General features: G+C 64.8%; 55 protein-coding genes (1 of these 55 cut by a window edge). 29 read left to right on the top strand and 26 right to left on the bottom strand.

All coding sequences use genetic code 11. The features are described from left to right. On the top strand, positions 1 to 858 hold the 3' portion of the coding sequence (gene galE / locus GVV77_RS09855) for a UDP-glucose 4-epimerase GalE (RefSeq protein ID WP_159617949.1). It extends 156 nt beyond the left edge of the window; 858 of the gene's 1014 nt are visible here — the last part of the coding sequence; its start codon lies beyond the left edge, outside the window; its stop codon occupies positions 856 to 858. A gap of 103 nt (positions 859 to 961) precedes the next feature. Here galE and GVV77_RS09850 read toward each other — a convergent pair whose 3' ends face one another. The 3 genes from GVV77_RS09850 to fdxA form a co-directional block, all read right to left on the bottom strand. After that, the gene (locus tag GVV77_RS09850; protein ID WP_159617948.1) at positions 962 to 2245 is read right to left on the bottom strand and encodes a citrate synthase; all 1284 of its coding nucleotides are present in this window, start codon (positions 2243 to 2245) and stop codon (positions 962 to 964) included. 154 nt (positions 2246 to 2399) lie between these two features. After that, positions 2400 to 3554, bottom strand: a complete 1155-nt coding sequence (gene dapC / locus GVV77_RS09845) for a succinyldiaminopimelate transaminase (RefSeq protein ID WP_159617947.1) — start codon at positions 3552 to 3554, stop codon at positions 2400 to 2402. Continuing rightward, positions 3551 to 3877, bottom strand: coding sequence for a ferredoxin (gene fdxA, locus GVV77_RS09840; protein WP_159617946.1), 327 nt, complete (start codon positions 3875 to 3877; stop codon positions 3551 to 3553). Before fdxA ends, dapC begins: the two co-directional genes overlap by 4 nt. A 220-nt stretch (positions 3878 to 4097) precedes the next feature. On the opposite strand from fdxA, the gene GVV77_RS09835 reads away from it, so the two are divergent. After that, positions 4098 to 4328, top strand: a complete 231-nt coding sequence (locus GVV77_RS09835; protein WP_159617945.1) for a putative acetyltransferase — start codon at positions 4098 to 4100, stop codon at positions 4326 to 4328. Between the two features lie 51 nt (positions 4329 to 4379). On the opposite strand, the gene GVV77_RS09830 is transcribed toward GVV77_RS09835, so the two are convergent. Beyond that, positions 4380 to 5018: a hypothetical protein gene (locus tag GVV77_RS09830; RefSeq protein ID WP_159617944.1), complete on the bottom strand. Its 639-nt coding sequence runs from the start codon at positions 5016 to 5018 to the stop codon at positions 4380 to 4382. A gap of 185 nt (positions 5019 to 5203) precedes the next feature. On the opposite strand from GVV77_RS09830, the gene GVV77_RS09825 reads away from it, so the two are divergent. Further along, a complete protein-coding gene (locus GVV77_RS09825) occupies positions 5204 to 5698 on the top strand; it encodes a helix-turn-helix domain-containing protein (RefSeq protein ID WP_159617943.1) in 495 nt (164 codons plus the stop codon). On the opposite strand, the gene GVV77_RS09820 is transcribed toward GVV77_RS09825, so the two are convergent. The 7 genes from GVV77_RS09820 to GVV77_RS09790 all read right to left on the bottom strand — a co-directional run bounded on the left by GVV77_RS09820 (position 5695) and on the right by GVV77_RS09790 (position 15914). After that, positions 5695 to 6198 carry a hypothetical protein gene (locus tag GVV77_RS09820; protein ID WP_159617942.1) on the bottom strand — a complete coding sequence of 168 codons (504 nt, stop codon included), beginning with the start codon at positions 6196 to 6198 and terminating at the stop codon, positions 5695 to 5697. The genes GVV77_RS09825 and GVV77_RS09820 overlap by 4 nt on opposite strands. Positions 6199 to 6217: 19 nt before the next feature. Continuing rightward, entirely contained in the window at positions 6218 to 8134 is a 1917-nt protein-coding gene (typA, locus tag GVV77_RS09815) for a translational GTPase TypA (RefSeq protein ID WP_159617941.1), read from the bottom strand. A gap of 210 nt (positions 8135 to 8344) precedes the next feature. Further along, positions 8345 to 10066 carry an ABC transporter ATP-binding protein gene (locus GVV77_RS09810; protein ID WP_159617940.1) on the bottom strand — a complete coding sequence of 574 codons (1722 nt, stop codon included), beginning with the start codon at positions 10064 to 10066 and terminating at the stop codon, positions 8345 to 8347. Then, positions 10063 to 11055 carry an ABC transporter permease gene (locus tag GVV77_RS09805; RefSeq protein ID WP_159617939.1) on the bottom strand — a complete coding sequence of 331 codons (993 nt, stop codon included), beginning with the start codon at positions 11053 to 11055 and terminating at the stop codon, positions 10063 to 10065. The genes GVV77_RS09810 and GVV77_RS09805 overlap by 4 nt, the downstream gene beginning before the upstream one ends. Then, a complete protein-coding gene (locus tag GVV77_RS09800; protein WP_120164991.1) occupies positions 11048 to 11974 on the bottom strand; it encodes an ABC transporter permease in 927 nt (308 codons plus the stop codon). Before GVV77_RS09800 ends, GVV77_RS09805 begins: the two co-directional genes overlap by 8 nt. Before the next feature lie 133 nt (positions 11975 to 12107). Beyond that, positions 12108 to 13751: a peptide ABC transporter substrate-binding protein gene (locus tag GVV77_RS09795; RefSeq protein WP_159617938.1), complete on the bottom strand. Its 1644-nt coding sequence runs from the start codon at positions 13749 to 13751 to the stop codon at positions 12108 to 12110. Between the two features lie 351 nt (positions 13752 to 14102). Beyond that, entirely contained in the window at positions 14103 to 15914 is a 1812-nt protein-coding gene (locus tag GVV77_RS09790; protein ID WP_159617937.1) for an ABC transporter ATP-binding protein, read from the bottom strand. A 95-nt stretch (positions 15915 to 16009) separates the two neighbouring features. Here GVV77_RS09790 and GVV77_RS09785 point away from each other — a divergent pair, with 95 nt between their 5' ends. Continuing rightward, positions 16010 to 16639, top strand: coding sequence for a PH domain-containing protein (locus tag GVV77_RS09785; RefSeq protein WP_159617936.1), 630 nt, complete (start codon positions 16010 to 16012; stop codon positions 16637 to 16639). 11 nt (positions 16640 to 16650) lie between these two features. Here GVV77_RS09785 and GVV77_RS09780 read toward each other — a convergent pair whose 3' ends face one another. The 7 genes from GVV77_RS09780 to GVV77_RS09750 all read right to left on the bottom strand — a co-directional run bounded on the left by GVV77_RS09780 (position 16651) and on the right by GVV77_RS09750 (position 25007). Further along, complete coding sequence (locus GVV77_RS09780) at positions 16651 to 17685, bottom strand: ABC transporter permease (RefSeq protein WP_159617935.1); 1035 nt, start codon at positions 17683 to 17685, stop codon at positions 16651 to 16653. Then, the gene (locus GVV77_RS09775; RefSeq protein ID WP_159617934.1) at positions 17682 to 19223 is read right to left on the bottom strand and encodes an ABC transporter permease; all 1542 of its coding nucleotides are present in this window, start codon (positions 19221 to 19223) and stop codon (positions 17682 to 17684) included. Before GVV77_RS09775 ends, GVV77_RS09780 begins: the two co-directional genes overlap by 4 nt. A 184-nt stretch (positions 19224 to 19407) precedes the next feature. Further along, entirely contained in the window at positions 19408 to 21201 is a 1794-nt protein-coding gene (locus GVV77_RS09770; RefSeq protein WP_159617933.1) for an ABC transporter family substrate-binding protein, read from the bottom strand. A 596-nt stretch (positions 21202 to 21797) separates the two neighbouring features. Next, positions 21798 to 21989 (bottom strand): hypothetical protein, encoded by a 192-nt coding sequence (locus GVV77_RS09765; RefSeq protein ID WP_159617932.1) that lies wholly within the window; start codon positions 21987 to 21989, stop codon positions 21798 to 21800. A 151-nt stretch (positions 21990 to 22140) separates the two neighbouring features. After that, positions 22141 to 22344, bottom strand: a complete 204-nt coding sequence (locus GVV77_RS09760; protein ID WP_159617931.1) for a hypothetical protein — start codon at positions 22342 to 22344, stop codon at positions 22141 to 22143. Between the two features lie 325 nt (positions 22345 to 22669). Further along, a complete protein-coding gene (locus tag GVV77_RS09755) occupies positions 22670 to 24277 on the bottom strand; it encodes a cryptochrome/photolyase family protein (RefSeq protein WP_159617930.1) in 1608 nt (535 codons plus the stop codon). A 121-nt stretch (positions 24278 to 24398) separates the two neighbouring features. Next, a complete protein-coding gene (locus GVV77_RS09750) occupies positions 24399 to 25007 on the bottom strand; it encodes a TetR/AcrR family transcriptional regulator (RefSeq protein ID WP_159617929.1) in 609 nt (202 codons plus the stop codon). A gap of 157 nt (positions 25008 to 25164) precedes the next feature. Between GVV77_RS09750 and GVV77_RS09745 the strand changes: the two genes are divergently transcribed. The 5 genes from GVV77_RS09745 (at position 25165) to GVV77_RS09725 (ending at position 29182) form a co-directional block, all read left to right on the top strand. Then, on the top strand, positions 25165 to 26109 hold the full coding sequence (locus tag GVV77_RS09745) for an alpha/beta hydrolase family protein (RefSeq protein ID WP_159617928.1): 945 nt from the start codon (positions 25165 to 25167) through the stop codon (positions 26107 to 26109). 43 nt (positions 26110 to 26152) lie between these two features. After that, positions 26153 to 27175: an aldo/keto reductase gene (locus GVV77_RS09740; protein WP_159617927.1), complete on the top strand. Its 1023-nt coding sequence runs from the start codon at positions 26153 to 26155 to the stop codon at positions 27173 to 27175. 123 nt (positions 27176 to 27298) lie between these two features. Next, on the top strand, positions 27299 to 28153 hold the full coding sequence (locus tag GVV77_RS09735) for an alpha/beta fold hydrolase (protein WP_159617926.1): 855 nt from the start codon (positions 27299 to 27301) through the stop codon (positions 28151 to 28153). Continuing rightward, on the top strand, positions 28146 to 28784 hold the full coding sequence (locus tag GVV77_RS09730; RefSeq protein ID WP_159617925.1) for a TetR/AcrR family transcriptional regulator: 639 nt from the start codon (positions 28146 to 28148) through the stop codon (positions 28782 to 28784). Before GVV77_RS09735 ends, GVV77_RS09730 begins: the two co-directional genes overlap by 8 nt. Then, on the top strand, positions 28781 to 29182 hold the full coding sequence (locus tag GVV77_RS09725) for a hypothetical protein (protein WP_159617924.1): 402 nt from the start codon (positions 28781 to 28783) through the stop codon (positions 29180 to 29182). Before GVV77_RS09730 ends, GVV77_RS09725 begins: the two co-directional genes overlap by 4 nt. A gap of 55 nt (positions 29183 to 29237) precedes the next feature. Here GVV77_RS09725 and GVV77_RS09720 read toward each other — a convergent pair whose 3' ends face one another. After that, positions 29238 to 29843 carry a TetR/AcrR family transcriptional regulator gene (locus GVV77_RS09720; protein ID WP_159617923.1) on the bottom strand — a complete coding sequence of 202 codons (606 nt, stop codon included), beginning with the start codon at positions 29841 to 29843 and terminating at the stop codon, positions 29238 to 29240. Between the two features lie 409 nt (positions 29844 to 30252). Between GVV77_RS09720 and GVV77_RS09715 the strand changes: the two genes are divergently transcribed. Beyond that, on the top strand, positions 30253 to 31188 hold the full coding sequence (locus tag GVV77_RS09715; RefSeq protein ID WP_159617922.1) for a CPBP family intramembrane glutamic endopeptidase: 936 nt from the start codon (positions 30253 to 30255) through the stop codon (positions 31186 to 31188). Positions 31189 to 31438: 250 nt separating this feature from the next. Here the strand turns inward: GVV77_RS09715 and GVV77_RS09710 are convergent, their stop codons facing one another. After that, a complete protein-coding gene (locus GVV77_RS09710) occupies positions 31439 to 32416 on the bottom strand; it encodes a DUF5996 family protein (RefSeq protein WP_246199742.1) in 978 nt (325 codons plus the stop codon). A gap of 321 nt (positions 32417 to 32737) precedes the next feature. Here GVV77_RS09710 and GVV77_RS09705 point away from each other — a divergent pair, with 321 nt between their 5' ends. The 6 genes from GVV77_RS09705 (at position 32738) to GVV77_RS09680 (ending at position 37240) form a co-directional block, all read left to right on the top strand. Then, a complete protein-coding gene (locus tag GVV77_RS09705; RefSeq protein ID WP_246199741.1) occupies positions 32738 to 33103 on the top strand; it encodes a GNAT family N-acetyltransferase in 366 nt (121 codons plus the stop codon). 94 nt (positions 33104 to 33197) lie between these two features. Next, positions 33198 to 33935 carry a flavodoxin family protein gene (locus GVV77_RS09700; protein WP_159617920.1) on the top strand — a complete coding sequence of 246 codons (738 nt, stop codon included), beginning with the start codon at positions 33198 to 33200 and terminating at the stop codon, positions 33933 to 33935. Between the two features lie 320 nt (positions 33936 to 34255). Continuing rightward, on the top strand, positions 34256 to 34621 hold the full coding sequence (locus tag GVV77_RS09695; protein ID WP_159617919.1) for a TetR/AcrR family transcriptional regulator: 366 nt from the start codon (positions 34256 to 34258) through the stop codon (positions 34619 to 34621). Then, positions 34618 to 34977 carry a hypothetical protein gene (locus GVV77_RS09690; protein ID WP_159617918.1) on the top strand — a complete coding sequence of 120 codons (360 nt, stop codon included), beginning with the start codon at positions 34618 to 34620 and terminating at the stop codon, positions 34975 to 34977. The genes GVV77_RS09695 and GVV77_RS09690 overlap by 4 nt, the downstream gene beginning before the upstream one ends. 38 nt (positions 34978 to 35015) lie before the next feature. Further along, positions 35016 to 35993 carry an alpha/beta hydrolase family protein gene (locus tag GVV77_RS09685; RefSeq protein ID WP_201293207.1) on the top strand — a complete coding sequence of 326 codons (978 nt, stop codon included), beginning with the start codon at positions 35016 to 35018 and terminating at the stop codon, positions 35991 to 35993. A gap of 245 nt (positions 35994 to 36238) precedes the next feature. Then, on the top strand, positions 36239 to 37240 hold the full coding sequence (locus GVV77_RS09680; RefSeq protein WP_246199740.1) for a zinc-binding alcohol dehydrogenase family protein: 1002 nt from the start codon (positions 36239 to 36241) through the stop codon (positions 37238 to 37240). A gap of 224 nt (positions 37241 to 37464) precedes the next feature. Here the strand turns inward: GVV77_RS09680 and pbp4b are convergent, their stop codons facing one another. Both pbp4b and GVV77_RS09670 read right to left on the bottom strand, forming a co-directional pair. Beyond that, a complete protein-coding gene (gene pbp4b / locus GVV77_RS09675) occupies positions 37465 to 39774 on the bottom strand; it encodes a penicillin binding protein PBP4B (RefSeq protein WP_159617917.1) in 2310 nt (769 codons plus the stop codon). A 187-nt stretch (positions 39775 to 39961) separates the two neighbouring features. Next, entirely contained in the window at positions 39962 to 40825 is an 864-nt protein-coding gene (locus GVV77_RS09670; protein ID WP_159617916.1) for a MurR/RpiR family transcriptional regulator, read from the bottom strand. A gap of 214 nt (positions 40826 to 41039) precedes the next feature. On the opposite strand from GVV77_RS09670, the gene GVV77_RS09665 reads away from it, so the two are divergent. The 5 genes from GVV77_RS09665 to GVV77_RS09645 all read left to right on the top strand — a co-directional run bounded on the left by GVV77_RS09665 (position 41040) and on the right by GVV77_RS09645 (position 45819). Then, positions 41040 to 41999 (top strand): N-acetylmuramic acid 6-phosphate etherase, encoded by a 960-nt coding sequence (locus GVV77_RS09665; RefSeq protein ID WP_246199739.1) that lies wholly within the window; start codon positions 41040 to 41042, stop codon positions 41997 to 41999. 14 nt (positions 42000 to 42013) lie between these two features. Next, positions 42014 to 43321 (top strand): ABC transporter substrate-binding protein, encoded by a 1308-nt coding sequence (locus GVV77_RS09660; RefSeq protein WP_159617915.1) that lies wholly within the window; start codon positions 42014 to 42016, stop codon positions 43319 to 43321. A gap of 56 nt (positions 43322 to 43377) precedes the next feature. Next, positions 43378 to 44265 (top strand): carbohydrate ABC transporter permease, encoded by an 888-nt coding sequence (locus GVV77_RS09655; protein WP_159617914.1) that lies wholly within the window; start codon positions 43378 to 43380, stop codon positions 44263 to 44265. Continuing rightward, positions 44262 to 45149, top strand: coding sequence for a carbohydrate ABC transporter permease (locus GVV77_RS09650; RefSeq protein WP_246199738.1), 888 nt, complete (start codon positions 44262 to 44264; stop codon positions 45147 to 45149). The genes GVV77_RS09655 and GVV77_RS09650 overlap by 4 nt, the downstream gene beginning before the upstream one ends. A 160-nt stretch (positions 45150 to 45309) precedes the next feature. Beyond that, a complete protein-coding gene (locus tag GVV77_RS09645) occupies positions 45310 to 45819 on the top strand; it encodes a MarR family winged helix-turn-helix transcriptional regulator (RefSeq protein ID WP_159617913.1) in 510 nt (169 codons plus the stop codon). A 79-nt stretch (positions 45820 to 45898) separates the two neighbouring features. Here GVV77_RS09645 and GVV77_RS09640 read toward each other — a convergent pair whose 3' ends face one another. Both GVV77_RS09640 and GVV77_RS09635 read right to left on the bottom strand, forming a co-directional pair. Continuing rightward, the gene (locus GVV77_RS09640) at positions 45899 to 46849 is read right to left on the bottom strand and encodes an NmrA/HSCARG family protein (RefSeq protein WP_159617912.1); all 951 of its coding nucleotides are present in this window, start codon (positions 46847 to 46849) and stop codon (positions 45899 to 45901) included. Between the two features lie 612 nt (positions 46850 to 47461). Then, on the bottom strand, positions 47462 to 48334 hold the full coding sequence (locus tag GVV77_RS09635; protein ID WP_201291405.1) for an enoyl-CoA hydratase/isomerase family protein: 873 nt from the start codon (positions 48332 to 48334) through the stop codon (positions 47462 to 47464). A 119-nt stretch (positions 48335 to 48453) separates the two neighbouring features. Between GVV77_RS09635 and GVV77_RS09630 the strand changes: the two genes are divergently transcribed. From GVV77_RS09630 to GVV77_RS09620, 3 genes are all read left to right on the top strand, one after another. Next, a complete protein-coding gene (locus GVV77_RS09630; RefSeq protein ID WP_159617911.1) occupies positions 48454 to 48849 on the top strand; it encodes a winged helix-turn-helix transcriptional regulator in 396 nt (131 codons plus the stop codon). A gap of 475 nt (positions 48850 to 49324) precedes the next feature. After that, positions 49325 to 50302: an ABC transporter ATP-binding protein gene (locus GVV77_RS09625; protein WP_159617910.1), complete on the top strand. Its 978-nt coding sequence runs from the start codon at positions 49325 to 49327 to the stop codon at positions 50300 to 50302. Continuing rightward, positions 50299 to 51180, top strand: a complete 882-nt coding sequence (locus tag GVV77_RS09620; RefSeq protein WP_159617909.1) for an ABC transporter permease — start codon at positions 50299 to 50301, stop codon at positions 51178 to 51180. The genes GVV77_RS09625 and GVV77_RS09620 overlap by 4 nt, the downstream gene beginning before the upstream one ends. 394 nt (positions 51181 to 51574) lie before the next feature. Here GVV77_RS09620 and GVV77_RS18125 read toward each other — a convergent pair whose 3' ends face one another. Further along, the gene (locus tag GVV77_RS18125; protein WP_201293206.1) at positions 51575 to 51766 is read right to left on the bottom strand and encodes a nuclear transport factor 2 family protein; all 192 of its coding nucleotides are present in this window, start codon (positions 51764 to 51766) and stop codon (positions 51575 to 51577) included. Between the two features lie 9 nt (positions 51767 to 51775). Between GVV77_RS18125 and GVV77_RS18120 the strand changes: the two genes are divergently transcribed. Next, a complete protein-coding gene (locus GVV77_RS18120; protein WP_201293205.1) occupies positions 51776 to 52132 on the top strand; it encodes a hypothetical protein in 357 nt (118 codons plus the stop codon). A gap of 87 nt (positions 52133 to 52219) precedes the next feature. Here GVV77_RS18120 and GVV77_RS09605 read toward each other — a convergent pair whose 3' ends face one another. Beyond that, on the bottom strand, positions 52220 to 52750 hold the full coding sequence (locus GVV77_RS09605; RefSeq protein WP_159617907.1) for a CGNR zinc finger domain-containing protein: 531 nt from the start codon (positions 52748 to 52750) through the stop codon (positions 52220 to 52222). Positions 52751 to 52839: 89 nt separating this feature from the next. Here GVV77_RS09605 and GVV77_RS09600 point away from each other — a divergent pair, with 89 nt between their 5' ends. From GVV77_RS09600 to GVV77_RS09585, 4 genes are all read left to right on the top strand, one after another. Further along, the gene (locus tag GVV77_RS09600) at positions 52840 to 53700 is read left to right on the top strand and encodes an alpha/beta fold hydrolase (RefSeq protein WP_159617906.1); all 861 of its coding nucleotides are present in this window, start codon (positions 52840 to 52842) and stop codon (positions 53698 to 53700) included. Positions 53701 to 54058: 358 nt separating this feature from the next. Beyond that, positions 54059 to 54607: a small multidrug efflux protein gene (locus tag GVV77_RS09595; protein WP_159617905.1), complete on the top strand. Its 549-nt coding sequence runs from the start codon at positions 54059 to 54061 to the stop codon at positions 54605 to 54607. Positions 54608 to 54653: 46 nt separating this feature from the next. Further along, entirely contained in the window at positions 54654 to 55334 is a 681-nt protein-coding gene (locus GVV77_RS09590; protein WP_159617904.1) for an NAD(P)H-binding protein, read from the top strand. A gap of 106 nt (positions 55335 to 55440) precedes the next feature. Beyond that, positions 55441 to 55600 (top strand): MerR family DNA-binding transcriptional regulator (locus GVV77_RS09585; protein WP_159617903.1); only part of this gene is annotated, 160 nt, incomplete at its 3' end.

Genomic DNA, 55600 nt, shown 5'->3' with positions numbered 1-55600 from the left:
CGGTTCCACAAAGTGGACCTGCTCGACGAGCCGGCCCTGCGGGCGGTTTTCGCGGAGGAAGCGGTCGAGGCGGTCATCCACTTCGCCGGGCTGAAGGCCGTCGGAGAGTCGGTGGAGAAGCCGCTGACTTACTATCACAACAATGTGGGCGGCACCCTGAACCTCCTGCGGGTCATGGACTCCTACGACGTCCGGACGCTGGTCTTCAGTTCCTCGGCCACCGTCTACGGCGCATCCGAGCAGGTCCCGCTGATTGAAAAGATGCCGCTGGACGCGGTGAACCCGTACGGGCGGACCAAGGAGCAGATCGAAGACATCCTCTCCGACCTCGGCGCCGCCGACGGCCGCTGGAACATCGCCCTGCTCCGCTACTTCAACCCGGTGGGCGCGCACGAGTCGGGGCAGATCGGCGAGGACCCCACCGGGATCCCCAACAACCTGCTGCCGTTCGTGGCGCAGGTGGCGGTGGGCCGGCGGGAGAAGGTGCGGGTGTTCGGCAACGACTACCCCACGCCCGACGGCACCGGGGTGCGCGATTACATCCACGTCGTCGACCTCGCGGCAGGGCACCTTGCCGCTCTGAAGTACCTGACCGATCACCGCGGGGTGTACCGGTGGAACCTGGGCACCGGGAAGGGCTCCTCGGTCCTCGAGGTGCTCGAGGCCTTCTCGAAGGCCTCGGGGCGCGAAATCCCCTACGAGTTCGCTCCGCGCCGGCCCGGAGACGCCGCGGTGAGCTACGCGGACCCGTCGGCCGCGATGGCCGACCTCGGCTGGTCGGCGCACCGGAACCTCGACACCATGTGCGAGGACCACTGGCGCTGGCAGAAGAACAACCCTCAGGGTTACAACGGCTGACCAGCCTTTTCTGGACCGACTCGGGAACCGACGAAGGCGGCCACCCACCGACAGGTGGGTGGCCGCCTTCGTTATAAACGGTCCGGCCGTGCCGGCCGCGCGGCTAGCGCACGGGGTAGTTGCGCTCCGGGGAGCCCGTGTACAGCTGGCGGGGCCGGCCGATCTTCGTCTGCGGGTCCTGCATCATTTCGCGCCACTGGGCGATCCAGCCCGGGAGGCGTCCGATGGCGAAGAGCACAGTGAACATCTTCTCCGGGAAGCCCATCGCCTTGTAGATCAGGCCGGTGTAGAAGTCCACGTTCGGATAGAGCTTGCGCTCGATGAAGTAGTCATCCGCCAGGGCCTTCTCCTCGAGGCGCATCGCGATATCGAGCAGCTCGTCGTTGCCGCCGAGCTTGGAGAGGATATCGTGGGCGGTGGCCTTAACGATCTTCGCGCGGGGGTCGTAGTTCTTGTAGACGCGGTGCCCGAAGCCCATGAGCTTCACACCGTCTTCCTTGTTCTTGACCTTCTCCATAAAGTCCTCGGGCTGCATGCCCTTGGCCTTGATGTCGCGGAGCATATTCAGCACGGCCTCGTTCGCGCCGCCGTGCAGCGGACCGAACAGGGCGTTGATCCCGGCGGACACCGAAGCGAACATGTTGGCGTTGGAGCTTCCCACCAAGCGCACCGTGGAGGTCGAGCAGTTCTGCTCGTGGTCCGCGTGCAGGATCAGGAGAAGGTCGAGGGCCTTGGCCACCATCGGATCGACGTCGTACGGCTCGGCCGGCAGCCCGAAGGACAGGCGCAGGAAGTTCTCGACGAGGTTCATCGAGTTGTCCGGGTACAGCATGGGCTGGCCGATTGACTTCTTGTGGGCGTAGGCGGCGATCACCGGGAGCTTCGCCATCAGGCGGAAGGTCGAGAGCTCCACCTGCTCGTCGTCGAACGGGTCAAGCGAGTCCTGGTAGAAGGTCGAGAGCGCCGACACGGCCGAGGAGAGCACCGGCATTGGGTGGGCGTCGCGGGGGAAGCCGCCGAAGAAGCCCTTGAGCTCCTCGTGCAGCAGCGTGTGGCGGCGGATCCGGCCGTCGAACGCCGAGAGCTCCTCCGGGGAGGGCAGGTTGCCGTAGATCAGAAGGTAGGAGACTTCGAGGAAGCTCGAGTTCTCGGCCAGCTGCTCGATCGGGTATCCGCGGTAGCGCAGGATGCCTGCATCGCCGTCGATGTAGGTGATCGCCGACGCGGTCGCGGCGGTGTTCATAAAGCCCGGGTCGAAGGTGACGTGCCCGGTCTGCTTCAGCAGCTTCGAAATGTCGAAGCCGTGGTTGCCCTCAGCCGCAGCCATCGTGGGCAGGCTGAGTTCACTGCCGTTGAAGTGCAGCGAGGCACCGTTCTGCTCGGTCATTGACTCTCCTTCAGGAGCTGGGGTGGAACCATCACAACGAAGGAGGGAAAAATCCACACCGCGTTGGCTTATTCAGTCTGAAACGGTACCGGTATGACCGCCCTCTGCACTAATCCTCCATCGCGTGGTGTGACGGTGGCAACAGGGGCCGGCTTTACAATGCGCCGTGGAGCCTCTCCACGGCGGCGTCGATCCGCTCGTCCGTGCCGGTGAGCGCCACCCGCACGAATCCATGGCCCGCCTCCCCGTAGAAGGTGCCCGGGCCGACGACGATACCCCGCTCGGCGAACCGGGTGAGCGCCTCCCAGGTGTCTGTTCCGTCGCTGGCCCACAGGTACAGGCCTGCCTCTGAGCCGGACACTGTGAAGCCGAAGGATTCGAGCGCCGGCAGGAGCCGGGCCCGGCGGGAGCGGTAGAGGTCCTTCTGCTGCTGGACGTGCGCGTCGTCGGCCAGTGCGGTCCGCATCGCCTCCTGCACCGGGAACGGGACGATCATGCCGGCGTGCTTGCGCGAGTTGATGAGATTGGCCAAAATCTTGCCGTCACCGGCCACGAAGGCCGCCCGGTAACCGGCGAGGTTCGACTGCTTGGACAGCGAGTACACGGCGAGCAGCAGGTCATTGCTGCCCCCGGAGACACGCGGGTCAAGGACGCTCGGCACGGGCTGCCCGCCCCGGGCGCTGTCCCAGTCGCCCCAGCCAAGTTCGGCGTAGCACTCATCGGAGGCGGTGACGGCGCCCAGGGAGCGGGCGTCGTCGACAATGTCCTTCAGCCCCTCGACGGGCAGCACCGATCCGGTGGGATTGCCCGGGCTGTTCACCCAGACCAGCCGGACCCGGCGGCGGACCTCCGCAGGCAGAACGGCGAGCGAATCCGCGGCCACAGGCGTGGCTCCGGCGAGCAGCGCCCCGACGTCATAGGTCGGGTACGCCACCGTAGGCCGCACGACGACGTCGCCCGGGCCCAGCCCAAGCAGGGTCGGCAGCCACGCGACGAGCTCCTTCGAACCGACGGTCGGCATAATGTCAGCCGGGTCCAGGCCGGGAACACCGCGCCGCCGTTTGAACCAGGCGCTGATCGCCTCCCGCAGCGCCGCCGTTCCGTGGGTGGTGGGGTATCCCGGGGCATCCGCAGCACCGGCGAGGGCGGTGCGGATCAGCTCGGGCGTCGGATCGACCGGGGTGCCGATGGAGAGGTTAACCACACCTCCGGGATGCGTCGACGCCGTCTGGATATAGGGGGCCAGGGCCTCCCACGGGTAGTCGGGAAGGCTCAGCCCAAAGGCGCGCGTCTGCCCCCCAGCGGTCATGCGGGCTGGTTCTGCGGAGGGAGCGCGGCGATGATCGGGTGGTCCGTGCCGGTGTTCCCGACCTTGGCGGCACCGCCCGGGGAACCGAGGTCGTCGAAGAACTCGACGTTGGCCTTGTAGTACTCGGCCCACTGCTCCGGGGTGTCGTCCTCGTAGTAGATGGCCTCGACCGGGCACACCGGCTCGCACGCGCCGCAGTCGACGCACTCGTCCGGGTGGATGTAGAGGGAGCGTTCACCTTCGTAAATACAGTCCACCGGGCATTCTTCAATGCAGGCCTTGTCCTTGACATCCACGCATGGCTGCGCGATTACGTAGGTCACTTCCCACGCCTTTCCTCGAGACTGTTTACTGCGGGCACACCCTTGGTGCTCCCTCCAGCTTACCCAGTCCGGGGCGACCGGGAGTGCCCGGCTCCGGCAGGCGGACCGCTCCCCCGGAGTGCCCGCCGCCTGCGCTCCTTCACCTGCGGCTCCCCGCTCCTCCTTGTTCGCCTCCCCTGCTGCGGCCCCCGGAGCCGGCCGGTCCGGATACGCTGAAGGAATGACAGCTCCGGCCCGCCTGCTCCAGTCCCTCCCGCAGGGAACCCGGGTGGTTGTCCGGTACCGGATCGGCGCGCAGCTGACCGACGCCCTGGGTGATCTGATCGCGCTCGACGACTATTCGTGCACCGTCCGCACCCGGCGCGGCGACGCCGTCGTGCCCCTGAGCGACGTCACCGCCGCGAAACCTGTTCCGCCTGCGCCTCCCCGGAGGGCAGCCCGTCCGCGCTGACCATCCCACGGCGGCCCTGGATTAGGTGAAGATTGCGGGCGCGGGCGCCGGTCAGGCCTGTCCGCGATGGCGGCGGCGGGCAAGCAGGCCAACCACCGCGCCGGCCCCGAGCACGCCCGCACCCAGCACGCCCACGCCGCGACCGGTGGCCGGGTCCGTGCCGCCGCTGGCCGGCACCCCGGTATCGGCGCCTCCCACCGGTACCTGCTCGATCTGCGGGCCCGGGAAAATGCCGAATCTCTGGACGTAGTTGATGAAGCAGGGATAACGGCCATCGGGGAAAACAATACTTCCGGGATTCTCCGCGCACAGATCGATCCCCTCCGCTGTGATCACACCGCCCGGAACGATGGTTACAGCATTCGGGTCGACCATGGTGGCCTGGTCAAAGGAAACCAAGCTCGGCGAGTTGATCGGATATCTCGCACCTGGGGTGGCTTCCCAACCGATGAAACAAGGGTAGGTCCCGTTGGGAAAGACGATGCTTTCTGGTTTCGTAGCGCAGAGATTCGTTCCATCAGCGCTCAGCAGGCCGCCATCAGCGAAAACGACGGCGGCGGGGTCGACGACGGTCGCCTGATCGAATGGAACGAAATCCACCGGTTCCGGCGCGGCCAGCGCACTCGTTGACGCACCTACGAGTACAACTGCTGCCAGCGCGCCTCCGGCCATAATGTTTGTGAGATTCACTTCGGGTCCCCCTCTGATGCAGTCCACCGTGGACGGCAACGCGGCCAGTGAACCAGTCGATGGTGCTGATTGCTAGGGCAACGGCATCCCGCGGATGCCCTGTGATCTGATCGAGATGTAGAGGGGAAGAGGGGCCGCATTGGTATTCACCAATGGCTGGCCCGAGCTACCGTATGATTTCCCTCATGCACACTGACGAGGATATTCAGGCGCGGGCCCGCGCCCTGAGTTCGCCCCTCCGCCTGCGGATCCTGCGCCTCTGCCTGCACAAGGCCCGGACGAATAAGGAGATCGCGGGCATCCTCAAGGTGAACCCGGCCACCGCGCTGCACCATGTGCGCACGCTCCTGGCCACGGGATTCCTGCGCGCCGAGGAACCCCGGACCGGCAACCGGGGCGCACGTGAGATCCCGTACCGGGCGACGGGCTTGTCCTGGGGGACCCAGCTGCCCAATGCGGCGCCGGTGCTGGTTGAGACCTTCCTCCAGGAGATCGAGGGACTTGCCCCGTCGGAGATCGATGTGTGGCGGCTCGGAATCCGCCTGAACCCGGAGAACCGGGCGGAGATGATGGGCCGCCTGCGTGAGATCTTCGAAGAGTACGCCGCCCGCGGAGCCGATCCCGACGGTACGGCGACCTCGATCCTGCTCGCCCACCACCTGGACCGCGCAGCGGACTAGTTCCCGGTCGGACCGGTTCCACCGGGGCGATGCCCGCGCAGCGCCGCGCCGCACGCCGCGATCCCGACGATAGTGGCCGCCGCCAGTCCGAACATCCAGATGTTCCCCGCCAGGACAGCGGCCGGTTTCGGGCCCGGTCCCTCGATCCCGGTCAGGATCAGGGTTTCAGCACTCAGTGAGACCAGCGCGACGATTAGATACGCCGTTCCGCCGCTGAGCGCTGCGATGAGAATGCTTCGGGCCCAAAGCCCGCACCAGGTGATGACGCTTCCGGCCAGGACCAGGGCGGCGGCCGCCCCCAAGGGCAGCGCCAGCTCACCGACCCTCAGCACCTGCGCGTGGAGCGCGGTCCCGAGCAGCGCCGCCAGCATCCCCCCAAGCAGCGCGCCGGCCACTGCCCGCCACCGCGCCGGCGCCGGGCCGGAGGGTCCGGCGGGGTTAAACGCCGGACGCCGGCCCCTCCGCGGAACGGAAGGACCGGCGTCGACGTCGTAGGGCATGATCCGGCAGGACCCTTACCTAGGCGCGGGCACGCGAGCGGGAGGCACGCATGCGCTCGTTGGCATCGAGGATCACCTTGCGGATGCGGATGGCCTCGGGGGTCACCTCGACGCACTCGTCCTCGCGGGCGAACTCGAGGGACTCCTCAAGGGTGAGGTTGCGCGGCGGGGTGAGGTTCTCGAAGGTGTCCGAGGAAGCCGCACGCATGTTGGTGAGCTTCTTCTCCTTAGTGATGTTGACCTCCATGTCGTCGGCGCGGGAGTTCTCGCCGACGATCATGCCCTCGTAAACCTCGGAGGTGGGCTGCACGAAGAACGAGCCGCGCTCCTGCAGGTTGATCATGGCGAAGGGGGTAACGACGCCGGCGCGGTCGGCGATCATCGAACCGTTGGTGCGGTACTCGATGTCGCCGGCCCAGGGCTCGTAGCCCTCGGAGATCGACGCCGCGATGCCGGCACCGCGGGTGTCGGTCAGGAAGCGGGTGCGGAAGCCGATGAGGCCGCGGGCCGGAACGATGAATTCCATCCGGACCCAGCCGGTGCCGTGGTTGGCCATGTTGGTCATGCGCCCCTTGCGGGCGGCCATGAGCTGGGTGACGCCGCCGAGGTATTCCTCGGGCACGTCGATGGTCATGTGCTCCATCGGCTCGTGGATCTTGCCGTCAATGGTCTTGGTGACAACCTGCGGCTTGCCGACGGTGAGCTCGAAGCCCTCGCGGCGCATCTGCTCGACCAGGATGGCGAGGGCGAGCTCGCCGCGGCCCTGGACCTCCCACGCGTCGGGGCGCGCGGTGGGCAGGACACGCAGGGACACGTTGCCGATGAGCTCCTTGTCGAGGCGGTCCTTGACCTGGCGGGCGGTGACCTTGGCGCCCTTGACCTTGCCGGCCAGCGGCGAGGTGTTGATACCGATGGTCACGGAGATGGCGGGGTCGTCGACGGTGATCAACGGCAGCGGCTGCGGGTTGTCGACATCGGTGAGGGTCTCGCCGATGGTGATGCCCTCGATGCCGGCGACGGCGACGATCTCGCCGGGTCCTGCGGAGTCGGTCGGCACGCGGTCCAGCGCCTTGGTGGCCAGGAGCTCGGTGATCTTGACGGTCTTCAGCTCGCCGTTCTGGCGGGCCCAGGCGACCTGCTGGCCCTTGCGGAGGGTTCCGTTGAAGATGCGCAGCAGGGCGAGGCGGCCCAGGAAGGGCGAGGCGTCAAGGTTGGTGACGTGAGCCTGGAGGACGCCGTCCGGGTTGTACCGGGGGGCGGGGATGTGCTCGATGATCGTCTGGAACAGCGGCTCCAGGTTGTCGTTCGAGGGGGTGGTGCCGTCGGCGGGCTGCTCGAGCGAGGCGGCTCCGGCGCGCGCAGCGGCGTAGACGACGGGCACGTTGAGGATCGAGTCGAGGTCAAGGTCGGGGACCTCGTCGGCGAGGTCGGAGGCCAGGCCCAGCAGCAGGTCCATCGACTCGCTGACGACCTCCTCGATGCGGGAGTCGGGGCGGTCGGTCTTGTTGACCAGCAGGATCACGGGGAGCTTGGCCGCGAGGGCCTTGCGCAGCACGAAGCGGGTCTGGGGCAGCGGGCCCTCGGACGCGTCGACGAGCAGGACGACGCCGTCGACCATTGAGAGGCCGCGCTCGACCTCGCCGCCGAAGTCGGCGTGGCCGGGGGTGTCGATGACGTTGATGGTGATCGTCTCGCCCTTGGCGGACGGGCCGTCGTAGAACACCGTGGTGTTCTTCGCGAGGATGGTGATCCCCTTTTCGCGCTCGAGGTCGCCGGAGTCCATGACGCGGTCGGCGACGTCGCCGTGGGCGGCGAAGGAGTTGGTCTGCTTCAGCATGGCATCGACCAGCGTGGTTTTTCCGTGGTCAACGTGGGCCACGATGGCTACGTTGCGGAGATCGCTGCGGACAGCGGTGTTGCCTGTGGTTTCAGACATGCTTAATGACTCAATTCAGTATCTAAAGCGGGGAAATGTCGGCGGCAGCAATGCGCGCCCTGCGTCAAGTCTACGGGTTTGACAAAACCAGACCTAATGCGCGGGCCTCCGCGGGGGCCCTCCAACGACGAACGACGCCGGCGCTGCCCCGCATTCGGGGAGCACCGGCGTCGTTTCGGCCCTGAGCGAAGCGCCGTCAGATCAGCACCGTCACGCTGCTTCCGGAGGAAGCACCAGGCCAGCACCCGGGATCGCCGCGAGCAGCGACTGGGTGTAGGCGGTCTGCGGGCTGTCGAAGACCTCGTCGGTGGAGCCCTGCTCAACCAGCTTGCCCTTCTCCATCACGGCCACGTGGTCCGCGATCTGCCGCACGACCGCGAGGTCGTGGGTGATGAAGAGGTAGCTCAGGCCCAGCTCGGCCTGAAGGTCGGCGAGCAGATTCAGGATCTGCGCCTGCACCAGCACGTCGAGCGCCGAGACGGCCTCGTCGCAGATGACGACCTCGGGATCGAGGGCCAGGGCCCGGGCGATGGCCACGCGCTGGCGCTGCCCGCCCGAGAGCTCATTGGGGAAGCGCTGCATCATCGAGGACGGCAGTGCCACCTGGTCGAGGAGCTCGCGCACCTTCTTCTCGCGGCTCTTGGCGTTGCCGATCCCGTGCACCCGAAGGGGTTCCTCGATGGTGCGGTAGATGTTGTACATCGGGTCGAGCGAACCGTAGGGGTCCTGGAAGATCGGCTGAACCCGGCGGCGGAAGTTGAACAGTTCCTTCCGGCCCAGGGTGGTGATGTCCACCCCGTCGAACCGGATGTCCCCCGCCGTCGCCGTCTCCAGGCCCAGCACCATGCGGGCGACCGTTGACTTACCGGAGCCGGACTCCCCCACCACCGCGGTGGTGGTGCCGCGGGCGATCGAGAACGACACATTGTCGACCGCCGTGAAGTCGGTCGACTTGCCCCAGCTGCCGCGGATCTTGAAGACCTTGGTGAGATCCTTGACCTCGATCACCTTGTCCTTGGAGTCAGCCTTCTCGGCCGACGGCGCGAGCACGTCGTCCGTTGCAACGCCGAGCTTCTTGGCCGATTCGATGCGCCGGGAGGCGATCGAGGGTGCCGAGGCAACCAGCTTCTGGGTGTACGGATGGCGCGGGTTGGTCAGCAGCTCAAGAGCGGGACCGGCCTCGACGACCTGGCCCTTGTACATGACGATGACTTTGTGCGCGCGCTCGGCTGCGAGGCCGAGGTCGTGGGTGATCAGCAGCACCGCAGTGCCCAGTTCATCGGTCATCCGGTCGAGATGATCGAGGATCTGGCGCTGCACCGTCACGTCCAGGGCTGACGTGGGCTCGTCGGCGATCAGCAGGCGCGGCCGGCACGAGAGCCCGATGGCGATGAGCGCGCGCTGGCGCATACCGCCGGAGAATTCGTGCGGGTACTGGTTGGCGCGCGACTCAGCGTCGGGAAGGCCGGCTTCGGACAGTACCTTCGCCACATCCTGCGTGGAGTACGGCAGGCCGTTGGCCCGCAGGGTCTCCTTGACCTGGAAACCGATCTTCCAGACCGGGTTCAGGTTCGACATCGGGTCCTGGGGGACCATGCCGATCGAGGAGCCGCGGAGTTCGACGATGCGCTTTTCGCTGGCGTTGGTGATGTCCTCGCCGTCGAAAAGAATCGATCCGCCCGAGACCCTCCCGTTGCCGGGCAGCAGCCCGATCGCGGCGAGGGCCGTGGTGGACTTGCCGGAACCGGACTCTCCCACGATGGCCACGGTCTCGCCGGGCATCACGGTCAGGTGCGCGTTGCGCACCGCCGGGACCTCCCCGTTCGCGGTGTCGAACGTGATCGCCAGGTCCCTCAGTTCGAGCAGGGGCCGCACCTCGGACGGTGCGGTCCGGACCTCGGTGATGCCGTCGTTTCCAAGAGTTGAGCTCATCGCTTGCGCGCCTTCGGATCGAGAGCGTCACGCAGGGCATCGCCCAGCATGATGAAGCTCAGAACGGTCAAGGACAGGGCCAGGCCCGGCCAGAAGATGGCACTGGGGTTGGACCTCAGTGACGACTTCGCGGAGAAGATGTCATTGCCCCAGGACATGACGTCCGGCGGCAGCCCGATGCCCAGGAAGGACAGGGTGGACTCGGCCACGATGAACGTGCCCAGGGAGATGGTCGCAATGACGATGACCGGGGCCAGGGCGTTGGGGATGACGTGCTTGACCAGCGCCGACATCGGGGAAACGCCCAGGGAGCGGGCCGCCATGACGAAGTCCGCGTTGCGGACCTCGATGACGGCGGCGCGGGTTATGCGCGCGATCTGCGGCCACCCGAAGGAAACCAGGATCACCACGAGCGTCCAGACGTTGCGGTTCTGCTGGAAGAAGGGCAGCTGCACGACGACGATGGCGCCGAGGATCAGCGGCAGGGCGAAGAAGATGTCGCCGACGCGGGCCAGGATCGCGTCGACCCAGCCGCCGAAGAATCCGGCGAGGGCGCCGATCAGGCCGCCGATGACCAGCACGCCGAGAGTGGCGAACAGCCCAACGGTGAGGGAGGACTGGGTGCCGTGCACGACGCGCGAGAGGATGTCGCAGCCCTGCTGGGTGAAGCCGAGCGGGTGCCCCGGTGCGGGGCCGCCGTCGGAGTTGGCCAGCAGGCAATTCGAGTTCGGCGGCTCGTTCGTGAACAGTCCGGGGAACAGCGCCACGACGAGGATCGCCAGGATGAGGACCGCGCTGATCAGGAACAGCGGCTGCCGGCGCAGGCTGCGCCAGGCCTCACGCCACAGGCTCGAGGGAGCGCCCTCGGCGGTGGCACTGTCGGTCGCCCGGACAGGGGTTTCCTCAATATCGGCGACATAGTGCTCGATCGGGTAGGCGGAGGTCTTCACCCTTCCCGCCGTCTTCAGGTTGTTCTCAAGCTCAGGCATATCGAATCCTTGGGTCAAGCCACGCGTACAGGAGGTCCACCAGCAGGTTCGCGAGGCAGAAGATGAGGATCAGGAAGGTGACGATCGAAACGACAGTCGGCCCGTCCCCGTTCAGGACGGCGCGGTACAGCGTGAGGCCGACACCGTTGACGTTGAAGATTCCTTCGGTGACGATGGCCCCGCCCATGAGGGTCCCGAGGTCGGCGCCCAGGAAGGTGACAACGGGGATCATCGAGTTGCGCAGGATGTGCACGACGACCACACGCTTGCGGCTGAGCCCCTTGGCGGTGGCGGTGCGGACGTAGTCGGCCTTGACGTTCTCAAGGATGCTGGTGCGCGTCAGGCGCAGCACATAGGCGAAGGACACGAGACCCAGCACGACGGCCGGCAGGATCAGCTCGGAGACGGTGGCGTCGCCGCTGACGGTCGGGTTGGTCCACCCAAGCTTGACGCCGATCAGGAACTGCATCAGGAAGCCGAGGACGAAGATCGGCACGGCGATGACGACGAGGGAGAGCACCAGGACGGTGGAGTCGAACAGCTTGCCCTTGCGCAGGCCCGCGATGAGGCCGAAGACGATGCCGAAGATGGCCTCGAAGATGAGGGCCATGACGGCGAGCTTGGCGGTGGTCGGGAAGACCTCGGCGATGATGACGGCGATGGGGCGGCCGGAGAAGTTGGTGCCCAGATCGAAGGTCAGGACGCCCTTGAGGTAGAGCAGGTACTGGATCCAGAACGGCTCGTCCAGGTTGTACTGCTCGCGCAGCGCGGTGACGACGGCGGGGGTACATCCGCGCTCACCACAGATGGCCGCGGTTGCGTCACCGGGAAGGCTGAAGACCAGGAAATAGACGAGGAGCGTAGCTCCGAGGAAGACCGGAATCAGCTGCAGGAAGCGCCGGGAAACATACCAGGTCATTAGTGCGCACCTCCCGGCGCGTCAGGCGTTCGGACGGAACGCTCTTGGGGGTTGCTCATTTTGGGTTGGAACCTTTTCGTTGGATCACGGAAAATGGGGGCCCGCCAGAGGCAGGCCCCCATTCCGTGTCGGATTACTTGCCGGTGATGGCGTGGTACAGAGGTACGCCGTTCCAGCCGAATTCAACATTGTCCACGTTGTTGCTCCAGCCGCCCTGGGCGACCTGGTACCACAGCGGGATGGCCGGAAGGTCCTCGAGGAGGGTCTCCTGTGCCTCGTTCATTGCCTTGTTGCCCTCTTCGACGGACTCCGCAGCAAGCCCTTCCTTCAGGGCCTTGTCGAACTCCTCATTGGTGTACACGGAGTCGTTGGATCCGGCGCCGGTGGCGTAGATCGGTCCGAGGAAGTTGTACAGCGAGGGGTAGTCGGCCTGCCAGCCCGACCGGATGGCGCCGGTGAGCGTCTGCTCGGTCGCCTCGGTGCGGGCTTCCTTGAAGGTGGCGTACGGCTTGCCGGTGATCTCGATACCCAGGGTGTTCTTGACGCTGTTGACCAGCGCCTCAACCCAGGTCTTGTGATCGCCCTTGTCGGCGTTGTAACCGATGGTCAGGGGCTCGGAGGCGTCGTAAGGCTCAAGCTTCTCGGCCTCGGCCCACAGTTCCTTGGCCTTTTCCGGGTTGTACTCAAGGTTTTCGCTGCCGGGCAGGTCTTCCTCGAAGCCGGGGAGGACCGGAGCGGTGAATTCCTTGGCGGGCTCGCGGCCGCCGTTGAAGATCACCTCGGTGATCTCGTCACGGTTGATCGCCATCGACAGGGCCTGGCGGCGCAGCTTGCCTGCCTCGCCGTCCCAGTTCTTCAGGTAGTACGGGACGGCGATGGTCTGGTTGCCGGCGTACGGGGACTCGATCGAGCGCTCACCAAGGTCGTTCTTGAAGTTCTTGATGTCCGACGTCGGGATGGTCTTCAGCACATCCAGGTTGTCCGAGATCAGGTCCTGGTAGGCCGTCGTGTCGTTCTGGTAGATCTTGAAGGTGATGCCGCCGTTCTTGGGCTCCTGCGGACCTTCGTAATCCTCGTTCGGCACGAGCTCGATCTGTTCGTTGTGCTTCCAGGCACCTTCGGCGGCGAACTTGTACGGGCCGTTGCCGACCGGGTTCTCGCCGAACGCCTTGGGGTCCTTCAGGGCGTCGGCGGGCAGCGGGTAGAACGCGCTGTAGCCGAGGCGCTGGGGCCAGTCCGATTCGGGCTGCGACAGGGCGACGGTGAAGGTCTTATCGTCGACAACCTTCAGGCCGCTCATCTCAGTGACGGTGGAGCCTTCGGCGCTGGCCTCGGCGTATCCTTCGATGCTCTCGAAGAAGTAGCTGCTCAGCTGGGCGTTCTTTGCTGCGGCGCCGTAGTTCCACGCGTCAACGAAGGAGCTGGCCGTGACCGGATCGCCATTGGTAAAGGTCATGCCCTCCTTCAGGGTGATCGTGTAGTTCTGGGCATCCTCGGTCTCGATGGACTCGGCGACCTCGTTCTGCACCTTGCCATCGGCGTCGTAGCTGACGAGCCCGGCGAAGATGAGGTCGAGGACTGCTCCGCCGCCGACTTCGTTGGTGCTGGTCGGGATCAGCGGGTTCTGGGGTTCAGAGCCGTCGACCACGATGACGGCATCGGTGTTGCCGCTGGTAGCTGCTTCGTCGGTGCTTCCGCCGCCGCCGCCGCATGCGCTCAGCGCGAAGACAGCAACCGCTGCCACGCTGAGAATTCTGGAATTGCGCGTGAAACGCATTCCGCCTCCTAGTTGTTAGGTTTCCCCCGGCGCTGTTACGGCCGGGGCTGTTGGACTCGAATGGTACGCATGAGCCAACTCACACCGGGAAATCATATGCCCCACGGGTTTGCCCCAAGAAACGCAGGCACGGCGGCAGCGGGCGAAAACTTTCAGCGAAGACTCAGGAAACGGGCGGTGAACGGGCGCTGCCGCAGGTGAGGGGGACAGCGGCCGAAAAAGTCACGATTTGGTAACGTCCACGCCTCGATCGGCCCGCGGCGGCTTTTCGGTACAACGGTGTATCCGCCGCCACAGCCGGGACGGCACTCCGCCGGCTGACGGCGGAGCACCGCCGAGCGGTCGGTTTGCCTACTCCGCTGCCAGCAGCTGGGCGCGCAGTTCGCGCCGCTCGCGCTGCTTCTGCGGGTCCGGAAGGGGGACGGCGGCAAGCAGCCGCTGGGTGTAGGGATTTTGGGGGCTGCGCAGGATCTGATCGCGGGTCCCCTGTTCCACGATCCGGCCGCGCTGCATCACGCAGATGTGGTCCGCGAGGACGTCGACCACCGCGAGGTCATGGGTGACAAACAGGCAGGCGAAGCCGAGTTCGCGCTGCAGGTTCTGGAACAGTTCGAGCACCCGGGCCTGGACCGAGACATCCAGGGCCGAGGTCGGCTCGTCGGCGACCATGAGCTTCGGGCGCAGCGAGAGCGCCCGCGCGATGCCGACCCGCTGCTTCTGCCCGCCGGAGAGCTCATGCGGGTAGCGGTTACGGTAGCTCCGCGGCAGCTCGACCTGGTCGAGGAGTGCCTCGATGCGTTTCTGCAGTTCCGCACCCTTGGCCTCGCCGGCCAGGTACATCGGTTCGCCGATGCTCTCGCCGATCGGCAGCCGCGGGTTCAAGGACGACGACGGGTCCTGGAAGACCATGCCGACGTGGCGGCGGACCGCGGCCAGCTCCTTGGAGGCGGGCCGGAAGCCGGAGATATCGGTCCCCACGACGGATAGCGTCCCCTCGGCCACCGGAAGCAGGCCGACCGCCGCCCGGCCGATGGTGGTCTTGCCCGAGCCCGACTCCCCCACCAGGCCGATGACCTGGCCGGGATAGACAACGAGGTTCGCCCCCTCCACGGCACGGAACGCAGGCACCCTGCCCTGCTTGGGGTATTCGATCGCGACGTTCTTGAGTTCGAGGACCGGGTCCGCCTGGGGTGCCGACTCCTCGTGAAGGCCGGCCAGGACCTCCCGCTCGCGCCGTTCCAGTTCTTCGTGGTCGACGCCGACCAGCTCCGAGTGGGTCGCGGCGGCCAGTGCCGCCGTGATGTCGACGTCGTCCTGCCCTGCCCCCTGGCCGAGGTGCGGCACCGCCGCCAGCAGTGCCTGCGTGTACTCGTGCTGCGGGCTGCCGAAGATCTGATCAGCTGTCCCAGTCTCGACAATCTCGCCCTTGCGCATGACCGCGATGCGGTCGGCAAGGTCGGCCACGACGCCCATGTCGTGGGTGATAAGGACAATGGCGCTGTCCAGTTTGGTGCGCAGATTACGCATCAGGTCGAGGATTTCCGCCTGCACCGTCACGTCGAGCGCCGTCGTGGGCTCGTCGGCGATCAGCAGCTTCGGATCGCAGGAGAGGGACTGGGCAATCATGGCACGCTGGCGCTGCCCGCCGGAGAGCTGGTGCGGGTAGGACCGGAACGCCTTGTCCGGGTCGGGAAGCTCGACCATGTCCAGCAGGGCCAGGGCCCGCTGCTTCGCCGCGTCCGGGGACATCTCGATGTGGAGGCGGAGGGTTTCGACGATCTGGAAGCCCACGGTGTACACGGGGTTGAGTGCCGTCATCGGCTCCTGGAAGATCACGGCCACCTCGCTCCCGCGCACCTCGCGCAGCTGCGCCGGCGACATGGTGAGGACCGACTTGCCGTTGAGCAGCACCTCGCCGGTGACCCGGCTGTTCGAGGGCAGCAGTCCGAGGAGGGACATAGAGCTTGCGCTTTTTCCCGAACCGGACTCGCCCACGATTGCCAGGACCTCGCCTGCGTTGACGTAGTAGTTCAGGTCGATCGCGGCCGGCACCCATTTCTTGTCGACGCCGAAGTCGACGCTGAGGTTGCGCACCTCCAGCACCGGCCCGCGCGGGTCCCGTGGGTCGTTTCCATCGGGACTGCCAATAACGTCGCTGGTCATGATGCGCTGTCCTTCCGCCCGGCACCCGGGAGTGGTATATCCGCCGTGGAATCTCCGGTTGACCCACCAGAGGAAAATGCTGGAATCATAGAGCGATGAGCAGCGCCACGGGCGGTCCCGTCACCACAGTGTTCCGACCGCGCACCAGCAAGGCCTTCACGGCGGTGGCCTTCGCGCTGACCGCGGTGGGCCTGGTGTCCGTGGTGGTGTCGGAGGGGGTCTCCGGACTGCTGGCGGGCTGGCCGCTCGCCGTCTTCGCCTTCGCGGCGTGGTGGCTGTTCTGGTACCCGTCCGTCGAGGTGGATCCGGACGCCGTGACCCTGCGGAACCCGCTGACCACCGTCTCGGTGCCGTGGGCCGCGCTGGTGCACGTCGATACCAAGTTCGCGCTGAAGCTCGTCACGCCCCGCGGCTCCTACACGGCCTGGGCCGCGCCCGCCCCCGGAGTCTGGGGCACCCACGCCGGAAAGCCCGAGCATCTGGCCAACCTTCCGGGAAACAGTTACGGGCCGGGGCGTTCCGTGCGCCCGGGCGACCTCACGCACACCGACTCCGGCTACGCCGCGTTCCTTGTCCGCAGCCGGTGGGAGAAATTCATCGGCAGCGGTTCCCTCGACGTCGACCTCACCGACTCGGCGGTGGTGGCCAGGAGTGTGAACTGGCTGCCGATCGGCGTGGCAGCGGCGCTCGTGGCGGCGTCCATTGCTTCTTTCGCCCTGGCCTGAGCCACTGCCCCTCACGCGCGCACCGGTCGATCCGCTTCCTTCGCCTTGCGCGCGTTGAACTTCTTCTGGCGCGGGTCGAAGGCGTCGCGGAGGCCGTCACCGATGAAGTTGATCGTCAGGCAGATGAGCACAATGAAGATGCCCGGGAACCAGAAGAGCCACGGGCGGGTCTGGAAGGCCTCCTGGTTCTGGCTGATGATCAGGCCCAGGGAGACGTCCGGTGCCTGCACGCCGAAGCCGATGAAGCTCAGGCCGGTCTCGAGCAGGATGGCCGCCGACATCAGCAGCGTGGTGTTGACGATGATGACGCCGACCGCGTTGGGCAGGATGTGTTTGAAGATGATGCGGGCGTTGGAGGCGCCGGCGATCTTGGCGGCATCGACGAACTCCCGCTCGCGCAGGGAGAGGAACTCGCCGCGGACCAGCCGGGCCATGCCGGTCCAGGCGAGCAGTCCGAGGACCACGCCGAGGAAGAAGACGGCCGAGCCGGGGCCGAGGGCCTGCCCCACGGTCCGGCCGAGGACCGCGGCGAGGACGATCAGCGGGATGATGATGACGATGTCCGTGATGCGCATCAGGACGGCCTCGGTCATGCCGCGGAAGTAGCCGGAGCAGGCACCGACCACGACGCCGACGATGCCCGAGATCGCTCCGATGAGGAGCATGATGATGATCGAATTCTGCGCCCCGCGCATGGTCAGGGCGAAGTAGTCGCGCCCGATCGAGTCCTGGCCGAAGGGGTGGTCGCCCCAGCTGAAGGGCCCGGTGACCGTGGGCGCTCCCCCGTCGATCACCGGCAGGAACTGCGTGTGGTTGTACTTCCACCAGCCGGGGATACCGGCGAAGCCCAGCGAGGTGAAGGCCAGGAGGAAGATGATGGCGAAGACCACGAGGCTGATGATGGCGGCCGAGTTGTCGAAGAAGCGCCGCCGGACGATCTGGCCCTGCGACATCCCCTTCGTCTCGGGGTCGGCAACGGGCCCCACTTCACGCGGAGAGGGGCCTACTTCTCCCCGGGGTGTCTCCGAGGAATCCTGGATGGTCATGCTTTCACCCTTACGCGTGGATCAAGGACCGAATAGACAAGGTCGGCTATGAGGTTGAAGACGAGTGCCAGAATCCCGACCACGAGGAAGAAGCCCATGATGGGGTTCGGGTCCGTCCGGTGCAGGGCCTGCACGAACAGTTGGCCCATTCCGGAGAAGGCAAACACCTGCTCGGTGATGACGGCGCCGCCGATCAGTGCGCCGATGTCGAAGGCGACAAGGGTGGCCAGGGGGATCAGTGCGTTCCGGAAGGCGTGGCGCATGACGACGGTCCGCTCGGACAGACCCTTGGCCCGGGCCGTCCGGATGTAGTCCATGTTCATGATCTCGAGCATCGAAGCCCGTGAGTACCGGCTGTAGCTTGCGAGGGAGGCGAGCAGCAGTGCCAGGGTGGGAAGGAGGAGGTGGGTGAAGTTATCGATTCCCTGGATCCAGAAGTCCCCTTCAAGGCCCGGAGTCGAAGCACCGATCGTGGCGATCGGCCTGCCGCGCACCCGGGAGTTCGAGACGTAGGACGGCCAGGTCACCATGAACCGGTCGAGGACGATCAGTCCCGCCATGAGGAGCCCGGTCAGTGCGGCGGTGCGCATGCTCTGAGCCCGGTCGTAACCGCCGAGCAGGAACCCCACGCCCATGCCCACGCCGATCGTGACCACGGCAAGGAGCAGCAAGAGCCAGATCGTTGCCCCGCCCAGGAAAGGGTTGACGACGTAGTACGCCACCAGGCCGAGGGCCACCATTATCAGGGCCGAGTAGAGGGCCTTGCGGTTCTTCAGCCCGGCGGTCAGCAGGGTGATGCCGTAGGCCGCCGCCACTCCGAACACGAGGATGACGATCGGACCCAGGCCGGGGCGCGTGAACCAGTCGATGAGGTTGAGGAGGTAGAGGAGCCCTCCCGCGGCCACCGCACCGATTAGGAACGCGACCGCCTTTCGTTTGAGGGTGCCGCCGGCGAGGATCGTGAAGATCACTCCGCTGATCAGGGCCACGACCAGGAGGTTCGACAGGGGTATGTCCGGGTCGGTCAGGAAGTTATTGAATCCGATCGCGCCGAATTCCTTGAGCAGTACTGCCAGCCAGAAGATCGGCAGTGAGAAGAAGAGGAAGGACATGAAGGTCACGCCGTAGTCGAGCCCGCTGTACTGGCGCAGGGCGGAGATGATGCCGAGGGAAATCCCGATGATGATGGCCAGCACGGTGGCTGCCGTCACAAGCATGATCGTGTTGCCCACGGCCCGGGTGAGCGCATCGGTGACGGCTTCACCCTGGATGCTGCGCCCGAGGTCGCAGTTGCCTACGAAGGGCACCACGCACTGCACCGCGCCGGACAGCCAGCCGAAGTAGCGAAGCGGAGCCGGGGTGTTCAGGTCAAGCAGTTCAGAGCGGGCCTGGATGAGCTGTTCCCGGTTGGGGGCATTGCTGGCGCGCAGGTCCTCGAGGGGATCACCGGAGGCCGCCGTCAGCAGATAGACGATGAACGAGGCGCCAAACAGGATTAGGACCGCTGTTGCTAGTCGCCGAACGATGTAGGTCACCATGCTTGCGAGGCCTCATGTCTGGTTGCGGGTTTGCTGTGACTCTGGTCGCATTCTAATCCACCCCCTCCGGGGCGGCCCGCACGTGACACGGCGGACACCGCCGCGGAACGCAGGAAGGTGCCGGAACCTAGATGGACAGGGTCCCGGCACCTCCCGTGGTGCGGTTAGAACTGCACTGGTGGTGCTACTGGACGACTTCCCAGTCCCAGAAGTTCCACCAGATACCGGTCTGGTTCGGCATGTATTCCATGCCCGCGACCTGGTCGGTGTGAGCGTTCAGGCCGGGCAGCTGGAACAGCGGCAGCCCGTACTTGGAGTCCCAGATCAGCTTGTCGATCTGGACCTGCAGGTCCTCCTGGGCGGCCGGATCCGTCTCGCGGATCAGCTCGTCCATCAGCTTGTCAGCCTCAGGGTCCGAGAAACCGTTGAAGTTCGAGCCTGCATCGCTCTTGAAGATCTGCGGCACACCGGCAACGCCGACGCCCGAGTTGATCCAGCCGAAGATGGTCGCATCGTAGGTTCCGTTGCCCAGGGCGGCGCCCCAGTCGGAGGCGCCCAGGCCGCCGTCGACGACCTTGAACCCTGCCTGCGAGGCGGACTCCGCGATCAGGGTGTAGGCGTCGAGACGGTTGGGGTTGTCACGGTTGTACATGATGCGCACCTCGGGGGTTGCACCGGCAAGAAGCTCGCGTGCACCCTCGATGTCGGCTTCCGCGTACTCCTCGGACCCGTTGTTCTCGCGTGCTTCCTCGTAGCGCTCCTGGTCGGCGAGATACAGCTGGGAATCCAGCGGAGCGGCCTCGGGGTTCAGCTTCTTAATGATCGTGTCGACGATCTGCTGGCGCGGCACCGTCTTCATGAAGGCCTCGCGCACGTTCTCCTCGGCGAAGACGCCGGAGAAGTTGAGGTCGAGGTGGTCGTAGGACAGCTCGTTGCCGCGGAGGACCTCTATGCCCTCGAGACCCTCGAGCTGCTCTGCGGTGTCGGCGGATGCCTGCGGCGCGATGATGTCGACCTCGCCGTTCTGCAGCGCCTGCACCTGGGCCGGAGCCTCACCGATGTAGCGGATGGTGACCTCGTCGATCTTCGGCTCGGGGCCCCAGTTGTAGTCCTCGTTGCGCACCAGGGTCATGCTCTGGTCCGGGGTCATGTCCGAGACGATGAAGGGGCCGTTCGACAGGAAGAGCGAGGTGTCGGTGGGCAGGGACTTGGTGTCGAAGCCGGTGTTCCAGAAGTCGGCAACGGCCTGCAGCTCAGGGCGCTCCACTGGCTTCTCGGGATCGCCCTCGGGGGCGGTCTGGATGAGCTCGATGAGCGCGTCCTCGTCGGCGAGGCCCGCCTTCTCCGCAACGACGTGGGCCGGCATGCCGATGCCGCCCTCGGTCATGGTGCCGAACGCCGTCTCGTAGTCGGAGTAGGGCTCGGAGTAGTTGAGGGTGATGGAGCGTCCGTCGTCGCTGATCTCCGGAACGTCGGTCAGCCCGAGTCCGCTGGTGTCGCCTGCGTAGTCGAAGTAGCTCGAGCCGGAGGTCACCTCGCCGGCCTCGTCGGTGGTGGCGTCGTTGAAGTGCCCGGACTGGACAGCCCAGGCCAGCAACATGTCGCCGGCGTCGACGGGCTCCCCGTCGGACCAGGCCACCTCTTCGTTCACCGTGTACTTGACGCTGAGCGGGTCCTCGGAGACCACTTCGTAGGTGCCGAAGTCCTCGTTGGGGACCACCTCAAGGTCGTTGTTGATGTAGTTGAAGCCGGAATGGGTGAGGTAGGCGACGGTGCCGTTGATGTCCACGTTCCCCTCGGCGGTGCCGGAGTTGAACGAACTGAAAGCATTGACCTCAACTACCCGGATCTCGCCGCCGGTTGCTTCGCCCTCGGCGCCCTCATCGGTTTCAGTACCGGTGTTGGCGGCGCAGGCGCTAAGTGCGAGCGCAGCTGCCGCCGCGACCCCCACAGCTTTGGAAGTACGTCCGAAACGCATTCCGCCTCCTATTTCTTGGTGTGGAATCAGCCCCATCTGATGTTGCATGACGACCCGCGAGCCCTAAAGGTGGCGCGCCTCACATGTCCAGAAGCCTAGTGGCGGAGTGTTACCAGACGGTCTCGAATCCCTCAGCAGGAATAGGTTGTTACCGAGATGCAATCAAAGCCGGCCTCGCGGCGTCGTACGGCACGCTAGGCCGGATTGTCATATCAATTCCCCTGGCCGCCAGCCCGCATTGTCCATCCGGGATGTGGAGGCTAGTGTGGTCTGCGGCCGCCATATAGGTCTCGCAACGCTCATGGCGGTGGTGTTAAGGCCCGTCCGGTAGGGGTACCGGACGGGCCCACAACCGCTGCCCCCGGCTGAAGCGACGCCGCGAGCGGTTCCCCCGATGACCCGCCTATGGCGCAGCACCCTCCGGACCTGAGAAAGCCCCCAGCCAGTCTCGCTTGGCCAGGGGCTTCGCAGCAGTTGATTGCCGCCTCAGGCAGGTGCCGACCGGAATCGTGGGGGATATTCTGTCGACAACCTAGCCATCAGCTAGCTTCCCTTCTTCTGCCGCACTAGTCAATTCGCCCTACGGCTTGTCACTGTTACTCGCCAGTGGGGGCAACAACCTCGACCGTTGCGAATCTCTTGCCGGCTTCGCTGAATGGCATCGCGACGACCATGAATCCGTAGGTGCCCGGGGCGAGGTCGGCCCCGAGGGTGATTGGCATCGAGTAGTGGCCGTTTGCATCCGCATAAACCACCGGCTCATCCAGAAGATTGGCATCCGTATGCATCGGACCGAAACCCACGAAGATCTCTGCTCCGGGGGTGTAACCGTCACCAACGATGTTCCAAGTCGTTCCCGCTTCCCGTTCGACCCTGACGGCGTCCCATTCCGGAACGGGCGTCAGGTCAGGATAGGACGCTGGGGCCGGCTGCGGCGCCTCAGGAGACGGAGCGGGTGGTTCCACGGTGGGCGCGGGCACCGCGGCGGGCGTCGGCGCTGGGGTGGGAGTCGGCGCCGGGGTGGGCGTCGGAGTGGGAGTCGGAGTGGGAGTCGGGGTCGGCGCCTGGGTGGTGGCCTCCGGCGAGGAGCTCGCCGACGGGTTCTGCGCTTGACCGGACGCAGTCGATTCGGGAGTTGCACACCCGGCGAGCAGAAGGGCTGTGATGGACAGGGCGAGGATTGGTCGCTTTTTCACTGAGGTGCTTTCGTCTTGAAGGGTGGCTCCTCTAAGTTGAGGCCCTCGAAGCACCGCAGTGGGCCGCAGGGGATTCGACTCAGTGGAAACCGGGACAGGGGGTGCTTCGGGCCCCTGTTTCTGCGTGCGTGGCCACCCCCGGCTGCCCCCACAGTCCGGACGGTGAGATGGACTCTACAACCGGGGAATGCCGTGCGCTGCCAGCATTTCATTACGGTCGTGCAACGCTTTGAGGAGCTGCGCTGCACGAATTCGCGGGGAACACACCACATTCACGGTTCACGAGCCGTATCGCGCGCCGGCGTCGTTTTCAGCAGTGCTGTCTCGTGTGCCCCGTCGAGGAACACCCGGGCGCGGCGTCGGTGGTCGTTCAAGGTATCCGGGTCCATGTTCTCAAGCAGGGAGACGATCATCCGCATGCGCGGGTTCCCTTTCAGAACTGCGTGGTGATCCTCGATGAACGTCCAATACAAGCCATCCCAGTCGGCCGTCCACTGCCCCGTGGGGAGGTCTGACATCTTCCGCAGGTAATTGCTGCCGGAGACATAGGGTTTTGTCGTGATTTCCTCGCCCGCAGCGAACTGGCTCATGGCATAGACATTGGGGACCATCACCCAGTCGTACGCGTCGATGAACAGCTCCATGAACCACTCGTATACCTGATCGGGGTGGATCCGCAGCAGGGACATTGCGTTGCCGAGCACCATCAGCCGCTCGATGTGGTGCGCGTACCCGGTGGCGAGTACCCGGGAAATGACCATGTCCACGGGCGCCAGTCCGGTGCGCGCATCCCACCACCCGTCCCCGAGTGCGTTCTGGTGCCCGAGGTGGTTCGAAGTACGCATCTGCCGGCCGCTGGTCCGGTGAGTGGCCCGCATGTATTCACGCCACCCGATCACCTGCCGCACGAACCCCTCCAGTGAGGCGAGTGGGGTATCGGCATCGGCTCCCTCGAGTACCGCCCGCACGACGTCCCGCGGGTCCAGCAGTCCGATGTTCAGCGCTGCCGTCAGCAGACCGTGGGCGATGAACGGATGCGCAGTGGAGATCGCATCCTCGTAGGGTCCGAACTCCTTCAATCGTTCGCTGACGAACTCCTGCAGGTGCCGGCGCGCTTCGTCGCCGCTGGTGGGCCAGGCGAACAGGTGGGGGTCCCCCGGAGCGTTCGGGAACTCGGCACTCACCCAGGCGATCGCGAGGTCCACCGCGGGATGCATCCGGTCACCAGCCCCGTCCCCCATCAGCGCCTCAATATCGAGGGTCCCTTCTGACCGGAGGACGGGATGGCGCGCAAAACGGCCCACCACGTGAGGGCTATAACCGCGCGGAAGCTTCTTTCGGTTTTCGGCATCGAAGGACCACCTCCCGCCGAGGGGTTCCCCGTCGTCGAGCAGAATGCCGAGTCGACGGCGCTGCCACACATAGAAGTCCTGCATCCGGGAGTCATTGTGTGCGAACCAGTCATCGATCCGCCTCCGGTCGGTGAGGAAGTTCGGTGTCTCGAACACGTCGTCCCGGCGCATCCGGTAGCCGCCGTCGGCGAGCGCTGCGAACAGGTCCCGCTCGAGCCAGTCATCGACCACGTCGAACCAGGTCACCTGCACCGGGTTCCGCTTCCGGACCAGCCCGGCGAGCTGATCGGAGGAGCTATGGCCGGCATCGCTTGCAAGGACGACGACCTCGTAGCCGTGCCCGCTCAGGCGGCGGGCAAAGCGGGCCATCGACGCACGGTGCAGCACCAGCTTGTGGGAATGGAACGCGTACTGACGGAAGAGAAGATCATGCTCGATGAGCACAAACACCGTGCCATCTGCAGCTTCAAGGTGCTGGTCGAAGAGCTGGTGCGGCAGGACGAGGCGCAGACGCGGGCCGGAGTTCATGGCCTAAGGATAGGCGGGCCCGGGCCCGCAGTGCGGAGAGGTGAATGCCTCCTCGTCTGTCCTCCTCCTGGGCCTGCGCTGGGCGCCTACGAGCCGGCGGGGTCCTGCCTTCCGGTTCCCTTTAATCGTCGGTCGGCGGCAGAGCGGGTCGAGCGATCCCCCTGATGAGCAGTTTGACCAGCCGGTCGGCGTCGTACCGCGGATCCTTGCCGGCGCCGGCGCATAGATTGCCGACCCCGCGCATAAGTTCATAGGCGCTTATGTCCGGGTCGATCTCCCCTGCTGCCACGGCGGCTCGGAGCAGATGCGCGCACACCGGCACCAGCCGGTCGACGAAGTAGGTGTGCAGGGCGTCAAAGCCGTCCCTGTCGTTTTGCAGAGCTGCGGCCAGGCCGTGCTTGGTGACGAGGAATTCGACGAAAAGGTCAATCCACCGGCCGAGCGCCGAATGAGGGGATTCGGTAGCGGCCAGCAGGGCCGGACCGGCCTCGGCACACGCCTCCACCTGGTGCCGGTACACGGCGATGATGAGGTCCGCGCGGGTCGGGAAGTGACGATAGATCGTGCCGACCCCTACCCCGGCCTTGCCTGCTATTTCGCGTACCGGCGCGTCAACGCCGGAGGCGACAAAGACAGCAGCGGCAGCGGCAAGGAGCACCTGTTCATTGCGTAAGGAATCCGCACGTTTCCGCTGAATCCCCTGCCCTGCCTGCCCGGCGTCCAGACTCATATCCCTGATCCTCTTTTGTCCACGTTGCTAAACGGAACAGCGTTCCGTATAGTCAAACGGAGCAACGTTCCTTTTAGTAAGTATGTCAGACCGGATAGCTCACCTACAGGCGGCGTCCGGGCGACACATCATCCCCTCCCGACGGAAAGCCCGTGGCATGACAGATCTTCTCTCCTCGCATGCAGACCCGGCCGACGGTGCTCCGGTTCCGGTCATGTCTGTCAGCCCGGTGGTGCTGCCGGTCCGCGGCCGCGGTGACGACCTCCGGGTGCGGGTCTCCGCTCCGGTGACCGGGCGCGGGCTGCCCGTGATCGTCTTCTCCCACGGCAATGGTTCGTCTATGAGGGACTACGGCCCTCTGGTCGATCATTGGGCAGCGCACGGCTTCACCGTCATCCAGCCAACCCACCTCGACTCGCGGATGCTGAACCTCCACCCTCAGGACCCACGGTTCTCCGAGAGATGGCGCTTCCGCGTGAACGACCTCCAACAGATCCTTGACCAGCTCGACTCCATCGAAGCTGCCGTGCCGGGCCTGGCCGGGCGCCTGGACCACCGCCGGATCGCCGCGGCCGGCCACTCCTGGGGCGGCCACACAGTCGGCCAGCTGCTCGGTGCGCGGGTCATGGGGCCGGACGGCGGGCCGGGAGCGGACCTGTCCGACCCTCGGATCACGGCTGGCGTGCTGCTGGCCGCCCCCGGGAGGGGCGGCGCTGATCTGACGGAGTTCGCCGCAGCGAATTACCCCTTCCTGAACCAAAGCTTCACCGACATGACCGCCCCCGCCCTCGTCATCGCGGGAGATAGGGACCGCACCCCCCTCAGCGTCCGGGGCGCGGACTGGTGCGCGGATCCCTACCATCTCAGTCCGGGCAAAAAGAGCCTGCTGACCGTCTTCGGGGCAGAACACTCGCTGGGAGGAATTCCCGGCTACGGAGCTGCGGAGACCACCGACGAGAATCCGACCCGGGTCGCCTTCATCCAGCACGCCACCTCCTCCTACCTGCGCAGCGCGCTGTCTCCCACCGATCCGAGCTGGCGCGAGAGCGTCACCGCGCTTGACGAGAACCCGGCTCCGCTCGGCCGCATCGACAGCAAATAGCTCCTCACAACCCAACCCCACCCAGATCGAAAAGGACACCCTCATGCAGTACAACACCCTCGGCCGCACCGGCCTGCAGATCAGCTCGCTCGCGCTGGGCGCCATGAACTTTGGGAAGATCGGCCGGACCACACAAGACGAAGCAACCGCGCTGGTGGACGCCGCCCTCGAGGCCGGGATCAACCTGATCGACACCGCCGACGTGTACAGCGGCGGCCAGTCCGAGGAAATGGTCGGCAAGGCGATCGCCGGCCGCCGCGACGATGTCGTCCTCGCCACCAAAGCGGGCCTGCCCATGGGCGACGAGCGCAACCACCAGGGCAGCTCCCGGCGCTGGCTGATCACGGAACTGGAGGCGAGCCTGCGCCGGCTCAACGTCGAGCACATCGACCTCTACCAGATCCACCGTTGGGACCCGAGGACCAGCGATGAAGAAACCCTCTCCGCTCTGACCGACCTGCAGCGCGCCGGCAAGATCCGCCACTTCGGCTCCTCAACCTTCCCGGCGTACCGCATTGTCCAGGCCCAGTGGGCCGCCAGCTCGCACCACCTGAGCCGTTACGCCACGGAGCAGCCCGGCTACTCAATCCTGCAGCGCGGCATCGAAACCCACGTACTTCCCGCCGCCCAGGAGTATGGCATGGGTGTCCTGGTGTGGAGCCCCCTCGCCTCCGGATGGCTCTCAGGCGCCATCCGCGAGGGCCAGGAGATCGGCACGAACCGCTCGGGCTTCATGCAGCACAGATTCGACGTCTCCACTCCCGTCAACCGGGCGAAGCTTGACGCCGTTGAACAGCTGGCCAGGGTCGCCGACGGCGCCGGCCTCACCATGATTCAGCTCGCGCTCGGCTTCGTCACAGCGCATCCGGCGGTCACCAGCGCACTGATCGGACCGCGCACCATGGATCACCTGCACTCCCAGATCGCCGCCGCCGACACCGTCCTGTCCGCAGACATCCTTGACGCGATCGATGCCATCGTGCCACCCGGCACCGATCTCGCACCGCAGGAGAAGAACGACGCCCCGCCGGCCCTGCTCGATTCGTCACTGCGTCGGCGAAGCTGATTCCCCGCTCCCCCGAAACGACACCACTTTTCCAACCACCACATGGTGGCGCTGTGGGGCTTTGACAGATTCGGCTAAACGGTTTAGCTTTAAGCTATTACTATTAGCCATTTGGAGGCTGTCATGACCGAGCACATGAGCACCCCTGAGGGGACCATCGCCTACGAACTGAGCGGTGAGGGACCCCTCGTGATCCTCGCCCATGGCATAGGCGACAGCCGGCACTCTTACCGCTTCATCGCCCCGGCCCTGGTGGCCGCCGGCTACCGGGTCGCCAACATGGATATCCGCGGCTGCGGCGAATCCAGCACCGGCTGGAACGGCTACAGCCGCACCGACATCGCCGGTGACCTTGTCGCCCTGGTGCGTTCACTCGGCGGCCCGGCAGTAATTGTGGGCCACTCGATCAGCGGCGGCGCGGCCACCATCGCCGCCGCGACAGCGCCCGACCTGGTCGCCGGCGTCGCGGAACTGGCCCCCTTCACCCGCAGGCAGACAGCCGACCTCGGCGGCCTGCTCCGGCACAAGGACTACCGGGCCGGCACGATCCGGCTCGCGAAGGTCCTGATGACCGGCAGTGTGAAGGCGTGGCTGGCCTATCTGGACCTGGCGGTCCCGGCCAAACCCGCCGACTGGGAGCGCGAGTCCGGGCGCATCCGGGACACCGTGAGCCGGCCCGAGCGGATGGCGGACCTGCGCGCCATGATGAAGACGTCTCCGGCCGATGCCGGCGCCCAGTTGCCCAATGTCCGGCGGCCGGTCCTGATTGTCGAGGGCAGTGCCGACCCCGACTGGACCGACCCCCGCGCCGAAGGTAAACGTATTATCGCCGATCTTCCCGACGGCGTCGGTGAACTTGCTGTCATCGAAGGGGCCGGGCATTACCCGCACACCCAGACCCCGGGCGAGCTGCTCGCCCTGCTGCTGCCGTTCCTGGGCAGGACGCTGCCATCCACGACCAAAGTGGACAATGCCTAGGGCCGGATTGGATGCCGCGGCCGTCACCGAAGCCGGCGCCGTCCTCGCTGACGAGATCGGCTTCGCCGAGCTCAGCATGAGCCTCGTCGCCGAACGTCTCGGAGTGAAGACCCCCTCGCTGTACAAGCACGTCGATGGGCTTGCCGACCTCGCCCGCCGCATCTGCGTCCTCGCGGTCACCGAACTGGGCGAGGCAGTGCGTGATGCAACGCAGGGCAGGGCACGCAGGGATGCCCTCGAAGGGGCGGCCCAGGCGCTGCGCGGCTATGTGAAGCAACATCCCGGCCGCTACGCCGCGACCGTCGGGGTCCGGCCCACTGGCCCGGACGATCCCCTCGCCGCGGCACTGGAACGTGCGCTCATCCCCCTTTCCGCCGTGCTGCTCGGCTACCGCCTGGATCCTGCGGACGAGGTCCACGCGGTGCGGATGCTGCGCAGCATGCTGCACGGTTTCGCGGCGCTCGAGATCTCTGACGGCTTCCAGCTGCGCACAGACGTCAACAGCAGCTTTACCTGGATGCTCGACTTCATCGACCAGGGCCTGCGGGCGGCAGCGGGCAATGCCGGGCATGGGCATGAGGTGCCCGCGCCAGGGCCCACCGCTGTGATCGACAATCGGCCGGCAGGATGAAAACCGCACGACAATCCACAGGACCCGGAACCAGGGCGCCCGGCCACGACCTCCTCCGCGGAGGGCTGCGCTTCACAGCCGAACTCATTGCCTGGGTCGGCTCCGCCTGGGCGCTGTGGCCGCACTCGATTCCACTCGCCATCGGAGCCGTGGTGCTGCTGATCGGGCTTCCCGCCGTGTTCAGCACCCCGGGCGACCGCCCCGGCGGGGATGGACCGGTCGCCGTCCATGGCATCGTCACCATCCTCATACTGCTGATCCAGCTCGTGGCAGCAACGATAACCGCCTGGATACTCTGGCCCGGGTGGATCGCCGCCGCGGTGACTGCGCTGTGTCTTCTCGTGACCCTCACCGACCACCCCCGCTGGCGCGAACTCACCCGCACCGCCCACGGGTAACCGCGAAGGCTGCACCGCGCCTGTGGCACCTGCCCCGGTCGCGGCGAGTCGCCGGCTAGTGTGTTCCGAGCACCGCGTCAACGGCGAGGTAGAGGGTGGTGGTTTCGGACTGCAGGAGCGGTCCACTCGAGGGCAGGGCCCGCTCGTACGCGAGTCCGTTGAGGACGGTGAGAAGAAACCGCGCCTGCGGTGTGTGATCGGCCCGTTGGAGGGCGCCATCTTCGGCGAGGACTGAAAGCCAGTAGGTGACCCGCCGCAGGGACTGACGCTCGATCCCCGCGTAGGTCGAGCGGAGGTCCGGGGTCTGTTCGGGCTCGATGAAGGCCGTGTACACCCCAGCCCAGGCTTTGCGGGCATCGGCTCCCACTCCGTTGGGAGCGAGGATCTGCCGCAGGCACGCCACCAGACGATCCCGGGCGGACAATGCGGAATCGCGGATCGGATCCTCGGGGAAGAAGTGGTCGTAAATCCGCGCCAGCAGGGCGTCCTGCAGGGCGTCCTGGGTGGGGAAGTGGAACCTCAGCGACCCGACACTGACCCCGGCGCGCCCCGCGACCGCGCGCACGCTGAGATTCGCCGCGGGGTTCTCGGCCATCATCGCCGCCGCCGCAGCAAGGACCTTCTCGCGCGAACTGACATCACCGCCGTCGCGTTTCTCCATCTATGCCTCCCGCTCCATGTTATCGATACATCGTGCTGGCCAGCGCTGCCGACGCACGCATCGAAGGATGAACTCGACAAGACCTACCGGGTAGATGCATGATCCTCGCTTATCACACCGTACTAGTACGCTGTGATAGTGTGTCCTATCGGTCTTGTTCACTGAGGACTCGGTGTTCGGTTGAACACCTTTGTCATGCGGTTCGGTGATGTTGGCCGACACTATTTTGAGAGGAACACATGATGGTTCTACGGATGGACGATCTTTTCGTCGGGGATCCCGGCTCTGCTTCGGGCCGGAGGTCGCTAAGTCACCTGGGGGGACGCCTCCCCGCGGCGCCGCGCGCAGGTGCGGCAGGGTGGGTGGTCCTGTGAGCAGCGGCGCAGTCCCTCAGGACCGGCCACACTCCGTGCAGGAGCAGGACGGCAGGAAGGATTCGGCTCCGATCTCCGACCGGCCCTTCGGCGTGCATATCCGAATGCAGCGGTGGAAGTCCCTGATCGTCCTCATCGCGGTGCCTGTGATCTTGCTCGTTATGCAGATCGCGATTTTTCAGTTTGTGACGCTGATCGAAGGTCCTGCTGATCCGCTGAAACCCGTGCTTACTCCGCTGACGATCCTTGCGGTCGGGATCAGCACCGCCCTTGCCGGGCTGATCACGACAGCGCTCATGGCCCGGTTGGCAAACATCCCGTGGCGGAGCCTTTTCCGCCATAACCGGTCCTTCGATTGGCGCCGCCTGCGCGTTTATCTTCTCGGTGCAGCCGTGCTGGTCGCGATCGGAGGCACTGTCACCAGGCTGATCGCACCTGAGTCCACCGGCACGGGTGCCGTCGAGATTGGAACCACCACCCTCCTCCTCATTCTCGTGACCCTGGTAGCGACACCGTTGCAGTCCGCAGGCGAAGAGGTGCTGTTCCGGGGAGCGGTCGTCCCTGCAGCCGGGGCCTGGTTCCGTGGCGTGCGCCCCGCAATTGCCTTCGGCATTATCGTCTCGGGGGTGTTGTTCGCCCTGGTTCACGTGTCAGTGGAGCCGTGGTTTGTCAGTTATCTTTTTGTCTTTTCCGCCTGCACAGTGATCGTGGGGCTCATCAGTGGAGGGCTCGAAGCGGCGATCGCGTTCCATGTCGCCAATAACGTCGTCGCGGGCATCGTCAACGCCGTGTTCTCCGGCAACGGCACGAGCGCGCTCGACCGGGGCGTTGATTCCGGTCCCGGGCCGGCCATGATCATTCTGATGCTCATGAACGTCGCCGTGGTGATCATGGTATGGCTGATGGAACGCGCGAAACGTTTCCCGGAACGATCCGGTTCCTCTATTGGCGGGACAAACCACCAGGCCTGACGGTATCAACGGTATGTCGGGTTTCGGCCGTCCATCTGGGCGCCTCCGGGCACCAACGCGGGTTGGACCCACAGGAACCCGGAGCGCAGTGGGAATCCCACTGTCTGGACCCGGATACCGTCGCCGAATCGCTTGGCGCTGATCTTTACGCCGGCCGAGGTTCAGCGAATCGCCTCCCCGTCGCCTCGTGCCAAGCACCGTCCTCTCGGTGCTATCCACTTTTGAAGTGGATAGCACCGAGAGTCCTGTCCTATCGGGTGTGCTTGGTGAGTCGGTCGGGATTGACGAGGAGTTCTTCGTCCCAGGATCCGGTGGTCGCCGCGGCACGGTAGGTGGCACGCAGGAACTCGAGCAGGGTGGCGTCGGGGTCCGCCGCGGTCCGCACGGCCTCGTAGGGCAGCAGGAACTGGCGGAATTCCTCGCTGTAGAACGCCCCCTCAACGCCGATGGGTGTCTCCCGGTAACCCTCCGGCTCGGGATAGGCGTAGGAGTAGAACGCTCCTTCCTCACCGCCGCCGGCCCAGAAGCCGCAGCTGGAGAGTTCGTGGGAGTACCCCTCCACCATCACCCAGTCGGCGCAGTTCGGGGCACCGCCCGGGTGCGTAGGCGCGGGCCTGCCCGAGAAGCGCGTGCAGGCCATATCCATCGCGCCCCAGAAGTAATGCACCGGGCTGACCTTCCCGAGGAACTCGGCCCTGAACCGGGTGATGACGCGCTCGGCCTGGATCAGCTGGCCCCAGTAGGCGGTGACGGCTTCGGCGTCATAGGAGGTGTTGGCGTGGTCCTCGGCGAACGGGACGGCGGGATCCACCTCCGTGGGGACGGGCCGGATCGGCGCCTCGATCCCCAGCTCCGACAGCGCCGCCATGGTCCGCTCGTGGAACTGCGCCACCGACTGCGGCTCCAGCGGCACGCTGCGGTCCTCCCCGGAGCTGCTGCGGACCAGCAGGCGGTGCGCGACGACGTCGAACTCGAGGTCGAACATGCCGTTGCCGTACGGTATCGACGAGGTACCAAGGCCCCGCGGCGTCACGTACAGCGGCACCTGCCACCAGTGATTGACCAGCGGCGCATGCGCCATCCGGATCTTGCCGACAACCTGCAGCCACATGTGCAGCGTGGACCGGGTGTCCTGCCACTCCGAGACGCGCAGCGCAGGCCACCCGTTCCCCGCCGTAGTTGTCCCGCCTGCGCCCGCCATATCAGCCTGCGGCTCTGGTCGCGTCATACCCGTGTGCATTGTTGGTCCCGTCGTTTGTCGATGAACGTGCGAGGACGCACCGGTCCAGCGTCGGCCGCTGAAGGGTGCATGGGGAGATTCTAACCAGCCGCCCGGTCTGGCTGGCGCATCGTGACTCGGGGGCATCACCCGCGCCGGCAGACGAGATTCGCGCAGGTCACAGGATCCTCCATCCCGCCGTTATCGGCGGGTCGACGACGTCCCGGACTCCCGCACCGACGCCCGCCCTGGCTGCGTGGGCAGCAACGGATGCTGGGTCGCGGAGCGAGGAGATTGAGCGTGCTTGGTACTCTTTTTCTGGGAGGGTCAGTGAATGAGTTGAACGTATTTCAGAACATTCCGCGCAGTCGATTCGAGGTACGGGCAGGCGGTCATTACGTTGGTCAGGCCGCTTACGTGGATGACGAACGCGATCATCGTATTTTCTTCCATACGGCCGTGATCGATGAGTATGCAGGGCAGGGGATTGCGGGGACGTTGGCTGAGTACGCACTCAGCAGAACGGTCGCTGAGGCGAGAATCATCGTTCCTGTGTGTCCGTACATCAAAAGTTACCTCGCCGGTCATCCCGAGTATGTGCCCGACGTTTTGGAGCCGACGGAACCGCTCCTCAAATTTCTCGAAGGCGCGCTCCAGTCTCGGAAACGGTCCGCTGCGCCGAAAGGACATGATTGAATCATCGGGACCAGCGATGGGACGACCTGATACTGGATCCGCGGTATCCGCGCCGGAACGTCCGTACCGAACAGCCTCGAAGGATACTCGATTGATGCCAGATCCTCAGCAGCCCCCGCACCGTCAGACGAACCCGGAGGGTCTGCGTGCTCTCTTCCTCAATTGCACGCTGAAACGCAGTCCCGAGCTGAGTCACACCTCGGGTCTCATTGATAAGAGTGCCGACATCATGCGGGCGAATGGGGTGGAGGTGAGCATCATTAGACCGGTTGACCTCGACATAGCGACCGGTGTCTACCCCGACATGACGGAACGGGGGTGGAACCATGACGACTGGCCGATCGTCGCAGCTGAAGTGAAGCGGGCCGACATTCTCGTCCTTGCCGGGCCCATCTGGCTCGGCGACAACAGCTCGATCACCAAGCGGACCATCGAACGCCTCTACTCGATGTCGGGTATGACCCAGGCCAACGGTCAGTTTCTGTACTACGGAAAAACGGCCGGGGCACTGCTGACCGGGAACGAGGACGGCGTCAAGCACTGTGCCATGAACATCCTTTACAGCCTCCAGCACATCGGCTTCTCCATCCCGCCCGCCGCCGATGCGGGATGGATTGGGGAAGCCGGACCCGGACCGAGTTACCTCGACGCAGGCTCGGGCGGACCGGAGAACAACTTCACGAACCGCAATACGACCTTCATGACCTGGAATCTGCTTCATATGGCGGACATGCTGCGGCGCAATAACGGTCTTCCTGCCTGGGGGAATCTCCCCGGGGAATGGAAAGATCGCGATCGTTCCGAGCCGCATCCCAACCCTGAATACCGCTAGTCCCACCGGACCCATCGATAGTCGCTTCAACGTCCGGGTTGTGCACAACCGCTGGCACGGCGTGGAGACCGAGTGCATCAATGGCGGCCTGACTGTGGTGCATCCGGTCCGATCGGTGCCCATTTGAATGCGCCCCCGCGCCCCAGGCGTCCTCGGTGCTACATGGTTTGTGATAGCAGAAGCATGGGTGTGAGCGATGGCGGAGCCCCGGAGTGTGCTTGGAGACCCAAGATGTGCGTTTCAGCAACACCCTTCCCGTTTCAGTCGTTCTCGGGCGGTAGTTTCTTGACCGGTCGTTCTTGAATGAGTATTCTTTAACCATGGGACGTCCGCGGGAGTTTGATATCGGGTCCGCCGTTGCCGCGGCGGCGAGGTTGTTCGCCGCCGAGGGATATGAGGGCTGTTCGATGGATCGGCTGGTGCAGGCCACTGGTGTGCATCGAGCGAGTTTGTACGCTGCCTTTGGCAGCAAGCGCGGCCTTTTTGTCGAGTGCCTGCGAACGTCCATGGCTGATGTCGAGGGCCAGTACGGACTCCTGTTGGTGGCACTGGTGGAACTGGCGGCACGGGACGAAGAAGTACGTGCTCTCTGCGCCCAGACCACCGGGGTGTGGGGCGACGACGCGGCCCTGGAGCTTGGAACGCGATTGCTGGCGCGAGCCGGCCTGAACGGAGGAACCTCATGAATAAGGTCTCAATCGACGACACCCGCAAGGTCCTTGTGGTAGAACCACAAGGACTCGACAAGGTCTGGGGCTTCGTCCGACGCATCGAAGTACCCATCGATCAGGTGCGGGGAGCGACGCATGACCCGGGAATCACGGAGGAATACAAGGGAGTGCGTAGCCCTGGCTTGGGTATACCCGGCCACAAATGGGTTGGCACCTGGCGTAAGGACGGCGAGCGACATTATTGGAACGTCGCCGGCGGGAGGACCGCCATCGTGATCCAGACAACATCTCCTCGCTTTCAGCGGCTCTACCTCAGCGTTGAGAATCCGCGGGCCGTTGTGGACTCCATCAACGCGGCGGTGGCCCGGTGATTGGTGGTGGGACTGAGCGGGTGACGGATTCTTTTGACGTGTCGTGGCAGCTCGATGGCATCACCATGGAGGGGACAGTCGTCCGGCCCGACGGTGACGGGCCGTTTCCGGCGGTGATCCTGGTTGCAGGATCCGGGCCTACTGACCGGGATTGGTGTTCACCGGTGGTCCCCGGAAGGCATGGCAGTGGGCGGCTCATCGCGGAGGCACTCGCCCAGGCAGGCATTGCGTCTCTGCGCTATGACAAGCGGGCCTCGGGCCCCCACGCAATGGACAGTGCCACGAAACTCCTCGGGAAGATCAGCATGCAGTCTCACCTGGATGAACTGGTCGCGGCCGTTCAGGTGCTCACCGGGCTGGACATGATTGACTCCTCACGCATCGTCGGGCTCGGCCATAGCGAGGGGGCCCTTCATGTCCTCCGTTACGCGACCAGCACTCAGGAAGTCCCCTTCGCGGGGCTGATGCTCGCGGCGCCCCCGGGCCGTCCGATACAGCAGGTCCTGCTATCTCAACTGGCTCATCAACTCGCCCAGATCCCCGGCGGCGCCGAGTTCCTTCCGATGATCGAGGAAGCAGCCGCGCGCTACGCGTCCGGAGAGCCGATGAATCCCGACCCCGCTTTACCGGACAGCATCAAGACGCTCCTCGCCGGCTTCGAGGCCCCGATGAACCTGCCGTTCGCGCGCGAACTGTGGGTCGAGTCAGCAAGTGATTACTTGAGCAGGGTGCGGATTCCCACGCTGGTGCTCATCGGCGGGCGCGACATCCAGGTCGAGGTCTATGCAGACGGTGAACCGCTCCAGGAAGCCGCCGCCTCCAATCCAAACATCACCTTTGCATTCCCACCCACCGCGAATCACGTATTCAAAAGAGACACCCGCGACCCAGCCGACATCACCGCCTCACCATTGAGCGGCTACAACACGGACGGATCGCAACTCGACCCCGACAGCTTGGGGGTCATTCTCACCTGGCTTGGGAAGACATTCGACCGCACAGTCCTCCCAGCCTGACCCCCCCCCCCCCCCCCCCCCCCCAGCGCTGCTCCCGGTCCGATAACCGCATACCCATCATGCGTCGGGTCGCGCATCGGCCCGGAGGACCCGTTGAACATTTGGAGAGCACCGCAGGGGTACCGGTGCTGGCTGCCCCGAGGAACACGAGTCTGGCTTTTATTCGAGCGTCCGAACCGAATATAAGGCGAAATATGTACCGGGGGCCTTGCACGTGTGCGTGGTCGAATCAGTACGGTGGACGCATGAAGACTATGAAAGCCGTCGGCTTCGACGCGGGGCTGCCCATTTCCTCACCCAACAGCCTCCGGGATCTCGAGTTGCCCGTGCCGGAAGCTACCGGTTTTGACCTGCTCGTAGAGGTCCGTGCCGTGTCGGTGAATCCCGTGGACACGAAGGTCCGGGCCGGCTCGCCGTCTCTTGAGACTCCCCGGGTGATTGGTTACGACGCTGTGGGAACCGTCGTCGCTGTCGGCCCTGACGTCACCAGGTTCGCTGTCGGCGACGAGGTCTACTACGCAGGATCCATCGGCCGGTCCGGAACAAACGCCCAGTTCCACCTGGTGCGGGAAAACATCGTCGGCCACAAACCCCAGTCACTCAGCGACGCTGCTGCAGCAGCACTGCCGTTGACTGCCATCACCGCATGGGAAGCGCTGTTCGATAAGCTGAAACTCGCCCGGTCGGACTCAGGGACGCTCCTTGTAATCGGCGCCGCGGGGGGTGTCGGATCGCTGATCATCCAACTGGCCAAAGCCCTCACAGACCTGAAGGTCATCGCTGTCGCTTCGAGACCCGAGTCGTCGGAATGGGTTCAACTTATGGGAGCGGACGAAGTAGTTCCGCGCGACTTCACCAGCGACGTCAAGCGGCTGGCACCCAACGGAGTGGACTACGTCTTCACCTCCTTCACTCCAGCGAACCTGGAGGCCATTGCTGATGTGATCAAACCCCGAGGGCAGGTCGTATCTATCGATCAGTCCGGCGGCAGCATCGATGCACTGAAAAGCAAGAGCATCACCTGGCACTGGGAGCTCATGTTCACCCGTCCTCTGTTTGAACCTCACGACTACTACCAGCATCAGCTCCTCAACGAGTTCTCCGGGATGATCGACGCCGGACGCATCCGCTCAACGCTGACAACCCACATCGAACCAATTAACGCCGAGGGCCTTCGGCGCGCTCACGAGCTCCTCGAGAGCTCGACCGTCACCGGAAAGGTGGTCCTATCCAACTGGCCCTCCTGAATAACCCGGAACGCCTGACAATCAAGGACGACCTTTCTCCAGCGGCGATAGCTCATGATCGGAGACGCTGGTGGAGTCATCCATACAGGCGAGCCCACACCGGTTCATGAAGACGCCAACCCAGCGGCGAGGACGCAGCAGGGCCCTCAACCGAAGGCGGGCCCGGCGGTCGGGGTGGCGCACCGTGCCGCCATGGGAACCCCGGAATCATCTGCCCAGGAATATCAGGATCCGGCGCCGGGCACTTCCGGGTAAACGGTCAGAGTTGTGGACAAGGCCAGCTCGACCGGCTCTGCGGGTTGAATGACCGGTGCAGGGAGCGAAACGCGTGCGGTGGCTGCAAACGTGCCGGGCCTCCCACCCTGGTAGGAATCGACCGACCAAACGAGCTGCGCCGTGTGGCGCTGACCGGTGCTGGTCGTGACTGTGGTCGAGATCGGCAGGGCGTCCAGGGCATCCTTGATCGGACGTCCAGATGGAATCGATACCGGCTGCACGGGAGCTATCACTGCGAGCGGAGAGTATTGGTTGCTGCTTTTCCCAAGTGCCCCGTAAATGCGGGCGGTGAGGGACACCAAGTCGGCGAGGGGGAACGCGGTCCCGGCGAAGCCGTTGGGCGGTGATACGACCGGTGAGTGCCGCACGCTGCCCAGGAGCGAGATCGTCATGTTGGCGACCGGGTCGATCACCGTGAGGGTGCCCGTCCAGCCTTGGTGGCCGTAGGTGCTGCGGCCGGGCCCACCGGTGAAGTGGTAGGAGGACTCAATCGTTGAGTTGACGCGCCAGCCGAGGCCCGTCGTTGCCGACCCGGGGACTGCGGGGTCGACGGCGTGCGGCCGCGTGAAGGCGTCCACGACCTCCGCGGTGAACAGCTGCTGTCCGTTGTAGATTCCGTCGTTAAGCATGAGCTGTGTGAGGACGGCCATGTCCCCGGCGGTTGAGAACAGTCCCGCGTGGCCAGCGACCTGCCCCATGGTGTGGAAGGCTTTTTCGTCGTGAACCTCACCCTGGAGGGTGTGGCAGCGCAGCGGGACCGGAGCGCCGCCGGGCAGGGTGCCGAACGTGACGTTGCCGTCGCGAGTGTTGCCGTTGAGTTCCGTCGCCGCGATGGAAGTCCTGGAGAACCCGTGGTCCAACGGCGCATAGATGGTCCTCCGGAGCTGGAGTGGTCCGGCGATCTGGTCGGCGAAGTAGCTGTCGATCCGCTGCCCGGAGAGCTGTTCCACGAGGAGGCCGAGAATCAGGTAGTCGACGTCGCTGTAGGCGAAGGTGGTCCGCGGGGCGTACATCAGCGGTGTTTTCGAGATCGCGTCGATGATTCCGGACCGGTCCGCGGGGTCGGTGTTCTGGTGGTACAGCTCCCCTGCCGCGAGCCGGTTGGGGTATTCCGGGTCGGGGATCAGGCCGGCCTCGTGGCGGAGGATGTCGCGGATGGTCACGGCGTCCTTGCCCACCTGGCGGGCCGTGATACCGCCGGTACCGCCGATTGTCCATTTGCCGCTGTACACGCTGTAGGCGTCGGTGAACTTCTCCCACCCAGGAAAGGACTGGAGGGTGCGGTCGAGGTCCAGCGCGCCCCGGGAGACGAGCTGCTGAACCGCGAAATTAGTGGAATACATCTTCGTATTGGAGGCCAGGTCGAACAGCGTGTCGGTGTGCGTCGCCTCCCATTCCTCCGGCGGCAGCGGCCGTGCCGGCCGGTAGGCGCCATCGATGAAGGGGGTGTCGTACTTTCTCGAATACCCGTACGCACTCTCCTTCACCAGCTTGCCGTCCTTGACGATACTGAGCGACACCGTGCACGCGCCCGCCTCGACCTGGCTGGTGATGAACCCGTCGAGGTCCGCCAGCCGCCCGCTCGAGAAGCCGACAGATTCGGGCGATGCCGCCGCCCCTACGGCGTCGTAGGCGGTGCGTGCCCGGGGCAGCACGAACGCTTCGGCATCGGTCAGGAGAGTTCCCACGTGAAAAAGCGCTTCCACCGCGTCGAAGGAGAAGTAGTAGGTGCCGTGCGCTGCGAAGCCGTCGATGTCCCTGAACGCTGTGTCGGCGTGCTCGGCCGGCATGGTGCCTGAGGTATTGCACCCGGCACGGTCCGTTGCCGTGGACAGATCCACACAGTCCCGTCCGCGGCGAATCGTCAGGATCTCGAGGGTGCCCGGCGGCGCTCCGTCGAACGCGTAGGCGTTCCTGCCCTCCGACAGCTCGACGCCCAGCGTGCCCGGGAGCGCCGTAACCGGCAGGTACGCCTTGAGGCCTCGTCGGAGGACGGCGTTCAGCGGCAGCGGGATGGGCTGTTCGAAGACTCGGGGGTCTCCATCGACAAGCCATGCTTCTGCCACACCATCCGCTGCGCGCACGTACCGGCGGTCTGTGCCGTAGGCGCTGTCACCGGTGACGGTGAACCCGAGGTAGCCGTCCGCGCCGCACTCCGGGATGTGGAACTTCGCCGTGGTCCAACACCCCTCACGGGATGATGACCGGAGCTGCGCTTCGGCGCCGCCCAGAGAACTGACCTGGAATCGGTGAGCCATCTGGCTCACCGAATAGTAGCGAAGGACAAGCCGCGTCGTGGCCCCGACTCGGGGAAACCTCTGCCCGTCGGCCTCCGGCCGGCCCGTCGCTGCCATACTGACGGAAGCGCGCTTCGTCTTTCCGGGCATCAGTCCTCCGTGGAAATGTGCGTAGTTTGTCTGCGGTGACGGCCCGGCCGGGCGTTGGTCAGGTCCTGCGGGGATGGACTGCCGCGTATGTTTTACCCAGGGCATCGACGGCCTGGTCGTAGGCCTTCTGCGCCACCCCCATGAAGAGGCAGTCCACGACCATCATCTGGGCGATGCGGCTGCCCATGGCGCCCGAGCGGAACGGCGTCTCCCGGGCGGCGGTGGTGAGCGTGATGTCGGCGTGCTTGCCGAGCGAAGAGTCCCCATGGTTCGTGATCGCGATCGTGGTGGCTCCGGCGTCGTGGGCGATCCGCAGCGCCTCGACGGTATCCATGGTCTCGCCAGAGTGGGAGATGGCGATTGCGACGCAGTCGGAACTCAGCAACGCTGCGGAGGTCCACGACGAGTGCGCGTCCGACCAACTGTGGGCCACCAGCCCGATGCGGTGGAGTTTCTGCTGGAGATCCTGCCCCACCCATGCGCCGGCGCCGACACTGGAGATGTCGATACGGCGCGCCTTGCGGACGGCGCCAACCGCCTGCGAGAGGCGATCCACATTTAGGAGTTCCGCCGTGTCCGCGATGGACATCGCCTCGGCCGCCGCGATCTTCGCGACGACGTCGTGCAGCGTGTCTGTCTTGCTGATGTCTTCGTAGACCCCGTCCGGGACATCGTTCACCGTTCGCTCGCGCGTCGCCTCGCGGGCAAGGTCGAGCCGGAAATCCTGGTAGCGCGCATATCCCACCTTCCGATAGAACCGCACCACTGAGGCCGTCGATGTCACGCAGACATCGGCCAGGTTGCCAATGGACAGCGACGAGGCGCGTTCGGGGTCGGCGAGCACGACGGCGGCAACCGCCTGCTCCGAGGGGCGAAGCGAAGGCAGCAGCGCCCTGATCCGGGCCAGCACGGCACGTGACATTGCAGCGGTGTCGATGTCTTCCAACGCTCCTCCTTCAGCTAGAGCAGTGCGCCCCCGGTTCACAAGGTACCAAGGTTCCAGGAACCGGGGCGTGTTAAGAAGTTTCTAACATGGAACCGATTCTGTACATCCTTGACATCGATCGACCCGAACCCTAGCTTTATGTGATGGCGATCACCGAGCAGGGCTTCATGCACTCGAAACGGAGAATCTTGTGAACCATCAGTCCATCGCAGACTCACGGCCAGGTGGGGCCTGGCTGGAGATCAGCACCGAGCGCAGAAACCCGGCGACCGTGGATCTCGACACTCGTTCCACGATCGCTATTCTCGAGGCGATGAATAACGAGGACGCAGTTGTCCCCGGCGCTGTCCGCGCCGTTCTGCCGCCACTCTCCCAACTCGTCGACCGCGCGGTCGAGGCAGTTCAAGGCGGACGCCGGGTGCACTACTTCGGCGCCGGCACCTCAGGGCGGCTCGGCGTACTGGATGCCGCAGAACTGTTGCCGACATTCAACCTTGAAGAAGGTGTGGTGGTCGCCCATCACGCCGGCGGCGACGCGGCCCTCGTCAGGGCCCTGGAAAACGTCGAAGATTCTTGGGAATCGGGGGCCTCCGATGCGGCTGATGTCGCTCCGGGCGATGTCTGTGTCGGTATTGCGGCCTCCGGCCGGACCCCGTACGTCGGCGGGGCACTTGAAACGGCCCGCCGACGAGGTGCTTCCACCGCCCTCATCACCTGTGCCCGGGAGCCGGAGCTTGGCTCCTTGGCGGACTTTGTCCTCATCGCCGACACCGGGGCCGAAATCCTCGCGGGTTCCACCAGGTTGAAAGCGGGCAGTGCGCAGAAACTGATCCTCAATGGTTTCTCCACGGCCCTGATGATCCGGCTCGGGAAGACCTGGTCGAATCTCATGGTCTCGATGGTTGCGACCAACGAGAAGCTCCGGGCGCGGACCGTTCGCATCCTGATGGAAGCGACCGGGCAGGAGGAGGACCTGTGCAGGTCCTCCCTCGAACTCAGTGACGGCGACCTCCGCGTCGCCCTGCTCTGCATGTTCAATGACGTATCACCTGAGGACGCACGCGCCGCGCTCGCCTCTACCCGCGGCAGCGTTCGTGCCGCGACAGAGTTCCTGAACACTCAGGGCTCCAACTCCACCACCACAGCATGAGGAGTAACTGGACAATGAATATCCGATCCAAGGTAGCGGTAACGGCCCTGGCACTCACCCTGTTGCCGCTGAGCGCGTGTGCACCCGGTTCCGGCTCCACCCCGGAGTCCGCAGACGGGGCGGCAGCCGCCGACTGCGCCAGCCCCGAGACGTTGAGCGTGTGGTCCTGGCGCCCTGAGGACGCCGAGGCCTACGCGAAGATTTTCGACGTGTATGAAGAAAAGAACCCCTGCGTGCAGGTGGACTTCCAGGCTTTCAAGAGCACGGAGTACAACCAGATCCTCTCCACCGGCCTGACCGGGTCCGACGGACCCGATGTCGCGCAGCTTCGAGCGTACGGCCAGCTGCAGCCGCTGATCGCGGGAGGGAACCTCACGGATCTCTCGGGCAACGTTCCGGGTCTCGAGGAATTCGATCCGACGGTCCTCGAAGGTGCGAAAGGCAAAGAGGACGGCAAGGTCTACGGCGTGCCGTTCGCGACCCAGGTGATGCAGGTCTTCTACAACAAAGCCATCTTCAAAGAACAAGGCATCGAGGTCCCCGAGACATGGGACGACTTCATGGCTGCGAATGACAAACTGCAGAAGGCCGGTATCACCCCGCTCTCCGTCGGCGGCAAGGACGCCTGGATGATGCCGTTCATCCAGGACATTTTCGGTTCGGCCCACTACGGCGGCGAATCCTTCCGGCAGGACGTCCAGGAGGGCACCAAGGACTTCACCGACGCCACGTATGTCGAATCCATCCAGACACTCAAGGACCTTCAGGGCTACATGCCCCAAGACGTGGTCGGCGTGAGCTACGCCGACTCCCAGATTCTCTTCGTCAACGAGCAGGCCGCCATGTTCCCCGGCGGGTCGTTCGAGCTGGGCTTCTTCCAGAAGCAGAACCCCGATCTCGACCTCGGCGTCTTCCAGGTCCCGGTGAAGGAAGGATCTGTTCTGGACACTCCTGTCTCGCCGGCCTATGCCGATGGCAGCTGGGGCATCAACGCGGCGTCGGACAAGCAGGAGGCATCGTTGGAGCTGGTCCAGTGGATGGCGTCCCGGGAATTCGGTCAGCTGGTCGCTGACGAGTTGAAGCAGTTCTCCCCCGTCCCCGGGGTCACCTTCGACGATCCGGTGATGAGCGACATCTGGAGCCTTTACCAGGAAAACCCGGCCCCCTACCTCATGCTGGTCGACTTCCGGTATGGCCAGCCGCTCGGCACGGAGCTGATGGGGACCGGCGTGCAGGAACTGTTCCTCGGTGACAAGGAGGCCAAGGAAGTCGGCGGCGATATTCAAGAGGGAGTGTCGCAGTGGTTCACCCCGAGCAGCTAATCTCCGGGCGCCCGCAGGTGAAGCGCCGAAGGAGGTCCAGTGCCAGGCTCTCCCCGATGACGACGGCACTGTTCCTCCTGCCGGCGGTCCTCCTGTTCTCGGTGTTCGTGCTGTATCCGATGCTGACCGCGTTCAGTTATTCGTTCTTCAGCTGGCAGGGCACCACGAGGGCAGGATGGGCCTGGTTCGCGAACTTCACTACCCTGTTCACCGAGGCTCCGTTCAAGACGGACCTGCCGCGGGCACTCGGCCACAACCTGTTGCTGTTCGCCGGAGCGATGGTGTTCCAGAACACCATCGGCCTCACCATCGCGTCCTTCCTCTACCGGAGGAAGCGGTTCAAGAAGCTCTTCCAGACGCTGTACACCCTCCCCTATCTGGTCAGCCCCCTGGTGATCGGCTACCTGTGGTCGCTCCTGCTTTCACCGCTGTTCGGTCCGATCAACGAACTCCTGCGCCTCGTCGGGTTGGACAGCCTGGCCCAGCCCTGGCTCGGCCAACCGTCTACCGCTCTGTGGGCGATCGTCCTAGTCACGGCATGGCAGTGGCTCGGCTTTCCGATCCTCCTGTACGGGGCTGCCCTGGGCGGCATCCCCGAGGAGCTGAATGAGGCGGCGTCACTCGACGGAGCCTCAGGGTGGCAGCAGTTCCGCACCATCACCCTGCCGCTGCTCACATCCTCCATCGGCATCGTCACCATCCTGACCTTTATCGGTGCGATGGAAGCCTTGGCGCTGCCGTATGCGATGGGAGGGTCATCCGGTTCGCCGGCCGGCGCAACGGATGTCCTCTCGCTCATCTTCTACCGGACGGCGTTTGAATCGGGCGCGACGAACGGCATCGGCCTGTCCTCAGCCCTTGCAACCCTGCTCTTCCTGTTCATCTTCGGCATCGCGATGGTGTTCACCACCATGATCCGACGCAAGGAAAGGACTCTGTCGTGAGCGCTCCAGCAATCAGCCGTACACCACCGGCACAGCACGAGGCACCCCCTGCCCGCGTTCCGAGGAAGCGGAGTGCCTCTGCTGCGGCGACCTCGTTGTTCCTCTGGGGATACGCGGCGATCGCAGTGCTCCCCCTGCTGGTCATGGTGGTCAACTCACTGCGCACCACGCGGGAGATGGCCGCTGATCCGCTGGGGCTGCCAGCAGATCCCAACTTCGCCAGCTATTCCAAAGCCTGGGTGCAGGCGTCGTTTGGCACCTTCTTCACGAACTCACTTCTGGTTACGGTCTCCTCGGTGGTGCTCTCGACGACCGTCTCACTGCTGGCCGCGTACGCCCTGGCCCGGAGCCGTTCCCGCATCACCAGCGTGATCGAGGCGGTATTCCTCTCCGGTCTGATGCTTCCGGTCTATCTGGCGATCCTGCCCGTCTTCTACCTTCTTGACGGCATGGGACTCGTGGACAGCAAGATCGGCCTGATCCTCGTCTACGCGGCCCTGAGCGTCCCGTTCTCCGTGTTCGTACTTACCAGCTTCTTCCGCCAACTACCTGAAGAGCTCGAGGAGGCGGCCCGTATCGACGGCGCAGGAAGCATCAGAATGTTCTGGAACATCATGCTGCCGCTGGTGCGCCCGGCGATCGCCACGGTGATCGTTTTCCGCTTCGTCCCCATCTGGAACGACTTCTTTTACCCCCTGGTGCTCCTGCGCTCGAGGGAGAACTACACGCTCCCCGTGGGCCTGACGACCTTCTTCGGCGAATACCAGACCGACTGGCCCACCCTCTTCGCCGGCCTGGTCATCGCCACGCTCCCGCTCGTCATCCTCTTTCTGGTTGCCACCCGACAGATCGTGGCCGGGCTGACAGCGGGCATGAGCAAGTAAAGGGCTCGCGCACCAGGCCAACCCGGACCCATCACGCAAAGACAGGAGCCCTGCACACCCACTGCAGGGCTCCTGTCTTTGCCATGTGAAGTGACACCCGGGAGGATCGACCCGGTCTCAAGACGGCCACCACGTCGACCCAGGCAATAGGATTCTTGACATGTCAGAAGTATCTTCAGATCGCGCACTCGATGGCCCAGCCGCTGCGAGCGGACGTCGCTCACCGACGGCGAATGAACTGCGTGCTTGGCGCGCGTTCATTGAGACATCGGAGGCCGCAAAGCAGTCGGTCGCCCTGCGCCTTCAGGCGGAGTCGGGTCTGTCGACAGGTGATTACGCGGTCATGGTCGCGCTGTACGACCAGCCCGAGCACAGCATGCGTTCGTCACAGCTTGCTGAAGCCATCAGCTGGGAAAGAAGCCGACTCTCTCATCATCTCGCCCGCATGGAGCGGCGCGGCCTCGTCAGTAGGCATGCCGCCGCCGGTGATAAACGTGGGGCCGAGATTCGGTTGACGGCAGAGGGTGCGCATTCCTATAGAAGGGCGTCGTCCCCGCACCTCCACGCAATACGCGACATATTCGCCGCCCCCCTTAGTGCTGTGCAGTTGAACGTCCTCGAAGACGCGATGCGCAGCCTCGCAGCGCATCTTGAGTCACTGAGGAGCTAGGAACTCCCAGCACCGTGAGGGGGGGGGCATCACCCATCCTGGGTGATCCCCCCCACTCGTCGCTGTCTGCGCCAGCTGGTTATGCCACCTTCAGCGCCTGCGCGTTTTCGGCCGCCCAGGTGCGGAAGTCGTTCAGGCCAGGAACGAACCGGCGAAGCCATTCTAGTTCCCGGGCGCCGGTAAACTCGGTATCGAAGTCCCCGTAGTACTGGAACATGTTGCCCATTTCCTCCGCGCCGGGGAAGCCGAACCCTCGGAACGTGTCGTAGGGCACCGATTGGAAACGAACGGGCTCGCCGAGGGCATCGCCGAGCTGGCTGGCGTACTCGGCGCCGGTGAGGTGATCCCCTGCGAGGCTGAGGGTCTTCCCGATGTACTCCCCGCCGGCGGCGAAGATGGAGAACACAGTGCGCCCGATGTCCGCAACGTCAACCCCGGAGAGAAGCCGGCCTTCCTCGAAGGGAAGCGACAGCGTCAGGACCCCATCGTCTCCCCGGCGGGGAGCCAGGGCCTCGATGAAGTTCTGGAAGTAGAAGGTTGTGTTCAGGTACGTTGTCGGCACTCCGGCGTCGGCGAAAAGAGCGTTGCCCTCGCCCTTGGCATCGAAGTGCGGCACGTTGTAGTGATCCTGCAGCACCGGCATGCGCGGGTCATCGAGGGGAAGCAAGCTGCGGGTGTCCTCGAGGGTTGACCAGACGACATGCGCCACATCGGCCGCTGCCGCTGCACGGGCGAGGACGGCGGTCTCGTCAAGCTCCCGGCGGGCGGAACCATGCGCCCAGAAGTTCGTTACCAGGAACGCCCCGTATGAGCCCGTGAGCGCTGCAACGACGCTCCCCTCATCCTCGAAGTCCGCGCGGACAACATCCGCGCCAAGTTGGCGCAGGGCCTCGGCCGATGCAGAACCGGTGTCACGGGTCAGGGCACGAACCGCGAAGCGCTTCTGCGGATCGGCCAGAAGAGCGCGGACGACGCCACCGCCCTGAGACCCGGTCGCTCCGGCCACTGCAATGATTTTCTGCTCACTCATGATTTGCTACCCATCACTAGATTGTTGATGTGCTGACCCAACTGCTAACTACTTGACGCGTCAACCACAACGGTGGGCGTTCTATTCCGAACCCTCATCGCCCATCCCAGGATCGCCACAACAAGCCTGGTCGGCCACGCTGGTGGAGAAGACGAGGCCTCGCAGCCCATACTCCTCTCCGATGCTCCACGCTCTCAGGGATGGCGTTCGGGCCTGTACTTGTCCCTTCGGAGTCGCGGAAGTGTGGAGCGTGGGATGGAGGGTGCAGGTTTCAGCCGGGGCCGGAAGGGTCATTCAGTATGGTGACGCATCGACTAGTACGGTGTAACTATGAAGACTTCGACTGGACGTACAAACTCCCTTTTCCTGGTGCTTCTTCTTGGTGTGCTCACAGTTTTGTCCTGGCTTTTCATAAAGGAGCCATCCGGCACAGTGTTGACCGCCATCTTCGGGTCAACCTTCATAGTTTGCGCCGGCATCCTCGTCCTGAAACATCACAGAAGGTCGACCCGCTCGGGAAGTTGAGGTCGGCGGAGGACGAACAGATCGCTGGATTCGGGGGATGAAAGGATGGTGCTGGACAGGGTCAATGGAATGGGCTTCAACGACTACTCAGTCACGAGGCTTTGAATCTTTGCTCATCTGTCGGAGAAGGCCCTCGAGATCACGTTCCCCTTCGATTGTCTGGGCGCCGCGCTGGAGGCTGTCGCCAATGAGGTGCCGGGCTGCTGGAAGCCCGAACAAGGTACCCCATTCTGTTTCTTCCTGCTGGTAGCCCGTGAGCGGTGTGATGGGGGTGAATATCCGCTTGGCTGCGGCGAGTACGCCGTCCGGCAGAGCGGCGATATTGTGGGCGAGCCGGTCTACGAACGCATCAAGATCATTGGCAGGGATAGCGCGGTTGATCCACCCATAGGAGGCAGCGACATCCGCCTCGACAGCATCTCCGGTCAGAACGAGCTCCAGGGCGCGGTTCCGGCCGACTCGTTCAAGGAGGTACTGGGTGCCGCCTCCTGAGGGGATGATTCCCATCAGTGCTTCGATCTGCCCGATGCGGGCCGTTTCGCGGGCTGCGAAAGTCATGTCGGCTGCGGCGATGAATTCGGCACCGCCTCCACGGGCGATGCCCCTTAGCTTGACCACCGTGACCTGTGGTTGCTGTCGGAGGAGCTCACCGACAGCCTGAAAGACGTTGACTCCCTCCGGCGCCTCTGAGGCAAGCTGCCCCAGGATGTCCATCTGATCGCCGATGTTCATGTCGACGTGCGCGATGAAAAACTCCGGGTTCGCGCTGTCGAAGACAATCACCGCGACCGAGTCATCCTGCCGAAGTGCCAGCATCAGATCCCGGAGTTCACTCATCATGACAACGCTGAGCGCGTTCACGGGCGGGTTGTTCAGGGTGACGGACAAGACTCGACCGTCCTGCTCTGTCTGGAAAGTCTCGAACTCGGTGGCGTCCACCGACAGCCTCGATTCGCTCACGTGTTTCTCCTAGGTATTCGATAGGCATCTCGGTTTACAATGCATACCTAGTCTTGGAGTTTGTTCGAGGCTCGTCAAGAAGGCACTTTAGGCATCCTAGGGATACAGGAACACACCGAATGCAGCGGTTCAGCAACATCGTGGACACAACCACGGAGGTCTTCAGCCCTGACTGTGAGAGTCGCCCCATCCTCGATCAGATAGCCAACAAGTGGTCGATGATGTGCATGGCGGTACTCGACGAACCCAGGAGATACAACGAGATCAAGCGACGGCTCGGAGGCGTCACGCAGCGCGTGCTGACGCAGACGCTCCGCAAGTTGGAGCGTGACGGTCTCATCGAACGACGGGTGCTGCCGACCTCACCCGTGGGCGTCGAATATGCCATCACCCCGCTCGGTGAATCGCTGCGGGAACCATTCGGGCATCTCTACGACTGGACTGTGACCAACGCCCCGTCGATCCGCCGCAATCAGATCGCCTATGACCAGCGCAAAGAACTCGGTGGAACCTGATTCGTCCGCCGGAAGGCCCACCCGAAACCGGTCGATCCGCCGCACGGGTCCCGCTTATCGAGTAGCTCGCCGTCGCCCACCACAATGCCGCAGGGGCGGGCGAGTGTTTCGTGATCTACCGATACGGCGTACTAGTACGCTGTGATAGAGTGGGTCGAGATTTAGCCCCGCGTCGCCAAGGTATGCTCCAGGGCCCGGTGCAGTATCAGTGAGCACCTGGCATCGTCCCCTACTCCCGGGGTGGAACCTGCCCGTATCGGGCATTCGAATTTGACCCTGTTGTGTGAACACAGTTTCTAATACTTGGCGGGACTGAAACGCCATGATCCGTTTCGGTCTCCGCAAACTTATCGACCCAGCTGGCCCACGTCTCCGAGGAGGACGATTTGACGAACCGACCTTCATGTTGGAACACGCGGTGCTCAGATGTGCAGACAAAGACATTCACTCCTACATTGATGAGAAGGATTGGCCCATGATTGAAGCCCAGACCCTTACGAAGCGCTATGGCGCGAAGACGGCGGTGGATTCCGTGTCGTTCACCGTCCAGCCGGGGAGGGTGACCGGATTCCTGGGCCCGAACGGTGCGGGGAAGTCCACCACGATGCGCATGATCATGGGACTGGATAATCCCAGCGGTGGGCAGGTGATCGTCAACGGCCGGCCCTACGCAAAGCACAAGGCCCCGCTGCATGAGGTCGGGGCGCTGCTCGATGCCAAGGCGGTCCACACCAAGCGCTCGGCGTATAACCACCTGCGGGCGATGGCGGCCACCCATGGCATCCCGAACTCCCGGGTCAACGAGGTCATCGAGCTCACCGGGCTGGGCGCTGTCGCGAAAAAGCGCGTGGGCGGGTTCTCCCTCGGCATGGGCCAGCGCCTGGGCATCGCGGTGGCCCTGCTGGGGGATCCCCAGACGGTGATCCTTGACGAGCCCGTCAACGGCCTCGATCCCGAGGGCGTCCAGTGGGTCCGCCACCTCGCCCGGGACCTCGCCGCCGAGGGCCGGACGGTGTTCCTGTCCTCGCACCTGATGTCCGAGATGGCCCTGACGGCCGATCACCTGATCGTGATCGGGCGCGGACGGATCATCGCCGACGCCCCGATCCAGGACATCATCGACGGTCAAAGCAAGGCCCGGGTCCGGGTCCGCGCGGACCGGCCGCAGGACCTGCTGAGTCCCCTCGCCGGCGACGGCGTCAGCTCGCAGCTGCTGGAACCGGAACTGATCGAGATCACCGGCGTCGACCCGCGCCGGATCGCCGAGACCGCCCAGCGCACCGGCGTCCTGGTCTACGAACTGACCCCCCTGCAGCTGTCCCTGGAGGACGCCTACATGCAGCTGACCCAGGCCGAGGTCGAATACCAGTCCCACAGCCTCTCCCCCACCGCCCCGGCCACCACCGAGGACACCACCCAGATCACCATTCCCGTGGAAGGACGCCGACCATGAGCGCACACACAACCACATCGCCCTCACCAACCAAGAACGCCCCTCGGCCCCGGCCCGGCTCCGGCATCACCTTCACCCGGGTGCTTCGATCCGAATGGATCAAGGTCACCACGGTCCGCTCGACGGTGATCCTGATCGCCTCGACCGTTTTGGTCATGGTCGGTCTGGCTCTACTGGGCGCCTGGGGATACGCCCAGATCGCACAGACCATGAATGACGGCGGCATGCCCGCCAACTTCCAGGCGCAGGGCCCCGGCGACCCTGCCGTTGATGCGCTCACCACACCGTCGTCGGGATTGATCTTCGGGCAACTGCTCATCGCCTCCCTGGCTGTGGTCCTGATCGCCTCCGAGTGGGCTACGGGAATGATCCGCTCCACCATGGTCGCGGTCCCCGGGCGCACCCCGGCTCTGCTGGCAAAGACTGCCGTCATTGCCGCCGTCGCCTTCCTCGTCGGCCTGCTCAGCGCCCTGGTGTCCTACCTGATCGCCCAGCCCATCCTTGGAAGCCAGGACCTTGACTTCGCCCTCACCCAGGACGGCGTCCTGGCGAGCATCATCAACACCGGAACCTACCTCGCCCTCGTAGCGGTCATCTCCATCTCCCTGGGCATCCTGCTGCGCAACACCGCCGGCGGCGTGGTCACCGCCGTCGGCATCTTCTTCGTCCTGCCCGTCATCATGCAGCTCCTGTCAGGACTGGCCGCCTGGGTCACCGACGCCGCACGTTTTCTGCCCGGGGAGGCAGGCAACAAAATGGTCGCCGTCACCGCGGCCGATGACGCCCTGACCCAGCTCCAGGGCGGACTCGTCATGGGCGCCTGGGCACTGGCATTCCTCGCCGCCGCCCTCATCGTCACCAAGAAACGCGACGTCTAAGGAACCACCCGCACCCTGGCCCACGGCCGGAGCCACAAACCCTCGGTGAGGGAACCACAGAGCGAACGCTGCGGAACCCTCACCGAGCCCGCGACACCCACCCAGTGGAGGTCAAAACCACCAGGCCGCTCAATGACTGGACTGACTTCGCGAGTGCCGTGACCTTCGGCGATGGTCGCAGTGACAGTCCTGCGGAGCGTGCCGGTCAAACTTCTCACATACGGTGCAGCCGCTAGCGCGTGTCGTGCCGTCGCCTTGCCAGAGCCTTCGCGGCCAGCCCACCGGGCATGGTTACAGGAGGCGGTGCGGGCAATGCCGCATTTTCGGGCGTGGACTCCTTCGCTGCTTTCCGCTTGAGTTCCCTAAAGGCAGCCTCCGCGTCAACCGCCACCCATCAGAAGCCCTGGCCGTCCGGAGCCGCGAGGAAGACCTGCGGGTTCCAGTACTCGCGGTAGGTCGCGATCTCACCGCTGCGGAACGTCACGAAGGCCGCGTAGCGCATGGCGTAGGTGCTGCCGGTCCTCACGACCGTTCCTGCAACGCTCCACTCCATGACAACGACGTCGGGGTCGCCGGTCGTGTACATCGTCGTGGTGTGGAGCTCGTGGACGTCAGTCGTCTCGCCCTCGATGACCGACTAGCTGCCTTCGGGCACGAAGGGAAATTCGGCGACGACGTCCGCGCACAAGTCGGTCCAGGCCATCATGTCCTTCGACAGGAAGAGGCCGAGGCTGTGCGGCAAGCGCGGGGAACTGACCATGACCGCGTGGCGATGGAGATCGCAGCAGGCGGGGTGGTGGCTGCGACCCAGCGGCCGGACCACTTGAGCTACAGCGCGGTCATCCGCACCAGTGATGGCACCGTCATGCAGACCCAAGTCGGCCGTTCTTACACCTCGACCACCGGCCTCGACACCTCGAAATCGTCGAACTTCAAGACGTCCATCTGCTGAAACCTTGGCGCCCCTAGATGATTAAGTCCTATTGGAGTCAGTGGTCGTGGGACTGCTCGAACCGCCTGCCTCCATCCGGACCCGGCGTCAGTGCGCATCCGTGGCACGGCTGGTCCGCTGGCGGCTGGCATGCGCGCGGGCTTTCATACGGTTCCCACACGTGGTCATCGAGCACCACCTACCAGTCCCCGGTCGACTGCGATCGATGAAGAACAGGTTGCAGTCGCTGTTCGCGCACGCCTTGAGCCGACCCGGTGTCGACTCAGCGAAGCGGGCCCACGCCAGGGCCGCACGTGCTGCGAGTCGTTTCGGCGGATCCGCTTCCAGCCGCCACTGGATACCTGCCGGAGACGGCTCCGGCACGAGAGAGATATCGGAGAGCAACTCGGTCAGGCGCTCGGTCGCTCCTTCGGCCGCCCGGATGACGTCTTGAAGCACCTGCCTCATGAGCCGCAGCTGCTGCAGCTCGGCATCGGAACCGGTGCCGCCGAACCTCACCGCAAATTCTCCGGCTGCTCGCGCATGGAGCTCCTCGGTGATCCGGCCGCCGACGGCGGGGGCGCTGTTCAGCAGCGCCAGGAGAAGGTCTTCGTCCGGGCCCGCGCTCTGTGAAACCATCCTCACCCTTTCGCGTTGCTCACCTGCGAAGGGTGTCAACGTTTGTGCTACATTTCCACTAACCACTATAGACCTTTTAGGAGTTAGTTATGACTACAGTCCATCACCGCGTCGCCACGGTCAACGGTCTCAGCATGTTCTACCGGGAAGCCGGGCCGGTGGGTGCACCCGTGCTGCTTCTCCTGCATGGATACCCGACCAGTTCCCACATGTTCCGGCACCTCATCCCCGCCCTGGCGGACGAGTATCACGTCATCGCGCCCGACCACATCGGTTTTGGACGCTCTTCGGCGCCGTCGGTGGATGAGTTTCACTACACCTTCGACTCGCTGGCGGAAATGACGGCCGGGCTGTTGGCGGGCCTTGGCGTCACAAAGTACACCGTGTACACCCAGGACTACGGAGCGCCGATCGCATGGCGGCTCGCGTTGGCCAACCCGGGGTCGATTGAAGGTGTCATCTCCCAGAACGGCAACGCCTACGAGGAAGGCTTCGTGCCGGACTTTTGGGCTCCCATCTGGGCGTATGGCGCCGACCCGTCCCCCGCGAATGAGCTCGCCCTGCGGCCGGCGCTCGAACGGGAAGCCGTGGAATGGCAGTACAAGCACGGGGTTCCCGATGTGACCACAATTGATCCCGACGCATGGGAACATGACCTCGCCCTTCTGGACCGGCCAGGGATGGACCGGGTGCAACTGGCTCTGTTCGGTGATTATCACACGAACCGTACGCTGTACCCGGCAGTTCATCAGTGGCTGCGTGAATCGCAGGTGCCCGTCCTGGCAGTCTGGGGCAGGAACGACGAGATCTTCGGCCCGGACGGTGCCAAGGCCTTTCTCAAGGACGCCTCGCACGCCCAGGTTCAGTTGCTTGACGGAGGGCACTTCCTGCTGGAATCGAACCTCGACGAGGTCGCGCAGCTCATCCGCGACTGGCGCGCTCAATTCTAGCGACGCCGGCAGGCCTTCGGACGCCAATCGGCCCGTGGTGACAGATCACGCCGCCTGGTGCGAATCACTGAGGCGTCTCGGTTGAAGCGTGCGGCGACATGCTGTGGCGGGCTCCGCTGAGCCGTTCCACTCCCTCGTCGATCCGTCAATCTCCGCTGCGCGGGGCGAATGTAGCGCACGGGATCGCGTAGTCCGCCGCCGGCCGCCGCTCCTGTGACGTGGGTTTGGTCACATACCCTTGACCCTGTTGTTGGCACAGGGTCTTCAATGACGACATCAACACAATCAGGGCCCTCACATGAGGGCCCGACCAGGCCGGCGAGGGAACTCCCGGCCGGGAAACATCAAGGAGAATAGCATGTCTGCTTTATCTGAAGGCCTTCAGGACTTCGTGAATCAGGTCCCGGAGGTGCTGCAGCCGCTGGGTGTGGGCCTTGTCGGGATGATCCCCTATGTCGAGGGCGAGGGCTCGGCGGCCCTGGGCATCATCGCGGGAGTCAACCCGATCGTTGCAGGGATCGCCGGCGCCGTGGGCAATTTCCTCAGCGTCCTCGTGGTGGTGCTGCTGAGCTCGCGTGCCCGCCAGATGGTCGTCGCGCGGCGGGCAGGCGCCAGCGGACCCGACGGCGGCACCGTCCAGACGCTCGAGGCCCCGGGATCGGCCCCGCGGTCGGCCCGGCAGGCCAAGGGCCAAACCCGCCTGCGGGGATGGCTGACCAGGTTCGGCGTGCCGGGGGCAAGCCTGCTGGCGCCGCTGGCCCTTCCCACCCAGCTCACCGCAGCGTTCTTCATCGCCTCAGGGGTCAGCAAGCAGCGGGTGCTTGTGTGGCAGGCCATCGCCATCATCCTATGGACCGCCGCCGTCGCCGCGGCCGCGACCGGAGTCCTGGGCCTGCTCGGCTGGTAAGGCGTTCCGACGGCGACAGTCGATATCAACTTCAGGGAGTGAGCCTGTGAAAGTTTTCATTATGGGTATCAGTGGTGCCGTGGGTGGGCTCCTTGCAGAACGTCTGATCGAGAGAGGCAGTCAGGTGTCCGGACTGGTGCGCACTCAGGATCAGCAACGCCGGTTGGAAGTGCAGGGCGTCTCCACCCGTGTCGGCAACCTGGCTGACATGGATGCGGCAGCCCTGGCACCCCTCTTGAGCGGTGTTGATGCGGTTGTGTTTGCAGCGGGTTCCAATGGCGGCGCGAAGGAAGAGACGGACGCTATCGACAGGGTCGCGGTCGACAACGCTCTCGCCGCGGCAGAACGTGCCGGCGTTCGACGATTCGCGCTCGTTTCGGTATTTCCGGAAGCCTGGCGTGAACGAGACCTCAGCGACGACGAAGAATACTACTTCGCGGTCAAGAAGCTCATGGACATCAAAGTCAGCCAAAGCAGCCTTGACTGGCTGATCCTCCGGCCATCCCTCCTGCAGGACCGCCCGGGCCAGGGGACGGTCTTCCTTGGCCCCGCGGCCGTACACGAGGATATTTCGCGCGAGGATGTGGCGGAGGTTCTGACCGAACTCCTCCTTCAGCCGAAGGTGACCCGGCAGATTCTCGAAGTCACCAGCGGCCGAACGCCGATCACCGATGCAGTCCGATCGATCATCCCGAACCGGTCAACGTCGGGGGAACTCCTTCCTTGAGCGTGTGGTGGGAACATTGGGTTCAATCGATCGGAGGCTGGATGACGAACCCGCGCTGGCGCGCAACATCTAACTGCCGAAGATGATCTAGGAAGGAGGGATAAGGATGGTTTGGAGCACACGGGAAATCGCGGATCTCGCCGGGACCACCGTGAACACGGTCCGTCACTATCACCAGATCGGCCTTCTCGAGCAGCCCGACCGGATGTCCAACGGCTATAAGCAATACCAGGTCAGACACCTCGTCCGCCTCCTGAAAATCCGGC

It is taken from the genome of Arthrobacter zhaoguopingii, from assembly GCF_009828605.1.
Lineage (GTDB): Bacteria > Actinomycetota > Actinomycetes > Actinomycetales > Micrococcaceae > Arthrobacter_D > Arthrobacter_D zhaoguopingii.
This window is presented reverse-complemented; position numbering and strand designations above follow the sequence as displayed.

Excerpts from the sequence above, each read along its gene's own strand:
- GVV77_RS09620 (WP_159617909.1), top strand. The coding sequence starts at position 50,299 with ATGAGCGCACACACAACCACATCGCCCTCACCAACCAAGAACGCCCCT.
- GVV77_RS09775 (WP_159617934.1), bottom strand. The coding sequence starts at position 19,223 with ATGGTGACCTACATCGTTCGGCGACTAGCAACAGCGGTCCTAATCCTG.
- typA (WP_159617941.1), bottom strand. The coding sequence starts at position 8,134 with ATGTCTGAAACCACAGGCAACACCGCTGTCCGCAGCGATCTCCGCAAC.
- pbp4b (WP_159617917.1), bottom strand. The coding sequence starts at position 39,774 with ATGGCTCACCGATTCCAGGTCAGTTCTCTGGGCGGCGCCGAAGCGCAG.
- GVV77_RS09765 (WP_159617932.1), bottom strand. The coding sequence starts at position 21,989 with ATGCATACGGATGCCAATCTTCTGGATGAGCCGGTGGTTTATGCGGAT.
- GVV77_RS09595 (WP_159617905.1), top strand. The coding sequence starts at position 54,059 with ATGTCTGCTTTATCTGAAGGCCTTCAGGACTTCGTGAATCAGGTCCCG.
- GVV77_RS09640 (WP_159617912.1), bottom strand. The coding sequence starts at position 46,849 with ATGAGTGAGCAGAAAATCATTGCAGTGGCCGGAGCGACCGGGTCTCAG.
- GVV77_RS09670 (WP_159617916.1), bottom strand. The coding sequence starts at position 40,825 with ATGTCACGTGCCGTGCTGGCCCGGATCAGGGCGCTGCTGCCTTCGCTT.
- GVV77_RS09730 (WP_159617925.1), top strand. The coding sequence starts at position 28,146 with ATGCCTAGGGCCGGATTGGATGCCGCGGCCGTCACCGAAGCCGGCGCC.
- GVV77_RS09600 (WP_159617906.1), top strand. The coding sequence starts at position 52,840 with ATGACTACAGTCCATCACCGCGTCGCCACGGTCAACGGTCTCAGCATG.
- GVV77_RS09605 (WP_159617907.1), bottom strand. The coding sequence starts at position 52,750 with ATGGTTTCACAGAGCGCGGGCCCGGACGAAGACCTTCTCCTGGCGCTG.
- GVV77_RS09710 (WP_246199742.1), bottom strand. The coding sequence starts at position 32,416 with ATGACGCGACCAGAGCCGCAGGCTGATATGGCGGGCGCAGGCGGGACA.
- GVV77_RS09660 (WP_159617915.1), top strand. The coding sequence starts at position 42,014 with ATGAATATCCGATCCAAGGTAGCGGTAACGGCCCTGGCACTCACCCTG.
- GVV77_RS09720 (WP_159617923.1), bottom strand. The coding sequence starts at position 29,843 with ATGGAGAAACGCGACGGCGGTGATGTCAGTTCGCGCGAGAAGGTCCTT.
- GVV77_RS09725 (WP_159617924.1), top strand. The coding sequence starts at position 28,781 with ATGAAAACCGCACGACAATCCACAGGACCCGGAACCAGGGCGCCCGGC.
- GVV77_RS09695 (WP_159617919.1), top strand. The coding sequence starts at position 34,256 with ATGGGACGTCCGCGGGAGTTTGATATCGGGTCCGCCGTTGCCGCGGCG.
- GVV77_RS09655 (WP_159617914.1), top strand. The coding sequence starts at position 43,378 with ATGACGACGGCACTGTTCCTCCTGCCGGCGGTCCTCCTGTTCTCGGTG.
- GVV77_RS09820 (WP_159617942.1), bottom strand. The coding sequence starts at position 6,198 with ATGCCCTACGACGTCGACGCCGGTCCTTCCGTTCCGCGGAGGGGCCGG.
- GVV77_RS09780 (WP_159617935.1), bottom strand. The coding sequence starts at position 17,685 with ATGACCATCCAGGATTCCTCGGAGACACCCCGGGGAGAAGTAGGCCCC.
- GVV77_RS09805 (WP_159617939.1), bottom strand. The coding sequence starts at position 11,055 with ATGCCTGAGCTTGAGAACAACCTGAAGACGGCGGGAAGGGTGAAGACC.
- GVV77_RS09795 (WP_159617938.1), bottom strand. The coding sequence starts at position 13,751 with ATGCGTTTCACGCGCAATTCCAGAATTCTCAGCGTGGCAGCGGTTGCT.
- GVV77_RS09690 (WP_159617918.1), top strand. The coding sequence starts at position 34,618 with ATGAATAAGGTCTCAATCGACGACACCCGCAAGGTCCTTGTGGTAGAA.
- dapC (WP_159617947.1), bottom strand. The coding sequence starts at position 3,554 with ATGACCGCTGGGGGGCAGACGCGCGCCTTTGGGCTGAGCCTTCCCGAC.
- GVV77_RS09755 (WP_159617930.1), bottom strand. The coding sequence starts at position 24,277 with ATGAACTCCGGCCCGCGTCTGCGCCTCGTCCTGCCGCACCAGCTCTTC.
- GVV77_RS09835 (WP_159617945.1), top strand. The coding sequence starts at position 4,098 with ATGACAGCTCCGGCCCGCCTGCTCCAGTCCCTCCCGCAGGGAACCCGG.
- GVV77_RS09700 (WP_159617920.1), top strand. The coding sequence starts at position 33,198 with ATGCCAGATCCTCAGCAGCCCCCGCACCGTCAGACGAACCCGGAGGGT.
- GVV77_RS09645 (WP_159617913.1), top strand. The coding sequence starts at position 45,310 with ATGTCAGAAGTATCTTCAGATCGCGCACTCGATGGCCCAGCCGCTGCG.
- GVV77_RS09625 (WP_159617910.1), top strand. The coding sequence starts at position 49,325 with ATGATTGAAGCCCAGACCCTTACGAAGCGCTATGGCGCGAAGACGGCG.
- GVV77_RS09800 (WP_120164991.1), bottom strand. The coding sequence starts at position 11,974 with ATGACCTGGTATGTTTCCCGGCGCTTCCTGCAGCTGATTCCGGTCTTC.
- GVV77_RS09850 (WP_159617948.1), bottom strand. The coding sequence starts at position 2,245 with ATGACCGAGCAGAACGGTGCCTCGCTGCACTTCAACGGCAGTGAACTC.
- GVV77_RS09785 (WP_159617936.1), top strand. The coding sequence starts at position 16,010 with ATGAGCAGCGCCACGGGCGGTCCCGTCACCACAGTGTTCCGACCGCGC.
- GVV77_RS09740 (WP_159617927.1), top strand. The coding sequence starts at position 26,153 with ATGCAGTACAACACCCTCGGCCGCACCGGCCTGCAGATCAGCTCGCTC.
- GVV77_RS09745 (WP_159617928.1), top strand. The coding sequence starts at position 25,165 with ATGACAGATCTTCTCTCCTCGCATGCAGACCCGGCCGACGGTGCTCCG.
- GVV77_RS09630 (WP_159617911.1), top strand. The coding sequence starts at position 48,454 with ATGCAGCGGTTCAGCAACATCGTGGACACAACCACGGAGGTCTTCAGC.
- GVV77_RS09790 (WP_159617937.1), bottom strand. The coding sequence starts at position 15,914 with ATGACCAGCGACGTTATTGGCAGTCCCGATGGAAACGACCCACGGGAC.
- GVV77_RS09770 (WP_159617933.1), bottom strand. The coding sequence starts at position 21,201 with ATGCGTTTCGGACGTACTTCCAAAGCTGTGGGGGTCGCGGCGGCAGCT.
- GVV77_RS09825 (WP_159617943.1), top strand. The coding sequence starts at position 5,204 with ATGCACACTGACGAGGATATTCAGGCGCGGGCCCGCGCCCTGAGTTCG.
- GVV77_RS09735 (WP_159617926.1), top strand. The coding sequence starts at position 27,299 with ATGACCGAGCACATGAGCACCCCTGAGGGGACCATCGCCTACGAACTG.
- GVV77_RS18125 (WP_201293206.1), bottom strand. The coding sequence starts at position 51,766 with ATGTACACGACCGGCGACCCCGACGTCGTTGTCATGGAGTGGAGCGTT.
- GVV77_RS09680 (WP_246199740.1), top strand. The coding sequence starts at position 36,239 with ATGAAGACTATGAAAGCCGTCGGCTTCGACGCGGGGCTGCCCATTTCC.
- GVV77_RS09810 (WP_159617940.1), bottom strand. The coding sequence starts at position 10,066 with ATGAGCTCAACTCTTGGAAACGACGGCATCACCGAGGTCCGGACCGCA.
- GVV77_RS09750 (WP_159617929.1), bottom strand. The coding sequence starts at position 25,007 with ATGAGTCTGGACGCCGGGCAGGCAGGGCAGGGGATTCAGCGGAAACGT.